Annotated in this window: 51 protein-coding genes and 1 pseudogene (2 of these 52 cut by a window edge); 23 read left to right on the top strand and 29 right to left on the bottom strand. The window is 72.2% G+C overall.

All coding sequences use genetic code 11. The features are described 5' to 3' along the window. A protein-coding gene (locus ACZ6TB_RS32055; RefSeq protein ID WP_465560574.1) for a HelD family protein crosses the window boundary here: on the top strand, positions 1-665 show its final stretch. Its footprint begins 1093 nt before the window's first position; only the last 665 of its 1758 coding nucleotides appear in the window; its start codon lies beyond the left edge, outside the window; it ends in the stop codon at positions 663-665. Here ACZ6TB_RS32055 and ptsP read toward each other — a convergent pair. Genes ptsP through dhaK form a run of 3 tightly spaced genes read right to left on the bottom strand, consistent with a single transcriptional unit; the run spans position 655 to position 4970 of the window. Further along, positions 655-3324, bottom strand: a complete 2670-nt coding sequence (gene ptsP, locus ACZ6TB_RS32050; protein WP_465560572.1) for a phosphoenolpyruvate--protein phosphotransferase — start codon at positions 3322-3324, stop codon at positions 655-657. The two genes, ACZ6TB_RS32055 and ptsP, sit on opposite strands and share 11 nt — an antisense overlap. Before the next feature lie 5 nt (positions 3325-3329). Then, a complete protein-coding gene (dhaL, locus tag ACZ6TB_RS32045; RefSeq protein ID WP_465560569.1) occupies positions 3330-3965 on the bottom strand; it encodes a dihydroxyacetone kinase subunit DhaL in 636 nt (211 codons plus the stop codon). A gap of 3 nt (positions 3966-3968) precedes the next feature. Continuing rightward, on the bottom strand, positions 3969-4970 hold the full coding sequence (dhaK, locus tag ACZ6TB_RS32040) for a dihydroxyacetone kinase subunit DhaK (RefSeq protein ID WP_465560566.1): 1002 nt from the start codon (positions 4968-4970) through the stop codon (positions 3969-3971). A gap of 105 nt (positions 4971-5075) precedes the next feature. On the opposite strand from dhaK, the gene ACZ6TB_RS32035 reads away from it, so the two are divergent. Further along, on the top strand, positions 5076-6017 hold the full coding sequence (locus ACZ6TB_RS32035; RefSeq protein ID WP_465560563.1) for an inositol-3-phosphate synthase: 942 nt from the start codon (positions 5076-5078) through the stop codon (positions 6015-6017). On the opposite strand, the gene ACZ6TB_RS32030 is transcribed toward ACZ6TB_RS32035, so the two are convergent. The 5 genes from ACZ6TB_RS32030 to ACZ6TB_RS32010 form a co-directional block, all read right to left on the bottom strand. Beyond that, complete coding sequence (locus ACZ6TB_RS32030) at positions 5963-6514, bottom strand: pyridoxamine 5'-phosphate oxidase family protein (protein ID WP_465560561.1); 552 nt, start codon at positions 6512-6514, stop codon at positions 5963-5965. The two genes, ACZ6TB_RS32035 and ACZ6TB_RS32030, sit on opposite strands and share 55 nt — an antisense overlap. 314 nt (positions 6515-6828) lie before the next feature. Next, on the bottom strand, positions 6829-10515 hold the full coding sequence (locus tag ACZ6TB_RS32025) for a hypothetical protein (RefSeq protein WP_465560559.1): 3687 nt from the start codon (positions 10513-10515) through the stop codon (positions 6829-6831). A 60-nt stretch (positions 10516-10575) separates the two neighbouring features. Beyond that, on the bottom strand, positions 10576-11250 hold the full coding sequence (locus ACZ6TB_RS32020) for a DUF2238 domain-containing protein (RefSeq protein ID WP_465560557.1): 675 nt from the start codon (positions 11248-11250) through the stop codon (positions 10576-10578). 65 nt (positions 11251-11315) lie between these two features. After that, positions 11316-12485: a restriction endonuclease subunit S gene (locus tag ACZ6TB_RS32015; protein WP_465560554.1), complete on the bottom strand. Its 1170-nt coding sequence runs from the start codon at positions 12483-12485 to the stop codon at positions 11316-11318. Further along, positions 12478-13866, bottom strand: coding sequence for a type I restriction-modification system subunit M (locus ACZ6TB_RS32010; RefSeq protein WP_465560551.1), 1389 nt, complete (start codon positions 13864-13866; stop codon positions 12478-12480). Before ACZ6TB_RS32010 ends, ACZ6TB_RS32015 begins: the two co-directional genes overlap by 8 nt. 61 nt (positions 13867-13927) lie before the next feature. On the opposite strand from ACZ6TB_RS32010, the gene ACZ6TB_RS32005 reads away from it, so the two are divergent. Then, positions 13928-15157, top strand: coding sequence for a lactate racemase domain-containing protein (locus ACZ6TB_RS32005; protein WP_465560549.1), 1230 nt, complete (start codon positions 13928-13930; stop codon positions 15155-15157). Between the two features lie 158 nt (positions 15158-15315). Continuing rightward, positions 15316-15798, top strand: coding sequence for a flavodoxin family protein (locus ACZ6TB_RS32000; protein ID WP_465560547.1), 483 nt, complete (start codon positions 15316-15318; stop codon positions 15796-15798). On the opposite strand, the gene ACZ6TB_RS31995 is transcribed toward ACZ6TB_RS32000, so the two are convergent. Further along, positions 15778-16194 (bottom strand): hypothetical protein, encoded by a 417-nt coding sequence (locus ACZ6TB_RS31995; RefSeq protein ID WP_465560544.1) that lies wholly within the window; start codon positions 16192-16194, stop codon positions 15778-15780. The genes ACZ6TB_RS32000 and ACZ6TB_RS31995 overlap by 21 nt on opposite strands. A 94-nt stretch (positions 16195-16288) precedes the next feature. On the opposite strand from ACZ6TB_RS31995, the gene ACZ6TB_RS31990 reads away from it, so the two are divergent. After that, the gene (locus tag ACZ6TB_RS31990; RefSeq protein ID WP_465560541.1) at positions 16289-17173 is read left to right on the top strand and encodes a helix-turn-helix domain-containing protein; all 885 of its coding nucleotides are present in this window, start codon (positions 16289-16291) and stop codon (positions 17171-17173) included. Positions 17174-17193: 20 nt separating this feature from the next. On the opposite strand, the gene ACZ6TB_RS31985 is transcribed toward ACZ6TB_RS31990, so the two are convergent. From ACZ6TB_RS31985 to ACZ6TB_RS31975, 3 genes are all read right to left on the bottom strand, one after another. Continuing rightward, complete coding sequence (locus ACZ6TB_RS31985) at positions 17194-18603, bottom strand: glycoside hydrolase family 6 protein (protein ID WP_465560538.1); 1410 nt, start codon at positions 18601-18603, stop codon at positions 17194-17196. Positions 18604-18749: 146 nt separating this feature from the next. Continuing rightward, positions 18750-19709: an Acg family FMN-binding oxidoreductase gene (locus ACZ6TB_RS31980; protein ID WP_465560535.1), complete on the bottom strand. Its 960-nt coding sequence runs from the start codon at positions 19707-19709 to the stop codon at positions 18750-18752. A 51-nt stretch (positions 19710-19760) separates the two neighbouring features. After that, entirely contained in the window at positions 19761-20000 is a 240-nt protein-coding gene (locus tag ACZ6TB_RS31975) for a hypothetical protein (protein WP_465560532.1), read from the bottom strand. Between the two features lie 158 nt (positions 20001-20158). Between ACZ6TB_RS31975 and ACZ6TB_RS31970 the strand changes: the two genes are divergently transcribed. The 8 genes from ACZ6TB_RS31970 to ACZ6TB_RS31935 all read left to right on the top strand — a co-directional run bounded on the left by ACZ6TB_RS31970 (position 20159) and on the right by ACZ6TB_RS31935 (position 27820). Then, on the top strand, positions 20159-21445 hold the full coding sequence (locus tag ACZ6TB_RS31970; protein WP_465560529.1) for an enolase C-terminal domain-like protein: 1287 nt from the start codon (positions 20159-20161) through the stop codon (positions 21443-21445). An 85-nt stretch (positions 21446-21530) separates the two neighbouring features. Then, positions 21531-22568: a sugar ABC transporter substrate-binding protein gene (locus tag ACZ6TB_RS31965; protein WP_465560526.1), complete on the top strand. Its 1038-nt coding sequence runs from the start codon at positions 21531-21533 to the stop codon at positions 22566-22568. Beyond that, on the top strand, positions 22565-24040 hold the full coding sequence (locus tag ACZ6TB_RS31960; protein WP_465560523.1) for a sugar ABC transporter ATP-binding protein: 1476 nt from the start codon (positions 22565-22567) through the stop codon (positions 24038-24040). Before ACZ6TB_RS31965 ends, ACZ6TB_RS31960 begins: the two co-directional genes overlap by 4 nt. Next, entirely contained in the window at positions 24037-25041 is a 1005-nt protein-coding gene (locus tag ACZ6TB_RS31955; RefSeq protein ID WP_465560520.1) for an ABC transporter permease, read from the top strand. Before ACZ6TB_RS31960 ends, ACZ6TB_RS31955 begins: the two co-directional genes overlap by 4 nt. Beyond that, complete coding sequence (locus ACZ6TB_RS31950) at positions 25042-25353, top strand: L-rhamnose mutarotase (RefSeq protein WP_465560517.1); 312 nt, start codon at positions 25042-25044, stop codon at positions 25351-25353. It abuts the gene before it with no gap. After that, positions 25350-26297 (top strand): aldo/keto reductase, encoded by a 948-nt coding sequence (locus ACZ6TB_RS31945; protein ID WP_465560514.1) that lies wholly within the window; start codon positions 25350-25352, stop codon positions 26295-26297. Before ACZ6TB_RS31950 ends, ACZ6TB_RS31945 begins: the two co-directional genes overlap by 4 nt. Continuing rightward, the gene (locus tag ACZ6TB_RS31940) at positions 26294-27130 is read left to right on the top strand and encodes an amidohydrolase family protein (RefSeq protein WP_465560511.1); all 837 of its coding nucleotides are present in this window, start codon (positions 26294-26296) and stop codon (positions 27128-27130) included. Before ACZ6TB_RS31945 ends, ACZ6TB_RS31940 begins: the two co-directional genes overlap by 4 nt. Positions 27131-27139: 9 nt before the next feature. Continuing rightward, positions 27140-27820, top strand: coding sequence for a FadR/GntR family transcriptional regulator (locus ACZ6TB_RS31935; protein WP_465560508.1), 681 nt, complete (start codon positions 27140-27142; stop codon positions 27818-27820). Here the strand turns inward: ACZ6TB_RS31935 and ACZ6TB_RS31930 are convergent. Together ACZ6TB_RS31930 and ACZ6TB_RS31925 are read right to left on the bottom strand one after the other, a co-directional pair. Beyond that, positions 27817-28308, bottom strand: coding sequence for a MarR family winged helix-turn-helix transcriptional regulator (locus ACZ6TB_RS31930; RefSeq protein WP_465560505.1), 492 nt, complete (start codon positions 28306-28308; stop codon positions 27817-27819). The genes ACZ6TB_RS31935 and ACZ6TB_RS31930 overlap by 4 nt on opposite strands. 101 nt (positions 28309-28409) lie before the next feature. Continuing rightward, positions 28410-29111, bottom strand: a complete 702-nt coding sequence (locus ACZ6TB_RS31925) for a DUF4142 domain-containing protein (RefSeq protein WP_465560502.1) — start codon at positions 29109-29111, stop codon at positions 28410-28412. A gap of 108 nt (positions 29112-29219) precedes the next feature. On the opposite strand from ACZ6TB_RS31925, the gene ACZ6TB_RS31920 reads away from it, so the two are divergent. Next, a complete protein-coding gene (locus ACZ6TB_RS31920; protein WP_465560499.1) occupies positions 29220-29468 on the top strand; it encodes a DUF6582 domain-containing protein in 249 nt (82 codons plus the stop codon). On the opposite strand, the gene ACZ6TB_RS31915 is transcribed toward ACZ6TB_RS31920, so the two are convergent. From ACZ6TB_RS31915 to ACZ6TB_RS31905, 3 genes are all read right to left on the bottom strand, one after another. Beyond that, positions 29465-30250: a cysteine hydrolase family protein gene (locus tag ACZ6TB_RS31915; RefSeq protein WP_465560496.1), complete on the bottom strand. Its 786-nt coding sequence runs from the start codon at positions 30248-30250 to the stop codon at positions 29465-29467. The two genes, ACZ6TB_RS31920 and ACZ6TB_RS31915, sit on opposite strands and share 4 nt — an antisense overlap. A 63-nt stretch (positions 30251-30313) precedes the next feature. Next, positions 30314-31912: a methyl-accepting chemotaxis protein gene (locus tag ACZ6TB_RS31910; protein ID WP_465560493.1), complete on the bottom strand. Its 1599-nt coding sequence runs from the start codon at positions 31910-31912 to the stop codon at positions 30314-30316. A 115-nt stretch (positions 31913-32027) separates the two neighbouring features. After that, the gene (locus ACZ6TB_RS31905; protein WP_465560490.1) at positions 32028-32618 is read right to left on the bottom strand and encodes a hypothetical protein; all 591 of its coding nucleotides are present in this window, start codon (positions 32616-32618) and stop codon (positions 32028-32030) included. A 71-nt stretch (positions 32619-32689) separates the two neighbouring features. On the opposite strand from ACZ6TB_RS31905, the gene ACZ6TB_RS31900 reads away from it, so the two are divergent. The 3 genes and pseudogenes from ACZ6TB_RS31900 to ACZ6TB_RS31890 form a co-directional block, all read left to right on the top strand. Continuing rightward, the gene (locus tag ACZ6TB_RS31900) at positions 32690-33616 is read left to right on the top strand and encodes a TAXI family TRAP transporter solute-binding subunit (protein ID WP_465560487.1); all 927 of its coding nucleotides are present in this window, start codon (positions 32690-32692) and stop codon (positions 33614-33616) included. Positions 33617-33626: 10 nt separating this feature from the next. Further along, on the top strand, positions 33627-34280 hold the full coding sequence (locus tag ACZ6TB_RS31895) for a Bax inhibitor-1/YccA family protein (RefSeq protein ID WP_465560484.1): 654 nt from the start codon (positions 33627-33629) through the stop codon (positions 34278-34280). 133 nt (positions 34281-34413) lie between these two features. Beyond that, a pseudogene (locus ACZ6TB_RS31890) lies at positions 34414-34818 on the top strand (sodium:calcium antiporter); the annotation flags it as partial. Here ACZ6TB_RS31890 and ACZ6TB_RS31885 read toward each other — a convergent pair. Together ACZ6TB_RS31885 and ACZ6TB_RS31880 are read right to left on the bottom strand one after the other, a co-directional pair. Then, positions 34782-38891, bottom strand: a complete 4110-nt coding sequence (locus ACZ6TB_RS31885; protein WP_465560481.1) for a trypsin-like peptidase domain-containing protein — start codon at positions 38889-38891, stop codon at positions 34782-34784. The pseudogene ACZ6TB_RS31890 and the gene ACZ6TB_RS31885 overlap by 37 nt on opposite strands. Positions 38892-38903: 12 nt before the next feature. Then, complete coding sequence (locus tag ACZ6TB_RS31880; RefSeq protein WP_465560479.1) at positions 38904-39215, bottom strand: trypco2 family protein; 312 nt, start codon at positions 39213-39215, stop codon at positions 38904-38906. A 126-nt stretch (positions 39216-39341) separates the two neighbouring features. On the opposite strand from ACZ6TB_RS31880, the gene ACZ6TB_RS31875 reads away from it, so the two are divergent. Then, entirely contained in the window at positions 39342-40007 is a 666-nt protein-coding gene (locus ACZ6TB_RS31875; RefSeq protein WP_465560476.1) for an esterase/lipase family protein, read from the top strand. A 39-nt stretch (positions 40008-40046) separates the two neighbouring features. Here ACZ6TB_RS31875 and ACZ6TB_RS31870 read toward each other — a convergent pair whose 3' ends face one another. The 4 genes from ACZ6TB_RS31870 to ACZ6TB_RS31855 form a co-directional block, all read right to left on the bottom strand. Further along, positions 40047-40511, bottom strand: a complete 465-nt coding sequence (locus tag ACZ6TB_RS31870) for an anthrone oxygenase family protein (protein ID WP_465560474.1) — start codon at positions 40509-40511, stop codon at positions 40047-40049. A gap of 67 nt (positions 40512-40578) precedes the next feature. Next, on the bottom strand, positions 40579-41946 hold the full coding sequence (locus ACZ6TB_RS31865; protein WP_465560471.1) for a sensor histidine kinase: 1368 nt from the start codon (positions 41944-41946) through the stop codon (positions 40579-40581). Between the two features lie 9 nt (positions 41947-41955). Beyond that, on the bottom strand, positions 41956-42609 hold the full coding sequence (locus ACZ6TB_RS31860) for a response regulator transcription factor (RefSeq protein ID WP_465560468.1): 654 nt from the start codon (positions 42607-42609) through the stop codon (positions 41956-41958). Positions 42610-42614: 5 nt separating this feature from the next. After that, positions 42615-45425, bottom strand: a complete 2811-nt coding sequence (locus tag ACZ6TB_RS31855; protein ID WP_465560465.1) for an FAD-binding and (Fe-S)-binding domain-containing protein — start codon at positions 45423-45425, stop codon at positions 42615-42617. A 148-nt stretch (positions 45426-45573) separates the two neighbouring features. Between ACZ6TB_RS31855 and ACZ6TB_RS31850 the strand changes: the two genes are divergently transcribed. The 3 genes from ACZ6TB_RS31850 (at position 45574) to ACZ6TB_RS31840 (ending at position 48895) form a co-directional block, all read left to right on the top strand. Continuing rightward, entirely contained in the window at positions 45574-46377 is an 804-nt protein-coding gene (locus ACZ6TB_RS31850; protein ID WP_465560462.1) for an endonuclease/exonuclease/phosphatase family protein, read from the top strand. Between the two features lie 130 nt (positions 46378-46507). Then, positions 46508-48184, top strand: coding sequence for a serine/threonine-protein kinase (locus ACZ6TB_RS31845; protein WP_465560459.1), 1677 nt, complete (start codon positions 46508-46510; stop codon positions 48182-48184). Between the two features lie 9 nt (positions 48185-48193). Next, positions 48194-48895, top strand: coding sequence for a hypothetical protein (locus ACZ6TB_RS31840; RefSeq protein WP_465560456.1), 702 nt, complete (start codon positions 48194-48196; stop codon positions 48893-48895). A 50-nt stretch (positions 48896-48945) separates the two neighbouring features. Here ACZ6TB_RS31840 and ACZ6TB_RS31835 read toward each other — a convergent pair whose 3' ends face one another. From ACZ6TB_RS31835 to ACZ6TB_RS31815, 5 genes are all read right to left on the bottom strand, one after another. Then, positions 48946-49947, bottom strand: coding sequence for an NAD(P)H-dependent glycerol-3-phosphate dehydrogenase (locus tag ACZ6TB_RS31835; RefSeq protein WP_465560454.1), 1002 nt, complete (start codon positions 49945-49947; stop codon positions 48946-48948). Between the two features lie 56 nt (positions 49948-50003). Continuing rightward, positions 50004-50738, bottom strand: a complete 735-nt coding sequence (locus tag ACZ6TB_RS31830; RefSeq protein ID WP_465560452.1) for an SIMPL domain-containing protein — start codon at positions 50736-50738, stop codon at positions 50004-50006. A 75-nt stretch (positions 50739-50813) separates the two neighbouring features. Continuing rightward, positions 50814-52505 carry a putative bifunctional diguanylate cyclase/phosphodiesterase gene (locus ACZ6TB_RS31825; RefSeq protein ID WP_465560449.1) on the bottom strand — a complete coding sequence of 564 codons (1692 nt, stop codon included), beginning with the start codon at positions 52503-52505 and terminating at the stop codon, positions 50814-50816. A 10-nt stretch (positions 52506-52515) separates the two neighbouring features. Beyond that, positions 52516-53697 (bottom strand): FIST signal transduction protein, encoded by a 1182-nt coding sequence (locus ACZ6TB_RS31820; protein ID WP_465560446.1) that lies wholly within the window; start codon positions 53695-53697, stop codon positions 52516-52518. Between the two features lie 42 nt (positions 53698-53739). Next, complete coding sequence (locus ACZ6TB_RS31815; protein ID WP_465560443.1) at positions 53740-54522, bottom strand: SDR family NAD(P)-dependent oxidoreductase; 783 nt, start codon at positions 54520-54522, stop codon at positions 53740-53742. A 381-nt stretch (positions 54523-54903) separates the two neighbouring features. Here ACZ6TB_RS31815 and ACZ6TB_RS31810 point away from each other — a divergent pair, with 381 nt between their 5' ends. Then, complete coding sequence (locus tag ACZ6TB_RS31810) at positions 54904-55281, top strand: DUF1304 domain-containing protein (RefSeq protein ID WP_465560441.1); 378 nt, start codon at positions 54904-54906, stop codon at positions 55279-55281. Positions 55282-55299: 18 nt separating this feature from the next. Beyond that, a complete protein-coding gene (locus ACZ6TB_RS31805) occupies positions 55300-55938 on the top strand; it encodes a hypothetical protein (protein ID WP_465560438.1) in 639 nt (212 codons plus the stop codon). Here the strand turns inward: ACZ6TB_RS31805 and ACZ6TB_RS31800 are convergent, their stop codons facing one another. Then, positions 55939-56034, bottom strand: partial view of an alkaline phosphatase PhoX gene (locus ACZ6TB_RS31800; protein ID WP_465560435.1) — the 3' end only. Its footprint extends 1392 nt past the window's final position; 96 of the gene's 1488 nt are visible here — the last part of the coding sequence; its start codon lies beyond the right edge, outside the window; the stop codon is at positions 55939-55941.

Genomic DNA, 56034 nt, shown 5'->3' with positions numbered 1-56034 from the left:
CGCTCACCGCGGCCGACGTGGTGTCCGGGCTGCTCGCCGACCCGCCGGCCGGGCTGGAGTCGCTGCGCCGCGCGCCCGGCGCCGGGTGGACGGCGGCCGACCTGGCGCTTCTCGACGAGGCGAGCGAGCTGGTCGACGGGCCGCCGGAGGAGGTGTACGGGCACGTCGTGGTGGACGAGGCGCAGGAGCTGACCGAGATGGACTGGCGCGCGGTGCTGCGGCGCTGCCCGTCGCGGTCGATGACCGTGGTCGGGGACTTCGCTCAGGCCGGTCGCGGCTCGACCATCACGACCTGGCCGGAGGCGGTCGGCGAGCGGTTCGAGCTGCACACGCTGAGCGTCAACTACCGGACCACGGCCGAGATCCTCGAGTACAGCCGCGACCTGCTGGCGCGGATCGCACCCGGCCAGCGGCTGAGCCGGTCACTGCGGCACGGCCCGTCGCCGCGGCACATCACCGACATCGGCGCGGAGATCCGCCCGGGCGAGCTCACCGCCATCATCTGCCCCGACGGCCGGGCGGTCGACGGTGCCATCCCGGTCTCCGAGTGCCGGGGCCGCGAGTTCGACACGGTCATCATCGTGGGCGCGGACGAGATCGGGGCGAACCCCCGCGATCTCTACGTCGCGCTCACCCGCCCGACGAATCGCCTCCTCATCGCCTGAGCTCGCCGGCCACCAACGCCCGGACCATCGCCCGGACCGCGTCGGCGTCGGCCAGCCCCAGCGCCCGCGCGGCCATCGTGCGGTCGATCGTCATCGCGCGCACGGCCTCCTTCACCAGCGGCACCGCCGGCGGGGCCACGCTCAGCTCGCGCACGCCCAGCGACACCAGCAGCGGAACCGCCGCCTCGTCCCCCGCGAGCTCGCCGCACACGGCCACGGTCCGGTCCAGCTCCCGGCACGCCACCTCGATCAGCCGCAGCACCGCCGGATCGAGCCCGTCGGCGGGCACCTGCGGATTCCCGCGCTCGGCGGCCAGCGCGTACTGCGTCAAATCGTTGGTCCCGACGCTGACAAAGTCGACATAGGGTCCGAACGAGGCGGCCTTGAGCGCCGCCGCCGGCACCTCGACCATGATCCCGACCCGCAGGCTTTCCGGCGGCCGTTCCGCGTCGAGCATCCGCCGCGCCTCGACCAGCTCGCTCACGCTGCTCACCATCGGAAACATGACGCTGACCGGAGTCTCCCGGGCGACCCGGACAATCGCCGCGAGTTGCGCCCGGAACATCTCCGGCCGCCGCAGCGAATACCGCAGCCCCCGCACGCCGAGAAACGGATTGAGCTCGATCCCGACCGGCGCCGCATACCGAAGCGGTTTGTCGCCACCCACGTCGAGCGTGCGCAGGGTGACGCGCCGCCCGCCGAGCGCTTCGGCGATTTCCCGGTACGCGGTGACCTGCTCCTCCACATCGGGAGCGGCATCCCGGTCGAGAAAGAGGAACTCGGTCCGCACCAGCCCCGCGAGATCGGCCCCGTGCTCGGCCGCTTTCCGCGCGTCCGCCACCGAGCCGACGTTGGCCGCCACCGCGATCTCCACGCCGTCCTTCGTGGCGGCCCGCTCCCCCGCCCGCTTGACCGCCGCATCATGCCGTTTCGCCCGCACGTCCGCCCGACGCCGATACTCCGCCAGCCCCGCCGCATCCGGCCCCAGCGCAAACTCCCCGGTCCCCCCGTCGAGCGCGACGATCGTCCCGTCCGCGACGTCCAGAACCCCCGCCCCGGCCCCCACCACCATCGGAATCCCCCGCGTACGGGCCAGAATCGCCCCGTGCGACGTAGGGCTCCCGTCCGCCAGTAGCACCCCCGTCACGCGATCGGGCGCCAGTCCCACGGCTTCGCCGGGCGTGAGGTCGCGGGCCACGAGAACCCCGTCCCCGTCGAGAGTGCCCGCCCCGCCCCCGGCCAAGGCCCGAACAACCTGCCCCGCCACCGCGCGCACATCGGCCCCGCGCCCCGCAAGATAGGCGTCCCCGAGCCCTTCGAACTCCCGAGCAATCCGTTCCGCCGCTCCCGCAAACGCTTTGGGCGCCGAGTCTCCACTGTCGAGCCGCCCCCGAACGTCCTCCAGCAGGTCGGCGTCCTCGAGCAGAAGCAGATGTGCCTCAAAGATCCCGCCCTCGGCCCCCGCGAGGTCCCGGGCCCGCCCGATCTCCGCTCGCACGGCCTCGATGGCCGCCCCCACCCGCCGCAACTCCTCTTCGGCGTCGCCCTTACCCGACATTTCCGAAATGTCGGGTAAGGCGGGCTGACTTCGCGGCGACCAAGCAGGACCGATGCCGATGCCAGCAGATGCCGCCTGCCCGCGCGAGCCTCGCGCGCCGCCGCCGGCCACGCCATCCGCCAGCCCGCCCACACCCGCCGAAGCGCCTTCGCCCACCGCCGACCGCGCCGCCTCACCCGCCACCGTTCGCGCCGCCTCACCCGCCACCGACCGCGACGCCTCACCTGCCGCCGACCGCGACGCCTCACCCGCCACCGTTCGCGCCGCCTCACCCGCCACCGACCGCGACGCCTCACCTGCCGCCGACCGCGACGCCTCACCCGCCGCCGACCGCGACGCCTCACCCGCCGCCGATTGGGCCGCGCTTCCGGCCTCGGCGACCGCAACTTCGTCAAACTCGCGCCCGGCGAGGGCCACGATGTCGTCGACCGCCTCGCGTGCCCGGGCGCCGGACGCTCGCACCTCGATCTCGTGTCCCCGCACCACGCCGAGCGTCGCCACCCGGGAGAGGCTCCCCGCCGAAACCCACCCCGACCCGGTCGTCACATTGCGGATCTCCACCGCCGCATCAAGCCGCCGCGCCTCGGTGACAAGCCGCGCCGCCGGCCGAGCATGCAGCCCATGAGCGTTGGTGACGGTGACCCGCGCCGCCGCATCGCCACCCGACGCGGCCGGCGGGACATCGTCGGATGCCGGAACGCCCAACTGAGACTGCTTGCCCTGCAACGCCGCCACGGCCTCGGCGGCCACCTCATCCCGGGCGGCGCCCGACGCCGCCGCGACCACCGCGGCCACCAAGCCCTCGACCAGCGGGGCTGGGCACAGGACCGCCCGATCGCGCACCGCGTCGTCGAGCATCTCCAAGGCCAGCTCGGCCGAGAGGACGGCGCTGCCCAGGTCCATCAGGACCACGACGCCGTCGCCGCGGTCGGCCGTCTCGATCGCGGCCATGATGGCCATCGCGTCGGTGCCCAGGGTGGTGTCGTCGAGGCCGGCGGCGATCTCGACCGCGAGGTCGCCGGCGTGCGGCATCTCCATCGCCAGGGCCACCGCGGCCCGGGCCAGGGCACGGCTGTGGCTCACGACGACCAGGCCGACCATCGGACTCAGGCCAGGGACGTCGCGGCGGCGGCGAGCAGGAACGTCACCGACGTGGCGCCCGGGTCCTGGTGACCCGCGCTGCGCTCACCCAGGTAGCTCGCCCGGCCCTTGCGGGCGACCATCGGGATGGTGGCGGCGCGACCCTCCTCCGCGGCCCGGACCGCCGCGTCGAGGGCCTCGCTCAACGGCTGACCGGCGCCGACCGCCTTCTCGAAAGCGGCGACGGCCGGGGACAGCGCGTCGATCATCGTCTTGTCGCCCTCGACCGCCTTTCCGCGCGCGGTGATGCCCTCCAGCGCCGCGCGCAGAACCTTGGCGAGGTCGTTGCCGTCCAACGTCTCGGCGTCGCCCGCGGTGGCCGACATGCGCAGGAAGGCCGTGCCGTAAAGCGGGCCGCTCGCGCCGCCGACCGTGCTCACCAGGGTCATCCCGGTGCGCTTGAACAGCTCGGCCGGCCGGTCGGGGGCCTCGCTCTCCAGGGCGGCGACCACCGCGGCCATGCCTCTGTCCATGTTGGCGCCGTGGTCCGCGTCGCCGATCGCCGAGTCGAGCTCGGTGAGCATCTGCTTGTGCTCGGCGATCAGGCGGGCGAACTCACGGATCCACGCGTGCAACGCGTCGAGGTCGACGGTGTCGGCCATGGGTCAGACTCCCCACCGCAACGCGGGGGTGCGCACCGGGGCGTCCCACAATCGCAGGGTCTCGTCGTCGGCCTTGAGGAGCGTCACCGAGCAGCCGGCCATGTCGAGACTCGTGATGTACGGCCCGACGAGCGACCGGGCGATGCCGATCCCGTTCTTCTCGAGGATGGAGGCGACCTCCTGGTACATCACGTAGAGCTCGAGGAGCGGCGTCGCACCCATCCCGTTCACGAACGCGATGACACCGTCGCCGCCGGTGAAGTCGAGGTCGGCGAGGATCGGCGACACGAGCATCTCGGCGATCTCGGCCGCACTGGCGATCGGCACGCGGCGGCGGCCCGGCTCGCCGTGGATGCCGATGCCGACCTCCATCTGGCCGTCGGGCAGGTCGAACGTCGGCTTGCCGGCGGCCGGCACGGTGCATGAGGTGAGCGCCACGCCCATGCTGCGGCCATTCGCATTGACCTTGCGGGCGACCTCGGCCACCTCGGCGAGCGGCCGGCCCTGCTCGGCGGCGGCGCCCGCGATCTTCTCGACCAGCACGGTGACGCCGACGCCGCGGCGGCCCGCCGTGTAGAGGCTGTCCTGGACGGCCACGTCGTCGTCGGTGACCACGGCGACGACCTCGGTGCCGCTCTCGGCGGCGACGAGCTCGGCGGCCATCTCGAAATTCATGACGTCGCCCGTGTAGTTCTTCACGATGTGGAGCACGCCGGCGCCGCCGTCGACCCCCTTGGTGGCGGAGACCATCTGATCGGGAACCGGAGACGTGAAGACCTCGCCGGCACAGGCCGCGTCGAGCATCCCCATGCCCACGAAACCGGCGTGCAGCGGTTCATGGCCGGAACCACCGCCGGAAACGAGCCCGACCTTTCCCCGCACCGGGGCGTCGCCGCGGAAGACCACCCGCTGCTCATGGTCGACCCGCAAGTCTGGATGTGCCGCCGCGAGACCCCGGAGAGCGTCGCGGACCACTCCCGACGGGTCGTTGATGAGCTTGTTCATGGGATTCAACCTACGCCCGGAAGCGCGGAAGGGGAGCCGTACAAACCGGGCATCGACCAAAGTTTGGCCGATGGTCGATGGTCTCGCGCCAGTAGCCTCATCACCATGATCGAGAACGCGCGGGTCGCCGTCGTCGGCGTGGGCAACAACACCTCGGCGCTGGTGCAGGGCATCGCCTTCTACCGGCGGACCGGAAGCCTGGTCGGCATCCACCGCCCGCAGATCGCCGGCCTCGGCGTCGGGGACATCGACGTCGTCGCGGCCTTCGCCCGGTCGCCGGGCAAGGTCGGCAAGGACCTGAACGAGGCGATTTTCGAGCCACCCAACAACTTTCCGCGCCTGGAGGCCGACCTGGCGCCGTCCGGCGTATCGGTGCGGCCCGGCATCGAGAAGGAGGCCGACGCCGGGAGCATCGCGCAGAGTCTGAACGGCGCCGAGGTGGTCCTCTATTCGGCGCCGAGCGGCCGCCCGGAAACGGCCCGCGCGTACGCCGAGGCCGCTCTGACGGCGAAGGCCGCGTTCGTCAACACGACCGCCGATCCGGTCGCCCGGGACGCGTCCATCCTGGAGCGGTTCGAGGCGGCCGGCCTGCCGCTGATCGGCGACGACCTGGCCAGCCAGTTCGGGGTCGCGGTGCTGCACCGGACGCTGCTGCGGCTGCTCGAGGAACGCGGCCTCACGCTGACCAGTTCGTATCAGGTCAATCTCGGCGGCACCGAGGACTTCCGCAATCTCGTCGAGAACCCGGGCGCCAAGCATCGATCGAAGTTGAACGCGATCGGCTCCGGCCGGGTGGAGATCGCGCCACTCGGATATCTGCCGCACCTGAAGTCGCAGAAAATCGCGCACATCAATGTCGAAGCGCGGGGCTGGGCCGGCGCCGAGGTGAGCCTCGACGTCCGGCTGAAGGTGCACGACCCGAGCGGCGCGGCCGGCGTCAACATCGACCTGATCCGGCTGGCCGCCGAGGCCGTCCGGGCCGGCCGCGGCGGTTATGTCACGGAGGCGGGATCATTTCTCAAATCGCCGCCTGGTACGGCCGTCTGAGTCCAGAACTGACGAGCGGCAAAGCCTTCGCGGCGCAGCCAATGCTCCGTGTAGACGATCCGGACCGGCTCGATGACGACCAATGGGTCCGACGGCGGCTCGGCGAGGGAACGCCCCAGCTCGGCGTGCTCGTTCTCCCAGCGGAACGCGGCCCAGTAACGGTCCCGGCCGGGGTCGCCGGGCAGCAGCACCCGCGCCTCGCCGAACAGCTGGGCGCCGCGGCTGCTGGCCAGGCCGGCCAGTGGTGCGAAGATGCCGACCGACGCCCGCGGGTCGGCGGCGAGGTTGCGCATTTTCGGCGAGCGCGGCGCGGCCGTGAACATCACCGCGAAATCGAGCGCGTAATAGCGCAGCGGCGTCGCCAGCGGGCCGCTCGGGCCGGTTGTGGCGAGCACGCACATGTTCTGCGATGCGAGCAACTGGAGAATGCGCTCCTCGAGCCGCTCGCGCGGGAGTTGCCGTTTCGGCGACGGCTCGGTCAGCCAGGGACTGGTCACCGGCGCCGCCGGGCCGCCGAAAGGCCGACCAGAACGCCCGTGACGGCGCCCGGAGAAGCCTCGGCCGCGCCGGGCGCCAGGGTCATTGCCACGCCCCATTCGAAAGTGCGCTCATCGCCCGAATTCAACGCAGGCCCGGTCTCGGCGGCGTGCCGGGGCCGCCACGAATCGATATCGGGTCCATCGCACGTCGATCTCGCCCGCGATCAGCCGTGGCAGCAGGTCGTCGCGCAGGATCGACCAAAGTCTGGCCGATGGTCGAAGGTACCCGAACGGCGCGGCCGGCGACCTGCACCGGCCGGCCGGTGCGCCGTCTACGCCGGACCGGACAGGAATTCGGCCAGCCGCCGGGCGGCGACCCGGTCGCCGCTGTCGGCCCGCGCCCGCAGGAGAGCGACCGCCTCATCGCTGCGGCCGTGCTCGGCCAGCAAGTCGGGCAACCGTCCCCGGGCGACGTGGTCGCCGCGGTCGGCGGCCGCCCGCAACAGGGCGATCCCCTCGTCGACCCGGCCCTGCTTCGCGAGCAACTCGGCCAACCGCCGGGCGGCCACCACGTCACCGGCGTCGGCGCGGCCCCGCAACAGGGCAACGGCCTCATCGCCGCGGCCCACCTCGATCAACAGATCGGCCAGCCGGCCCGCGGCGTTCCGGTCACCGCCACGGAGACGGCCTCGCAGCAGACCGACCGCCTCGTCGACGCGACCGAGCCGCGCCAGCAACTCCGCCAGCCGATAGGCGGCGGCCCGGTCACCGCCGTCGGCCCGCTCCCGCAACTCCTCGACACGCCCGTGCTCGCCCAGCAGTCCGGCCAGCTGTCCGGCGGCGACACGGTCGGCTCGGTCGGCACGCGCCCGCAGGAGAGCGATCGCCTCATCGACCCGGCCCTGCCTCGCGAGCAACTCGGCCAACCGCCGGGCGGCCACCACGTCACCGGCGTCGGCACGGCCCCGCAGCAACGCAACCGCCTCGTCCACGCGACCAACCTCGATCAGCAGATCGGCCAGCCGGCCCGCGGCCTTCCGGTCACCGCCACGCACACGGTCCCGCAACAGGCCGACCGCCTCGTCGACGCGACCCCGCCGCGCCAACAACTCCGCCAGCCGATAGGCGGCAGCCCGGTCACCGCCGTCGGCCCGCTCCCGCAACTCCTCGACCCGGCCGTGCTCGGCCAGCAACCTCGCCAGCCGGTCGGCCGCGTCGCCACCGCCCCGGCGCGCCAGCGTGCGCAGCAGGCCGACGGCGTCATCGACCCGACCCTGCCGGGCCAGCAGCTCGGTCACCGCGGAGGCGGCGCTCCAGTCGCCGGCCACCGCCCGCTCGATCAACTCATCCACGCGCCCCTGCTCGGCCAGCAGCTTGACCAGCGGGCCGGCGCCGAACGACTCGGATCGCCGGAGAAGTCCGATCGCCTCGGCAACGGGACCGTGCCCGGCCAGCAGGTCGGACAATCCGAGGCCGGAGACGAGGGTCTGGATCAGCTCGGCCGACTCGTCGGCGTACCCCTGCGCGGCCAGCAGATCGGCCAGCCGGCGGACGGCGGCGCGGTTCCCCCGGTCGGCCAACGCCTGCAGCTCGTCGACCCGGTCCTGCTCGGCCAGCAGGTCGGCCAGCCGCTCACCGGCCGCACGGTCACCCGTCCCGGCCAGGGCCCGCAACTGGTCGACCCGCCCTTGTTCGGCAAGAAGATCAACCAGCTGTCGTACGTCGATGTCGTCCCCGGTCTGGTCCAGCACCCGCAACTCGTCGACGCGCCCCTGCTCCGCGAGCAACTCGGCCAATCGCCAGAGGGCGACCCGGTCGCCGGTGCCGGCCCGAGTCCGCAGGAGGTCGATCGCCTCGGCCGCGTCGCCCTGCTCGGCCAGCAGATCGGCCAACCGCCACACCGCGCGGCCGTCGCCGGCCGCGGCCCGGTTCCGGAGATGGCGCATGCGCTCGACCTGCGCGAGGTGATCCTGCAGGATGACGTGCCGGAACTGATACACCGAGCCGGCCTGGCGGAGTACGCCGTGCCGATGGGCGTGGGCGAGAAACGACTGAAGGCCCCAGGGAAGCCGGCCGCGGAGGGCGAGGCCGGCGTGGGTGAGCCGGTACCGGATCCATTCCCCGCCACCGACGACGAGGCCGGCGGCGCCGCCGTAGACCAGACCGGCCGTGACGCCGACGGTGACCGCCGGGTCGTGTGTCACCAGGGCCACGAGGGCGAACACGGCGCCGCCGATCACGGCCTGCTGACCGAAGGCCGCGGCCACGATGCGGCGGTGATGGGCCTGCTCCCCACCCGGATGGCGACGGACGGGTGGACGTGGCCGCCACGGTGGCACGACCGCGGTCACCAATGCATGGATCGAACAGGCCGGCACCACGACTGCCCACGCCGAGGTGATGAGCCCGACCAGGCCGGCTCCGGCGGCCGCATAGCCCAGCAACAACGCGGCGCGCTCGAGGCGCTGCCGTCGCGGGTCACCGAAGGCTCCGCGGGTGAAAGGCGGATATCCGTGCGGCCACAACGACCGCAGCCGGTCGGTCGCGGCGATCGTCACGCCCAGCATCCCGGCGACGGCCGACCAGCCGGCGCTCACTCCGGCCAGTGCGCCGGCCGATCCCGCGACGAGACCCGCCGCCAGGGTCGCGGTGCACAGGGTCAGCGCCCGGCTGCCGAAGCTGTGGGTGGCGAGCAGGTCGGATCTGACCTGCCACCAATGCAGGTCGCGGGTGCCGGTCTGATACAGGTGATAGGCGAGCGCGCCCAGCCAACGCCGGGCTCGGTCCGGGCGGTAATGCCGCCGTTCCCGGGTCTGCTCGTCGGAACGCGGGGTGTACGTGGCGGTGACGAACTCGTCCATCAGACGCCCGGCGACGGCCGCCCGGGATGTCAGCTCGAGCAGGTCGGCGGGCCTGGACGCGGGCTCGAGGTAGGCGGTGCGGGCCAGAGCCACCATCAAGGGGGTGTCCAAGGCCTGCGCCAACGGGTCGGACGAGGCCCCTTGCCGTTCGCCGAGACGGGCGAAGACCGGCTCCCATCTCGACCGCGCCAATGCCGGATAGGACAAGAAATCGATCGCCGCTTCGATGCTGACCGGCTCGAGCTCGACGACCGCCGCACTGGACAGGATCGTCTCGCTGCCCGCGACGCTCTGCTCGTACTCACGCGTCCGGCATGTGACCACCAGCGGCATGCCCGCCGCGGCGTAGGCGTCCAACGCGCGCAGCGAGCGGCCGAGCGCGTTGCCGGGCAGCTCGTCCAGGCCGTCGAGCACCGGCACGATCCGCCGGTGCTCGATCAGACGATCGGCGACCTGCCGGGGATCGCCGAAGGACGACAACACGTCGGCGTAGTCATCGGCCAGGCGCCCGGCGACGAACATCGCCACCGGCTCGGCCGGATCCCATCGGCTGATCGCCATCGGCACCGGGATCGGTTCGCCGGCGTCCTCCCGCGTGCGAAGAAGGCCCAGCGTCAGGAGCAGTCCGAACACGCTCTTACCGGCGCCGGGCTCGCCGAGGACAATCAACTGCCGCCGCGGCAGAGCCCGGTAGGCCGTCACGATCTGTTGATTGATCTTGTCGGGATCGCCCCGCTGCGGCAGATCGGTCTGACCTCGCAGCGGAAGTTGCCGCCAGTCGCCGCCGGCGGCGTTTCCCAAGACGGATTGCCGGCTCGCCGCGGGCCGGCCCGTCGACGACCAGGCCACCCGCAACGGCACCGGCCGGGTCACCTCGCGCCGGACCGCTTCCACCGCCCAGTCCGATTCCAGCCGGGCCGCCAGCTCGGCCACCGGGTCGTCCGAGCGCCCCGCGCGTGACGACCGGGCCTGGGCGTATTGGACCCCGGCCGCCGCCGCCACCAGCACCACGGTGATCGCCCACACCGCCGGCGTCCACCACCATGCATCGGGCGCCTTGATGGTGCCGGTGGCCACGTTGACGACAAGCCCGATCGCGACGCTCAGCAGCAGAGCGGTGATGGACGAGGACGCCCAGCGGCTCGAACGGCGCCTCATCCACCCTCCCCAGCCGTCCCGGCGCTTGGCTCAGCGGCGGATGGTCATCCCGGAATGCGATTATCGCTTCGGCAGCGTCCCGTGCGGGGCTTCGACTCGAAGATTCGCGGAGAAGAGGCCGACCAGCACCCCGGCCACGGCGCCCAGAGTGGCGATGCTCATGTCTTTCTGCGCGTCCCACATGTCGCCCTGTTGGCCGTTGTAGGCCTCGGCCGCGCCGGGCGCCAGGGTCATTGCCACGCCCCATTCGAAAAGCTCGTACAGCGCGCTCGTGGACAGCACGACATCGACCGCCGCGAAGGCCGCCCACAGCGGACGCCAACCGCGCCACTCGCGCAGCGCGCGGTAGATCACCGGGGCGAGGCAGAGGCCGTAGGAGAAATGCACCAGCCGGTCGAAGTTGTTGCGCTGCCAGCCGAAGGCGTCGGACAGCCGCACCCCGAACAGCGCCTGCGTCCAGTCGTCGTAGGGCACGAACGAGTAGATCCAGCGGGCCGCGATCGAATGCAGGGTCAGGAAAATCAGAATCAGGAGAAAGGAGGCGTACGGCAGGGGCCGCGCCCTTTGCACGAGGATCAGCGCGACCAGGCCGATCAGCGTGAGTGAATGGTGCATGGCCTGCTCGGCGGGGTGAATCGGCCGCCACCAGGTCGCCGCCACGATGACCAGAAAAATCGTCAGCGTCGCCCGATATGGATTGATCCCCGTCCGCACAACCTCGATCTGTGCGCTCATGGCCGGAAGTCAACGCAGGCCCGGTCTCGGCGGCGTGCCGGGGCCGCCACGAATCGATATCGGGTCTATCGCACTTCGATCTCGCCCGCGATCAGCCGGGGCAGCAGGTAGTCGCGCAGATCGGACAGCGCGTCGTTCTCGCTCGCCAGCTGGTCACGCAGCGCGAACAGCGGCCGGACACGCTCGGTGAACTCCGCGATCGCCGACGCCGCCGGCAGCCGCACCGGGACGGCCAGGGCCCGGGACCGGTTGAGGCCCGGCACGGCCGAGTCGGAGTTCATCTCGGACAGGCCGAGGCCGCGGAGCAGGAAATAGGCGTACGGGAGGGAAAGGCTCCGATCTTTGAGGCGCACGTAGTAGGTGGTGTCGATCGGGTGGAAGTCGCCCGGGGACCAGTGGATCGAGCCGACCGTCCCCTTGCGCCCGACGATCACGCCCGGGCCGCCGACGAGGGCCCGGTCATGCGTGCCGGAGACGCCGCCGCTGCCGTAGACGGAGACCGGCCCGGGCCGCCGCCGCGCCGCGGGAAGGGCCTTGCCGTAGACGAGATCGAGCACGTCACCGAGCGCGCAATCCGGCCCGGCCGGGAGGGGCGACGACAGCGAAGCACGCTCGGCAAGGGCGGCCGCCGACGGCGAGGACGAGCGGGCGAACTCGGCCGCCGCCAGGTGGAAGGCGGTCTCGGCCAGGCGGGCGTTCGCGGCGATCTTCTCGTCCAGGCCGCCGAGCACGGAGGCGACCGCCGCCTGGACCGAGAGCGGCGGGATCACGATCGGTAGCGCGGCGAGGATGCCGAGGTTGATGTGCGGCACGCCGGTGGTGATGGCGCTGTTGCGGATCGCGTCGATCAGGGCCGGCGTCCGGAACTGGTAGTACACGAAGCGCGGCACCGCCCGGGCCGGATCCACCCGCAACCGCATCTGGCTCTGCGAGACCACATAGGTGTCGAACGGGCCGTCGGGAACGATGCCGACCTGCCCGAGCGTGCCCCGCTGGGTGAACACGACGTCGCCGGGCCGGGCCAGATTGCGGCCGAGCGCGGCGGCCTTCCCGGCGGTGACGAACGCGAACTCCGACGAGTCGAAGAACCCGGCCGAGGACAGGTTGGAACCGCGAATGACCGGCACCCCGGCGGCCACGTAGTCCTTGCCGCCCAGCGCCGATCCGAACGGGCCGCCGACCAGCCCCTTCGGCGCCGCGACGTCCCGCACGGTCCCCCGGGGCCAGCTAGACATCGAGCCGCCCCAGCTGCTCCCGCACCACCGCCTCGAGGCGGGAGGTCTCCTCGAACCGGACGAACAGATCCTTGGTCAGCCGGGCGATCCGGTCGGGGATCGGCTCGGCGTCCGGGTCACCCTCCGGCGTCCCGACATAGCTGCCGGGGGTGAGCACGTATCCGCGATCGGCCACCTCCGGTAGCGAGGCCGAGTAGCAGAAGCCGGGCTCGTCCCGGTACGAGGATCCCCGCCAGGCGTGATAGGTCGCGGCGATGCGCCCGATGTCCGAGGCGGACAGCACCCGCTCGGTCCGGTCGACCATCGTGCCGAGCCGGCGCGCGTCCACGAACAGCACCTCGCCGCCGCGGCCGAACGCCGCCTTGTTCCGGGCCAGGAACCACAGGCAGGCCGGGATCGCGGTGGTGCGGAACAGGTTCGCGGGCAGCGCCACCATGCAGGCCACGAGATCGTCGCGGACCAGCGCGGCCCGGATCTCCCCCTCGCCGGACTGCCGGGACGACATCGACCCGTTCGACAGCACGACGCCCGCGCTCCCGGACGGCCCGAGCTTGGCCACGATGTGCTGCAACCACGCGTAGTTGGCGTTGGCCAGCGGTGGCACACCGTAACGCCACCGCGGATCAGCCGGGCGGCGGGCCCAGTCGCTCATGTTGAACGGCGGGTTGGCCAGCACGAAATCGGCGGCCAGCCCGGGATGCCGGTCGTCGGCGAACGTGTCCGCCCACCGGTCCCCCAGCCCGGCCGGGTCCATGCCGTGGATGGCCAGGTTCATCTTCGCCAGCCGCCAGGTGCGCTCGTTCGCCTCCTGCCCGAAGACCGAGATCTCCTCCGACCGCGCGACGAGGCGGGCGGCCTGCACGAACATTCCGCCGGAACCGCAGCACGGGTCGTAGACCCGTCCCCGGAACGGTTCGAGCACCTCGACCAGCAGCCGCACCACACCGGCCGGCGTGTAGAACTCGCCCGACCGCTTCCCCTCGGCCCGCGCGAACCGTTCGAGAAAGTATTCGTAGACCTCGCCGAGCAGATCGCCGCCGGCCGGGAATCGCAGCCCGCCGATCAGCTCGACGAGCGACGCCAGCCGCTCCTGGTCGACGTTCGAGAAGATCCGCGGGAGCACGCCGGCCAGCGCCGGATTGGCGCCCATGAGCGCCTCCATCGCGGCGTCGAGCCGGGCCCCCAGAGGCACCGAAGACGAAGACGACGAAATGCGCGCCCACCGGGCGGAGGAGGGAACCACGAACGGCTCGGCGTCCGACACGTACTTGAGGAAGACCAGCGCGAGCACGAACTCCTTGAACTGCGAGGCGTCCATCGTGCCGCGCAGCTTGTCGGCGGCCTTCCAGAGCACGTCCTGGATCTGCCGGGTGCTGGACATCAGTGCACCTTAGCGGGGCGGCGGCTTGCGGGCCGCGCGCACACGACGGAGGGTTGCGCACATGGGTGACACGATCGGATCCGCCGACCAGGTGCTCGACGACGAGACCGTACGCGCTTTCGTCGCCGGCCGGCTCGCGGCCGCCGACCTGGACGGCAAGTCGGTGTGCGTGGTCGTCCCCGACGCGACCCGCAGCTGCCCGCTCCCGCTCCTGCTCGGCGCCGTCCACGAGGCGCTGACGGGCCGGGCCGCGCGGGTGACCGTCCTGGTCGCGCTGGGCACGCACGCGCCGATGTCGGAGGAACAGCTCCACAAGCACCTCGGCGGCCCCTACCCCGGCTTCGACGTGCGCAACCACGAGTGGTGGGAGCCGTCGGCGCTGGTCTCGCTCGGCGTCATCGGCGCCGACCGGGTCGCCGAGCTGGCCGAGGGCCGGATGCGCCGCGCGGTCGACGTCACGCTCAACCGCGCGGTCGTCGAGCACGACGTGTGCCTGGTCGTCGGCCCGGTCTTCCCGCACGAGGTGGTCGGCTTCTCGGGCGGCGACAAGTACTTCTTCCCGGGCGTCGCGGGCCAGGAGATCATCGATTTCTCGCACTGGCTCGGCGCGCTGATCACGAGCGCCTCGATCATCGGCACGCGCGGCATCACGCCCGTCCGCGCGCTGATCCACGAGGCCGCGGCCCTGATCCCGAGCCGCCGGCTGGCGCTGTGCCTGGTCGTGCAGTCGGGCACCGGCGCCCTGCACGCGGCCTCGTTCGGCGCGCCGGAGGAGGCATGGGCCGCCTGCGCCGACATCTCCGCCGAAACGCACATTCAATACCTTGATGCGCCCGTACGCCGAATCTTGTCGATAATTCCAGAAAAGTACGATGACATGTGGACCGGCGCCAAGGGTTTCTACAAGGTGGAACCCATCGTCGCCGACGGCGGCCAGGTCATCCTCTACGCCCCGCACATCACGCGGATCTCCGAGATGCACCCCGAGATCGACGAGATCGGCTACCACTGCCGCGACTATTTCGTGAAGCAGTGGGACAAGTTCGCCCACCACCACTGGGGCGTCCTGGCCCACTCGACCCACCTGCGCGGCGCCGGCACCTGGGACGAGGCCACCGGTGAGCACGACCGCGTGACGGTCACGCTGGCGACGGGCATTCCCGAGGAGGTCGTACGCCGGGCGAACCTCGACTATCGGGACCCGGCCACGGTCGACGTCGAGGCCTTCACGCGCGACCCGGAGACGATGGTGATCCCGCAGGCCGGCGAGGTCCTGTTCCGGCTGCGCTGAGCCCGCCGCCGTTGGTCCCGGCACGGACGGTCCTCCGGCCCTGACCACCAGGCGGCCGGGCGGCGACGGTGGAGGTACGCCCTCGCTGCCGTCCGGCCCACCCGCCGGGCCGGCCGGATCTTCGCGGGGCGCCCGGCCGTGGAAAGGACCGTGACGTCATGAAGGCGCTCGTCGTGTACGAGTCGATGTTCGGCAACACCGAGGCGATCGCCCGCGCGGTCGCGGACGGGCTCGAAACGTCCTACGAGGTCACCATGGCCGACGCCGCGACGCTGCCCGCGACCGGCGGCTACGACCTGCTGGTGGTGGGCGGCCCGACCCACGCGCTCGGGCTGACCCGGGCGTCGAGCCGGGCCGACGCCGTGAAGCAGGGCGCCACCCACGAGGGCGGCGGTCTGCGCGAATTTCTGGACGCCTCGCCGAGGCTGGCCGGCGTGGCCGCGGCCGCCTTCGACACCCGGATCGACACCCGCTATCCGACCGGCTCGGCCGCGCGCAAGGCCCATCGGAAACTGCGCCGGCTGGGCTGCCACCTCGTCGCTCCGGCCGAGAGCTTCCGGGTCTCCGGCACGCCGGGTCCCCTGCTCGACGGCGAGACCGAGCGGGCCCGGAAGTGGGCCTCAGCGCTTCCGCTTGCCTGACTCGAAGACGTAGTGCTCGTCGGACGACTCGGTGAACAGGCGCCAGCATTCGATCGGGCCGGCCACGTCCGGCACGACGTCGACCTGGAGGCGCTCGGTGCACTCCAGGTGGACGGCGCCGGCCGGGCGCAGCTCGGCGACCGTCACCTCGTGCCGCTCCTCGGTCAGCAGCCTCGTGATCGTGGTGGCCGAACGGTCGTACTGCGTCTCGTAGCGGTCGAACGCCCCGGCCCGGTCGGCCGCGCGGTCCAACGGGTAGCGCATGTCGGCCGAGCCGAGGATGACGCGGCCGGCGTACACGACGCGCAACGGGCACGGGGCGTGGAGCCGGACGCTCTCGTCGCCTCGGCGGAGGCCGAGTATCGCGATGTCGAGCGTGCGGCGAACCTCGACCACGCGGGCACCCACCAGGGCATTTACCGCAAATTGGAGGTCGCCACGCCCGTAGTGGGACGTCATCGGGAGGGAATCTACCGCTACAGTCCGATCAGTGCCCGAGGATTTCTCGCCGACCGTCGCCCGCCGCCACGTCCGGCTGGCGCTTCGTGATGCCCGCGAGCGCGCCGGTCTCACCCAGCCGCAGGTGGCCGAGGCGATGGAGTGGTCGGTCAGCAAGGTGATCCGGATCGAGACCGGCGACGTGTCGATCGCGCCGAACGATCTGCGGCCGCTGCTGAGCTTCCTCGAGGTGCGCGACCGCGACACGGTGGCCGAGCTGATCGCGATCGCGAAGATCGCGCGGACCCGGCGGCGGACCGAGTGGTACCACGCGCCGGAGTTCCGGGAACACCTCTCCGACGCGACCCTGCGGCTCATCGAGTACGAGGCGGAAGCCGCCGAGATTCGCTATTACCAGGTCTATTTCATGCCCGGCCCGTTCCAGGTTCCGGCCTACGCCCAGGCCAATCTGGACAGTTTCGGCGACGACGTGCCGCCGGCCGCGCGACGGGTTCGCGCCGAGGCGCGGGAACGGCGGCGGCAGACGATGCTGTCCCGTCTGGGCCGCGGGCTCACCGCGTACGCCCTCTTGGATGAATCCGTCTTTCTGCGCCCGATCGGCGGGACCAAGGTGTTCCGCGAGGAGCTGCAGTTTCTCTCCGAGCTCGCGGCGGACGAGCGGCTGCGGATGCGGATGATCCCGTTCAAGTTCGAGACGGCGGTCACCAACAACGCGACGTTCGACCTGCTCACGCTCGGGTCGGAGGGGCGCGGCGAGGTGCTCTACCGGGAGAGCGGGCTGTTCGACGAGATTGTCGAGGATCAATCGGTGGCGCGGCACCGGCGGCGGTTCGACAAGATTTGGGACGCGGCCGTGCCGGAGGACGACACGCTCGACTACATGCGATCGCGGCTGACGGACCTCACCGGTTGGTGAGGCCCGCCGGCCGGAATCGCCTATCGGGCGGTGCAGGAAATGGTCGGCGTGTTCGCGGTTCCGTTCGCCAGGAAGCCGAATGACGCGGTGCCGTTCGGGGCCAGCGAGCCGTTCCAGGACAGATTGCGGACGGTCGCGACGCCGCCGCTCGTGGACAGTTCGCCGTTCCAGAGCTGGGTGATCGACTGGCCGCTCGCGAGGGGCCAGGTGACCGTCCAGCCGGCGATCGCGGCGCTGCCCGCCTTGATCGTGACCATGCCCTGGAAGCCGCCCTGCCAGGAGCTCGCGGTCTGGTAGGTCGCCGTGCAGCCACCGACCGGCGGGATCGTGGTGGGCACGGTCGTCGGCGGGGTCGTGGGACCCGTCGTCGGCGGCGTGGTCGGCGTGGTGGTGGGCGGCGTGGTCGGCGACGTCGTGGGAGCGGTCGTCGGCGGCGTCGTCGGCGGGTTGGGCGCGCTGCTGGCCAGGCTGTAGGCGAGGTCGGGCTGGAACGATCCCGCCGCGAACTTGCAGCCGTCCGCCTCGCCCGGAGGCTTCACCCACAGGTACGCGTCGATGTTGCCGTCGCCGGTGTTCGTCGTCGGGTACTGGCCGATCCGGCGGTCGGTGTTGTCGTCGCCGCACCAGTCGCCGGACGCGCCCCCGTTGCGGCTCGTGTCGATGACCTGGCGCTTGCCGCTCACGCCCTGGCCGTTGAGCGCCGAGATGACGCCGCGGCCGAACGAGGCCTCGGCGCTGGTGGAGTTGAAGTTGGAGACGTTGGAGTAGAACCCGTCGGCGCCGGCGACACCGGCCGCGACCAGCCGGCCCGCCTGCACGCTCGCGCTGTTCCAGGCGGAGTGGCCGGCGTCGAGGTAGACCTTCGCGTTCGGGTTGGCCGCCTTGAGCGTCTGGGTGGCGGTGCGCAGGGCCTGGTCGCGGGCCGTGATCTCGCCGGAGCTGAGGCAGGTCTGGAGCGCGATCGAGTCGGGCTCCAGCATGATCAGCACGGTCCGGTTGCCGAGGCCGCGGGAGATGTTCGAGATCCAGGTCTGGTACGTGCCGAGGTCGGGCGCGCCGCCGGCGGACGCGCCGCCGCAGTCGCGGTTGGTGATGCCGTAGACGGTGAGCGCCGGGATCTGCCCGGCGGCGTTGGCCGCGCCGACGTAGCCCGACACCTCGTTCTGCACGGTGGAGACGTTGAAGTTCGACAGCCAGCGGGTGGCCGGCTGGCTGGCGATCTTGTCCCGGATGACCGCGGTGCGCGAGTCGCCCGGGTTGGCCGCCACCCAGCGCGCGACGGCGGTGTCGGTGTCGCGGTAGAGGTTGCCGCTGACGACGCCGGCGTTCGCGGTGCCGGCGGTGGTGATCCAGACGCCCGCGGCGGCCACCGCGACGGCGAGGGCGGGGGTCAGCCGCCGGATGAGGGGGGATGCGGGGAGAGGGGACACGGGCTTCCTTCCGAGGGGGAATTACGTCCGTCGATGGGAGCGCTCCCACACGTTAACGTGCCCGCAACAAGTTGGGCAACAGCTCAGGAGGGGCGTCCGCGCACCTCGCGCCCCGCGGGCCGCGGCCGGCGGGCAGGCGCACCCGCTCAGGAGGGGCGTGCCAGCACCTCGGACACCGGGCGGCGGGGTGTGCGGCCGGCCATCCGGCCGTAACCGACGCGCAGGACCATCTGGACCGACAAGCCCGCGGCCGGGTCGAGCAGGCGGCGGCGCACGGTCGGAACCTCGACCGGCTGGCCGATCGGGGCGGCGGCCAGGTCACGCCAGGTGGCGGTGAGCAGGACGCGCTGCAGGGCCTGGCCGGCACGGATCCAGTCGGTGCGGGTGTCGCCGGTGGTGGCCAGGATCAGGAGCGTGGGGCGGGGCTCGAACGGCTCGCCCGGGCGCGCCGCAGGCGACAGCTCGGTGAAGTCGCGGATCGGGACCGACTCGAGCGTGTCCCCCGGACCGGCGGCCCAGGCGGGTACGCCGTCGTGCCGGCGGTCGCCGGTCCAGCGGGCCAGCTCGTTGCCGTAGCCGGGGCGGGCGTGCAGGCAGTCGTCGGCGGTGCGGGCCAGGCGCAGGATCGCGTCGGCGGCCGGCGGCGAGGCCACGGCCAGGACGGCGCCCTCGGCGCGGGCGGCGGCGCGCAGCTCGTCGAGCACGGCGGGCGGGACCGGGAGATGGGCGAACGGCAGCCGGTTGGTGTGGCGGTGCGGGATGGCGGCGGCCAGGGCGGCGATGTGCTCGCCGGCCGGTTCGGGGTGAGCGACCGTCACACGGGCCACGATGCCGGCGGCCGGGAACAGCTGCAGGTCGGAGAGGTAGCCGGCCTCGCGGAGGGCCAGCCGCAGGGTGAGGATCGCCGCGCCGACACTGATCATCAGCTCGCGGCCCTCGGGGTCGAGCACCGCGAGGCGGCGCGTGCTGTCCGCGTACACGTCGATGGTGTTGCGCCGGATGCGGAAGCGCCACGGCTGGCTGTTGTGCAGGGAGGGTGCGGCGGTCGCGGAGTGGACGCACTCCACAAGCACGCGCCGCGACGGCGGGACGCTGCTTGTCATCATGTCCTCAGCGTCCCGCCCGGCAATCGGCGGCGGCAGGGCCGTAGGTCCCGGTCAGCCGCCCGATCGCACGCGGTCGGCCTCGGCGTCGGCCTCCCCCACCGGTACGCCGTCCGAGTCCCGGATGGCGTGCGACAGATCGATGTCGGCGCCCGACGCGGCGGCGTCCGCGTCGGCGTCGGACGCCCCGATGATCGGGCCGCCCTGCTGGTCGAAGTACTCCTGCCGGGATCGGCGCGCGGCCAGGCCGACGGCGATCGGGATGCCCACGGGAATGCCCTGTGGAGATGTCATGACCTGTTCCCCCATTAAACGGATCACGGTGACGATCACCGGGGTACCCCGTCTTGTCTCGATCACACCGGGCTGATAGACATCCGATGTATGACGCTGCGAACGCACGGACGAGCGCGCCCCAGTCCCGGGACGACGGCAATCATCGGACCACCGGCATGAGCGTGATCACGGCGCTCGAGACGTACGACATCCGGTTTCCGACCTCTCTCGACCTGGATGGGTCGGATGCGATGAATCCGGATCCGGACTACTCGGCGGCCTACGTCGTGGTGCGGACGGACGACCCGGACGGGCACGAAGGGCACGGGTTCGCGTTCACGATCGGGCGCGGCAACGACGTGCAGACGGCGGCGATCGCGGCGCTGAGGCCCTACCTGATCGGGCGGCCGGTGGACGACGACCTGGGCGCGGTGTGGCGCCTGCTCGTGCACGACTCGCAGCTGCGGTGGCTGGGGCCGGAGAAGGGCGTCATGCACATGGCGATCGGGGCGGTGATCAACGCGCTCTGGGATCTCAGGGCCAAGCGAGCCGGGCTGCCGGTCTGGCGGCTTTTGTCGCAGATGTCACCGGAGCAGATCGTCGACCTGGTCGACTTCCGCTACCTCACCGACGCGCTCACCCGCGACGAGGCGCTGGCGATCTTGACGAAGGGTCAAATCGGGCGAGAGACGCGAGAGCGCGAAATTTCGGAAAGAGGCTACCCGGCGTACACGACTTCACCGGGCTGGCTCGGCTACGACGACGAGAAGCTGCGGCGTCTCTGCAAGGAGGCCGTGGACCAGGGCTTCCGGCAGATCAAGCTCAAGGTCGGCGCCGACCTCGACGACGACCGGCGCCGCCTGCGGATCGCCCGCGAGGCGTGCGGCCCCGACATCCGCATCGCGGTCGACGCCAACCAGCGCTGGGACGTCCCCGACGCGATCGCCTGGATCCGCGAGCTCACCCCGTACGACCCCTGGTGGATCGAGGAACCGACCAGCCCGGACGACATCCTCGGCCACCGGGCCATCGCCGAGGCCATCGCCCCGATCAAGGTCGCTACCGGCGAGCACGTCCAGAACCGCATCGTCTTCAAGCAGATGCTCCAGGCCGGCTCCCTGCACTACCTCCAGCTCGACGCGGCCCGGGTCGCCGGCGTCAACGAGAACATCGCGATCCTGCTGCTGGCGGCCAAGTTCGGGGTACCGGTCTGCCCGCACGCCGGCGGGGTCGGCCTGTGCGAGCTGGTGCAGCACCTGGCCATGTTCGACTACGTCGCCGTCTCGGGATCGATGCAGGACCGGATCATCGAGTACGTCGATCACCTGCACGAGCACTTCGAGGATCCCGTGGTCATTCGCGACGGCCGTTACCAGGCGCCGGTCCGGCCCGGGTTCAGCTCCACCATGCGAGCGGAGTCCCTCGCAACACATCGGATGGATGATGCGATAAATCGGGCCTAGCCCTTGCATTGGTCCATCGAGGACTGGTAAACATCCGATCAATTACAGGCATGTTACCGATCAACCTCTCGCAGAGGGGACCACGATGAGGTACGCATCCCGTTCGGCGCTCGCCGCCGTCCTGACCTTGACCACGATCGCCACCGCCGCCTGCGCCGACGACAAGACGCAGAGCGCCGCGGCCGGCGGCAACCCGCCCATCGGCGTCGACTTCCCCCGCGCCGACACCGACTTCTGGACCTCCTACGCCAAGTACGTGCCGAAGTTCGCCGGTGAGCTCGGCATCAACATGATGACCCCGACCAACTCGCAGAACGACGTCTCGAAGCTGGTCGCCAACACCCAGGCCCTGGTCAGCCAGGGCGCCAAGGCGATCGTGATGGCGCCGCAGGACACCGGCGCGATCGCCTCCACGCTCACCACGCTCGACTCCAAGAAGATCCCGGTGGTCTCCGTGGACACCCGCCCCGACAAGGGCAAGGTGTTCATGGTGGTCCGCGCCGACAACCGGGCCTACGGCCAGAAGGCGTGCGAGTTCCTCGGCGACAAGCTCGCCGGCAAGGGCAAGGTCATCGAGTTCCAGGGCTCGCTGTCCTCGGTCAACGGGCGGGACCGGTCGGAAGCGTTCGCGGACTGCATGAAGTCCAAGTTCCCGGGCATCACCGTCTTCGCCGAGCCGACCGAGTGGGAGGGTGCCAAGGCGGCCGCCGCGCTGCAGACCCGGCTCGCCCAGCACCCCGACATCAAGGGCATCTACATGCAGGCCGGCGGCGCCTTCCTGGCCCCGACGCTGCAGGTGCTCAAGTCGAAGGGCCTGATCGTGCCCCCGACCGACCCGAAGCACATCTTCGCGGTCTCCAACGACGGCATCCCGCAGGAGTACGCGTCGATCCGCAACGGTGAGATCGACGCGACCGTCTCCCAGCCCGCCGACCTGTACGCGAAGTACGCGCTCTTCTACGCGAAGGCGGCGCTGGACGGCAAGACGTTCCAGCCCGGCCCGACCGACCACGACTCGACGATCGTGGACGTCGGCAACGGCACCCTCGAGGACCAGCTCGCCGCCCCGCTGGTGACCAAGGACAACGTCGACGACAAGTCCCTGTGGGGCAACCAGATATGACGGCGGTCGAAGCGCGCGGCATCACCAAGCGGTACGGCGCCACGACCGCTCTGGACGACGCCGGCATCACCCTGACCAGCGGGGAGACGCACGCGCTCGTGGGACGCAACGGCGCCGGCAAGTCGACGCTCGTGTCCATCCTGACCGGCCTGCAACGGGCCGACGCCGGGACGGTCACGTTCGGCGGCGAGCCGGCGCCGCCCCTGGCCGACCGGGACGCGTGGCGCCGGCAGGTGGCCTGCGTCTACCAGAAGTCGACCATCATCCCGACCCTCACCGTGGGCGAGAACCTCTTCCTCAACCGCCAGCGGACCCGGCGCGGCCTGATCGACTGGCGCGGCCTGCGCCGCACGGCGAAGGACCTTCTCGACCGGTACGGGGTGGAGATCGATCCCGGCACGATGGCCGGTGACCTGACGGTGGAGCAGGGCCAGCTGGTCGAGATCGCCCGCGCGTTGTCGTTCGGCGCGCGGTTCATCATCCTCGACGAGCCGACGGCCCGGCTCGACGCGGCGGCCATCGACCGTCTCTTCGAGCGGATGCGCGACCTGCGCGCGTCCGGGGTGACCTTCCTGTTCATCTCGCACCACCTGCGCGAGGTCTACGAGGTGTGCCAGACCGTCACCGTGTTCCGCGACGCCCGCAAGGTGCTCACCGCCTCCGTCGCCGAGCTGCCCCACGACGACCTGGTCCGGGCGATGACCGGTGACGCGCCGGTCACGGCCCGGCGGGACCGATCGGACGCGCTGGGGAGCGAGGTGCTCGCCCTGCGCGGGCTCACGCTGGCCGACCGCTACGTCGACGTCACGCTGGCCGTCCGCGCGGGCGAGATGGTCGGGCTGATCGGCTCCGGCAGCAGCGGCAAGAACGCGCTCGCCCAGACCATCGCCGGCCTGCACCGGGCCGACGCCGGCACGATCACGGTGGCCGGGACGACGCCGCGGCCGGGCAGCGTCCCGGCCGCGCTCGCGGCCGGCCTCGGCTACCTGCCCCAGGACCGCCACCGCGAGGGCCTGGTCCCGCTGCTGTCGGTGGCCGAGAACGCGACCATGACCGTCGACCGGCTGGGCCCGGGGGGCCTGGCGCTGCCGGCCCGGCGACGTTCCGAAGCGGTCGCGATGATCGAGCGGTACGACATCCGCACCAGCGGGCCCGACCAGCCGGTGAGCGGCCTCTCCGGCGGCAACGCGCAAAAGGTCGTGCTGGCCCGGGCGCTGGCCAGCGACCCGAAGGCGCTGGTCCTGGTCAGCCCGACGGCGGGGGTCGACGTACGGTCCAAGGAATCGCTTCTGAACGCCGTCGCCGAGGCCGCCGCGTCCGGCACCGGCGTGCTGATCGTCTCGGACGAGCTCGACGACCTGCGCGGCTGCGACCGGGTGCTGGTCATGTTCCACGGCCGGATCGTGCGGGAGGACCCGCGGGGCTGGGACGACACCGAGCTGGTCGCCGCCGTCGAAGGAGTGCAGTCGTGACCGGAACCCTCGCCACCGCCCGGGCGACGTCGCGGCCCCGGCTGCGGCTCGCCCGCTTCCGCGACCTCGCCCTGGTGCCGGCGATCGTGCTGCTGATCGTGGTCGGCGCGATCATCGACCCGGTGTTCCTGAGCAAGTCCAACCTGGTCAACGTGCTTCAGCAGCAGACCGAGCTGTCGCTGCTGGTGCTGGCCGAGGCGGTCATCCTGATCGCCGGGAAGTTCGACCTGTCGCTCGAGTCGACGATCGGGCTCGCCCCGGCGCTCGCGCTCGGCCTGGTCATCCCATCCGCCAGCAACGGCCTCGGCACCGAGTGGCCGACCGCGCTGGCGATCCCGTTGTGCCTGCTCACCGGCGCAGTGATCGGCGCGTTCAACGGCCTGCTGATCCTGCGGTTCCGGCTGTCCGCGTTCATCGTCACGCTCGGCATGCTGATCGTGCTGCGCGGCCTGCAGATCGGCCTGACCGGCGGGCAGAACCTGTTCGACATCCCGCCGTCGGTGCTCTACCTGGGCAACGCGACCTGGCTCGGGCTGCCGGCGTCGATCTGGATCTGCGCCCTGCTGTACGCGGCCGGCATCCTCGCGCTGGGCTTCCTGCGGGCCGGGCGTTCGGTGTACGCGATCGGCGGCAACGTGGACGCGGCCCGCGCGGCCGGTATCCGTACCGACCGCGTGGTGTGGGTGGTTCTGGTCGTCGGCGGCCTGCTCGCCGCGCTGGCCGGCCTGCTGATGACCGGCCGCCTCGGCTCGGTGGCCGCGGCGCAGGGCCAGGGCATGATCTTCACGGTCTTCGCGGCCGCCGTGATCGGCGGGGTCAGCCTCGACGGCGGCAAGGGCACGTTGTTCGGCGCCCTCTGCGGCGTGCTGGTGCTCGGTCTGATCAACAACATCCTCACGCTGGGCGGCGTCTCGGCCCAGTGGATCCAGGCCATCTACGGCGCGATCATCCTGGCCGCGCTCGTGCTGGCGCGGCTCACGTCCGGGAAGGCGCAGGATTAGATGGAACGCATCGCACTGCACACCCGGTTGAAGCCGGGCATGGAAGCGGAGTACGAGTCGCTGCACGCCGAGATCCCGTACGACCTGGACGGGGCCCTGCGCGAGGCGGGCGTGCGCTCGTGGGAGATCTGGCGGGACGGCCTCGACCTGTTCCACGTCGTCGAGGTGCTCGACTACGCGCGGATGCGGGCGTTCCTGCGCGAGCATCCGGCCAACGTGCCGTGGCAGAAGAAGATGGCCGCGCTGCTGGAGGTCGAGGACGACTACTCCGGCAACGACCGCGGGCTGCGGCTGGTGTGGGAGCTGCCGTGACGGCGTCGTTCGGGCTCGGGTGCGCGCCGCTGGGCAACCTCTACACGGCGATCTCGGATCGGACGGCGCACGAGACGGTGGCGGCGGCGTGGGAGTGCGGTGTGCGCTACTTCGACACGGCGCCGCACTACGGGCTCGGCCTGAGCGAGAAGAGGCTGGGGGCCGCGCTGCGCGGGCTTCCCCGGGACGCGTACGAGATAAGCACCAAGGCCGGACGCCTGCTGGTGCCCGACCCTTCCCCGGCCGGGGAAGATCCCGATCTGTTCGAGGTGCCGGCGACGCACCGCCGGGTGTGGGACTTCAGCGCCGAGGGCGTGCTGCGGTCCCTGTCGGACAGCCTGAGCCGGCTGGCGCTCAACCGCGTCGACCTGGTGCTGCTGCACGACCCCGAGGACCACGCCCGCCAGGCGCTCGAGGAGGCGTACCCCGCGCTGCACCGCTTGCGGGCCGAGGGCGTGGTCCGCGCGATCGGCGTCGGCTCCAAGGACGCCGGCATCCTCGAGCGCTTCGTCGCCGAGACCGACATCGACACCGTCATGCTGGCCGGCCGCTACACCCTCCTCGAACAGGCCGCCCTCGACGCGCTTCTGCCCGCGTGCCTCCGCCGCGGCGTCGCCGTGATCAACGTGGGCGTCTTCAACAGCGGCATCCTGGCCGGTCAAAAGCCGCTTTACGAGTACGCCGAGGCGCCCGCCCCGATCGTCGACCGGACCCGCCGCATCGCCGAGATCTGCCGCGGTCACCGGGTGTCGCTGCCGGACGCGGCCCTGGCGTTCGCGGCCGCTCACCCGGCGGTGGCGAAGGTCGTGGTCGGATGCCAGACGCCCGGCCAGGCCCGCGCCAACTTCGGCCCGCGCACCGATCCCCCACCCGAGCTGTGGACCGACCTGGTCGACCACGGCCTCTTGCGCCCGGACGCGCCGACCCCGGTGAGCGCCCGATGATCGTCGACGCGCACCACCACCTGTGGCGCGCCGACCAGGGTTACTCATGGCTGGACGAACCCGGCCTGGAACCGATCCGCCGCACCTTCACCCCCGCTGACCTGAGGCGCGAGCTGGCGTCGCACGGGGTGTCGCACACCGTCCTGGTCGAGGGCGGCCGCTGCGACCCCGACGAGGCTCGGCTGCTGCTGGGCTATGCTTCCGACATTTCCGAAATATCGGGTGTGGTGGTGTGGGCGGACCCGGCCGACCCGGCGCTGAAGGACACCCTGGAGACCTACCGAGCGCTGCCGGGCGGGGAACGGCTCGTCGGGGTCCGGGAGCAGATCCAGGGCTTTGCGGATCCGTTCTATTTCGATCGGGACGACGTGCGGCGCGGGCTGGCCACCATCGGGGACGCCGGGCTGGTGTTCGACCTGGTCATTCGGGCCGACCAGATCGCGGGGGCGGCCCGTGCCGCGAACGACCTCGGGGACGTCCGCTTTGTGCTCGACCACCTCGGGAAGCCGGACATCCGGGGCGGCGACCTCGATGCCTGGGCGTCCGACCTCGGCGCGCTCGCTGCCTGTCCTCGGGTGAGCGCGAAGCTCTCCGGACTGGTCACCGAGGCGGGGCCGGGCTGGACTTTGGACGAGCTCCGGCCGTACGTGCGGACTGCCTTGGAATTGTTCGGGCAGGAGCGCCTCATGTTCGGGTCGGATTGGCCCGTTTGCACGCTGGTCGCGGGGTACGGCGAATGGCTCTCGACCGTGAAGTCGCTCCTGCCCGGGGACGCGCTCGCCGAGGTGCTCGGTGGGACGGCCGTGCGGACCTACCATCTCAGTCTGGCGTAGGGAGTTTCCGTGGCAGTGACCGACGAGGCGATCGAGAAGATCAAGGCGATGATCGTCGCCGGCGAGCTGCGGCCGGGTGATCGGCTGCCGCGCGAGGCCGACCTGGCCGAGCGGCTCGGGCTCTCGCGCAACTCGCTGCGCGAGGCGGTCAAGGCGTTGTCGCTGATCCGGGTGCTGGACGTCCGGCAGGGCGACGGCACGTACGTGACCAGCCTCGCCCCCCAGCTGCTGCTGGACGCCCTCAACTTCATCGTCGACTTCCACCGCGACGACACGGTGCTGGAGTTCTTCGAGGTGCGCCGCATCCTCGAGCCCGCCGCCACCGCGCTGGCCGCCACCCGCATGTCGGCCGACGACATCGACGCCCTGCGCAAGGTGCTGGCCAGCCTGAAGGAAGACGCGAGCATCGACGAGCTGGTCGCCAACGACCTGGAGTTCCACCACCGGATCGCGGCCGGCGCGGGCAACGCGCTGCTGTGCTCGCTGATCGACAGCCTCTCGGGGCCGACGACGCGGGCCCGCATCTGGCGCGGGCTGACCCAGGCGGGCGCGGTCGAGCGGACCCGCGAGCAGCACGCCGCCATCCTCGACGCGCTCGCCAACCGGCAGCCCGACCTGGCCCGTTCCTGGGCCACCGTGCACGTGGCGGGCGTCGAGGACTGGCTGCGGATCGCCCTTCAAAACACCTAAGCGTGCATCTCTGCACTGATCCAGCGGCGCTGCCACTCGGCGTCGGTGGGCTCGCCGGCGGCCTCGGCCAGGGCGTTGAGGGTCGCGGCGAAGGCCACCGGGCGGGTCAGGACGAGGTCGGCGACCAGCTCGGCGAGGGCCTCGCGGCGGCGGCGCATCACGTCGCCGACCAGGGTGTGACCGAGCTCGGTGAGGGTGACCCAGGCGGCCCGGCGGTCCTCGGCGCGCTCGGCCCGGGCGACCAGGCCCTTGCGGACCAGGCGGTTGCACATGCGGGTGGCGGTCGACGAGGTGACGGCCAGTTCCTGGGCCAGGTCGACGATGCGCTGCGGGCCGCGGGAGACGAGCAGGACGAGGGTGCGGTACTGCGGGAGGGTGACCTCCTCGCCGAGCTCGGCCAGCGAGCGGGCGGCCACGCCGACGAAGACGCGGCTCACCGCCAGCAGGGCCCCGACCACCTCGTCCTCGGCGGCGTTGAGCGTCGTCACGCTCTTTACTCTGCCATGCGCCGCGGCGCGGCCGGCGGCCGCGGAGCCGGCGCGGCCGGCGGCCGTGGGGCGCGCGGGGCGGGCGGCCGCGGCGGTGCCGTTCAGCGGCGCGCTCGCATGATGCGGATGCTGGCCAGCGCGCCCACCCCGAGCATGCCGATCAGGACCATCCACAGCACCAGGGGGCTGACCGGCGGGTTGAGGCCGGCGTTCGCCTCGGCCATGCCGATCGCGGAGAGGTCCTGGGCGGGCGGCATCGCGGCCGGTGGGAGCCGCTCGTAGCGGACCAGGCCGGTGCTCTCCAGCATCTGCATGTGGTTCATCACGAAGTCGTTGGCCTGGTCGGCCAGCTTGCGCACGACCGGGTTGCGGGTGGCCGCCCGGACCGCCCCGATCACCGGGAAGATCTTGCCGTGGGCGGCGCGCAGCAGGGTCACGAACATCTGGTCGAACTGGATGCCCTTGGCGTTCTGCAACGCGTTCAGCCAGCCCTGCTGCTGGGTCGTCGGCGTGGCCGGGAGGGTGGCGCCGAGCTCGTTGGCCGCGTCGGTGACGAGCTGATCGAGCTGCACGTGCTGATTGGCGATGGCCTCACCGACCTGGCGCACCCGGGCGGTCGACCCCTTCTGCGCGGCCATCTGCCCGGCCGGCATCTCCCACAGGCCCGCCTGCCGCACGCCGTTGAGCAGCGCCATGTCGGCGGCGTTGAGCTGGGTCGGCACGCCGGGCGCGGCCTCGGCCGGCGCGGGGATCAGAGCAAGGGCGGCAACCACGGCGGCGCCGGCGAGCAACGTACGGATCATCGAAGACCTCCCCATCGCTCACCAGTACGGCGCCCCCGTCAGAAAGGTTCACTAGTGCATGTAATTTCGGGAGGCATTTTCTGATGTGGAGCGGGTATGACCGGAGGCATGGCTGGTCATGAGCTGAATGCCGAAGAGCGCAACAAGATGCCGGACAGCGAGTTCGCGTTTCCGCGGCTGCGCAAGGAGCCGCTCGGCGACGCCGGGCACGTGCGCAACGCGATCGCCCGCTTCGATCAGGTGCGCGATGTCAGCGACGCCGAGCGCGAGGAGGCGTTCCGGCGGATCAAGAAGGCCGCCACGAAGCACGGCGTGGAGATGACCGAGTCCCGCTGGCAGGAGCTCGGCAAGCCTTAGGCGGTCCAGGCCGCGAGCACCGTCACCGTCGCCTGGCGGGGAAACACCTTCTCGGTGAGCACGCGGTGCACCTCGGGATCGTTGTCGAGGCAGCAGTCGGCCAGGACGGTCAGCTCGAAGTCCAGGTCGGCGGCCTGCCGCAGGGTGGAGAGCACCACCCCGCTGGTGGCGATGCCGGTCAGCACGAGGTGGTCGATCGCGCGGGACCGCAGCACGAGCTCGAGGTCGCTGCCGGCGAACGCGGACACCCGGCGCTTGGTGACGACGATGTCGCCGGGCGCCGGCGCCACGTCCGGGTGGATCTCGTTGGACTGCGTGCCCAGCCGCGACGCCACCCCGCTGAAGATCTTGTTGCGCGGGCTGATCTCGGGGAAGCCAGGGCGGAAGCCGACCACCACGTAGATCACCGGCAGCTCCCGCGAGCGGGCCGTCTTGATCGCCTGTTGCAGCCGCGGCAGGTACTCCGGGTCGGGATAACGGCCGACGATCCCTTCCTGGACATCCATCACGAGCAGCGCGGTTCCGGTCATGCTTTTCCCTTCGTACGGTGCGGAGCGGTCCAGCTGGCCAGCAGGCGCAACGCCGTCTCGGAGCTCGATCCGGGCTCGACGGTCCCGATGGCCGGCCGCAGATCGGGTGTAGTACTCCACGCTCACCCCGGCGAGCTGCGCCACCTCCTCGCGGCGCGACCCCGCGACCCGCCGCGGCCCGTGCCCGGGAAGCCCGGCCCGCTCCGGCGTGATCCGCGCGCGCCGGGCCCGCAGGAAGTCGCTGATCTCCACGGCCCCCACGGTAGGCCGCCGGCGTCGCCTGCCGGGAGGGACAGTCTCTACCTGGCACCGCGCTCAGTAGCGGAAGGTGGCGATCACGTCCTGCAGGCGGGTCGAGATCTGGGCCAGGTCGGTGGCCGCGTCCTCGGTGGCGTCGGCGGCCGAGCGGGTGGCCGAGGTGACCTCGACGACGTCGGCGAGCTGGGTGCTGATGTCGGCGGTGCCGCCGGCCGCCCGGCCGAGGTCGTCGGTCATGTTGCGGGTGGTGGCGCTCTGCTGCTCGACGGCCGAGGCGATGGTGTTCTGGAAGTCGTTGATGTTGCCGATGATCTGGCCGATCCCGGAGATCGACTCGCTGGCCTCCTTGGCGTCCCGCTGGATCGCCTCGATCCGGCGGCTGATCTCCTCGGTCGCCTTCGCCGTCTCCTGGGCCAGGTCCTTGACCTCGCCGGCCACCACCGCGAAGCCCTTACCGGTCTCCCCCGCCCGGGCCGCCTCGATGGTGGCGTTCAGCGCCAGCAGGTTGGTCTGCTCGGCGATCGCGGTGATCGTCTTGACCACGCTGTCCACCTCGGCCGACGACGCGTCCAGCTTGGTCATCAGGGTCTCGGCCGCGGACGCGACGTCGACCGCGTCGGCGGCCACCTTCGCCGCCTCGGTGGCGCTGACCGAGATCTCGCGGATCGCCGCGCCCATCTGCTCGGCGCCGCCGGCCACCGCCTGGACGCCGGCCGTGACCGCCTCGGCCGCCTGGTCGATCGAGCTGACCCGGCTGGACGCCTGCTCGACGCTGCCGGCCAGCGCCCGACTGGCCTGCGTCATGTCGTCGGAGCGCTGGGCCAGGCCCGAGCTGGCGTCGGCCAGCGTCTGCATGGCCGTCCGCATGTGGTCGACCGCCTCGGTCGCCGACCGGGACATCCGCCCGATCTCGTCGCGGCCGGCGTCGGGCTCGCGGGCGCGCAGGTCGCCGGCCGCCATCGCCGACATCGTCTCGGCGAGGCGCGACAGGCGCCGGGTCAGCGCGCTGCCCGCGACCACGGCGATCAGGCCGGCCAGCAGGACGCCGGCCACCAGCGTCAGGATGATCGTGAGGCGGGCGCCGGACGCCGCCGAGTGCGCCGCGGCGGCCGCGGTCGCGGCGTTGGACTGCGACAGCGACTTGAGGTCCTCGATGTTCTTGACGGCCTCGACGACCGCCGGGTTGAGCTTGGTGCTGCGGAAGTTCTGCCACGCGGTCATGTCGCCGGCCTTCTGCAGCGCCGTCGACTGTTCCCGATAGGTCAGGTACTGCTTCCAGGCCGTCTCGACCCGATCCATGCCGGCCTGCTCGGCCGCCGTCACGTCGAGGGAGCGGTAGTCGCCGATGCGGGCCGACACCTGCTTGATGAGCTCGGCCGACTCGGCCGTGTAGGCCTGCGACTTCGTCTTGTCGGCCGTGGTCGCGCCGGACAGGCCGGCCCAGCGCGAGTGCCAGATCAGCTGCTGGACGTCCTGCACCGTGGTGAGCGGCAGCAGCGACCGCCGGTAGATGACGTCGGCCCGGTCGGCGATGGCGTTCATCCGCAGGATGCCGACCACGCCCAGCACCACGGCCACGAGCAGGCCGATCGCCGCGACTCCGAGCAGATTGCCGCGCATGCTCAACGAGCCGAGCCGCCGCCGTACGGACCCCATGCCCTCACCCTTCGCCGAACGGGAACGAGCTTCACGATAGGAGCCCGGCAGCCCGGCGGAAGGCGGTTCCGCGGGTCTGAGATGTCCGACTTCTACGAGGGAGGTTTGAACGGGGTCAGGCGGCCGACAGTGCGCCCCGGAGCGGGACGGCGACCATGAAGCAGCCCGGGCGGCGGGACACCTCCGTGTTCTCCCCGATCAGGCGCGCCGCGCGTACGAGCATCGCCGCCAGCTCCTGATCGCCGGTGCGCACCCACAGCAGGTCCCCGCGGCGGCGCCGGCCGCCGGCGAGCAGCGCCGCCCGCCACGCCGCGTGGGCGAGGGTCACGCGCTGGGCGTGCCGCCGCGAGGACGCGCCCAGGGCCTCGGCGCTCAGCAGCGCCTGCCGCCCCTGACGCCAGGCCGCCGCCGTCATCCGGGCGACGGCCATCCGCTGTGCCTCGGGCACCAGTACCCGATGCAGGTCGTAGCGCCGCCGACCACCCCCGGTGCGACTCTCCCGGTCGGCGGCGCACCCCAACCCGGTAAGCAACAACGTCAGCCGTGTCGCGGCGTCCCCGTGGTCGAACTCGGCCACCGCGTCGCCGATCAGAGGCGCGGTCCTTCCGGCCGGCCGGACATCGGCGCAGCGTAGAAGACAAGCCGACTCGAACGCGGCGGGCAGCGCGCCGGCGAGCACGATGTCGCGTACCGGATCGTGGTCCATCCCGATACCGTGGGCGATGGGCCCGTTCGGCCGGTACCTCCCGGTCGCGGAATTGAGGGAAACTTGCGCAGGTGACGCTTCAGATCGGTTCGCGTCGCGCATTTCTCGCGGGGATGATCACGCTGGCGGTCGCGGGATGCGCCGTCCGCAGGCCGCAACATCGGCGGGTCCGCATCGCGACCGGCAGCCCGACCGCGGTCTACTACGCGATCGGCTCGGCGCTGGCCCGGGTGATCAACCAGGACCTGCCGAACACCGACGCGAGCGTGCTGGTCACCGCGGCCTCGGCCGAGAACGTCCAGCTGGTCTCCGCGGGCCGGGCCGAGGTCGGCTTCAGCCAGGCCGACGTCCTGGTCTCCGGCGGCGTGCCGGCGCCGTCGATGGCCGCGCTGGCCCGGGTGTACGACGATCTGCTGCACCTGGTGGTCCGCGCGAACGGCCCGATCCGCGCCCTGGAGGACCTGCGCCACCGCCGGGTCTCGGTCGGCGCCCAGGGCTCCGGCACCGTGGTCACCGTCCAGCGCCTCTTCACGGTCGCCCGCCTGACCGGCGTCGACCAGCAGAAGCTCAACCTGGACGACTCGGTCGCGGCCCTGCTGGCCGACGACATCGACGGCTTCTTCTTCTCCGGCGGGCTGCCGGTGACCGGCATCAAGGAGCTGACGACCCGGGCGTCGGTGCGCATCGTCGACCTGTCCAGGTGGGCGAGCGACCTGCGCAAGGCCTACAGCGACGTGTACGTGGTGCGCGACGTGCCGGTCTCCGCGTACGGCATGCCCGCCGTGGCCACCATCGCGGTGCCCAACCTGCTGGTCGTGGCGTCGTCGATGGACGACGGCCTGGCCCACGACCTGACCCGCCTGCTGATGGAACGCCGCGACGTGCTGGCCGCCGCCCACCCGGCGGCCGAGCGCCTGGATTCCCGTTCGGCGATCTCCACCCTGCCGGTGCCGCTCCACCCGGGAGCGGCCCGCTACTACCGCTCGATCAAGCCGTAGGAGGACCGCGATGGACTACGCGTACCGCCCGGCCGGGATCGCCGCCCGCGACCACGGCCACACCCTGTTCGCGCGGACGATGGGCTACGTCGCCGGAACCACCGGACTGTTCGCGCTCGGCGCGTACCTCGGCCGCAACCTCGCCGGCGGCCTCGCCTTCGTCGCCTACCTCGCCGCGTTCGCCGCCCTGATCGCCATGCAGTTCACCGTCCGCCGCTCGCGGCAGACGACGGTCGTGCTGCTCGCCGCGTTCGGACTGCTGATGGGGGTGGCGATCGCCCCGACGCTGGTCTACTACGCCAGCACCGACCCGCAGGCGCTGTGGCAGGCCGGCGCCGCGACGGCGTTGTTCGTGGCCGCGTTCGGCGCGGCCGGCTACGCGACGCGCCGCGACCTGGCGGCGCTGGCCCGGATCTGCTTCTGGGCGCTGGTGGCCCTGCTGGTCTTCGGCATCGTGCTGATCTTCGTACGAATCCCGTACGGGTCCCTCATCTACTCGGTGCTCGGCCTGGTGATCTTCGCCGGCTTCATCATGTTCGACTTCCAGCGCTTGCGGCGCTCCTCCGACGTCGACTCCGCGCCGCTCCTGGCGGCGTCGATCTTCCTCGACATCCTCAACGTGTTCCTGTTTTTCCTGCGCATCTTCCGGGGCGGCAGCCGCTGACGCACCGAAGCGGGACCGGCGTACGTCAGCCCGGTGGTGATCGGCGTCGTCGTGATCGGGCTCGGCACCTCCATGCCGGAGTTCCTGGTGTCCGGGATCGCCGCCGCCCGGGGTGAGACCGGGCCGGCGGTGGGCCGGCGTGCTGGCCGGCGCGCAGATGCTGGTCGTCGGCGCCTCCGCGACGGCCACCGCGCTCGGGGTGTCGCCGGCGGTCATCGGCTTCACGCTGGTGGCGATCGGCACGTCGCTGCCGGAACTGGTCACCACCATCCAGGCCCAGCGCCGCGGCGAGTCCGACCTGGTGATCGGCAACCTGTTCGGGAGCAACCTGTTCAACAGCCTGGTCGGCGGTGCGGTGATCGGCTTCGCCCAGGGGAACGCCCCGGCCCGCGCCGGGACGGCCCTCGTCGCCGTCATGGTGTCGGGTGCGGTTCTCGCCGGGTTGATGCTGTTTCGCGGCCTGCGCCTCACCCGCCGCCACGGCGTCATCCTCGGCCTGGCCTACGTGGCCACGATCCCGTTGCTGTTGTCGGCCTGATCGCGGAAGCCGGCCGGCGGGAGTTGGTGGCGGCGGCCGGCGCGGTCGATTATCGACAAGCTCTCCGGGCGCTGCTCGCGGCCTCGCTGGCGGCCCTCGTCCCAGCCGGCCACCCAGGCGCGGAGACGGGCGAGCAGGTGGGGGACCTCCGGGACGGGGATGCGGCCGGCCTCGACCAGGCTCACCACCCGCGAGACGAAGTTGCTGTCCTCTCGCACGCCGCGGGCGCTGGACATCGAACGGTCCAGGAAATACCACCGCTGGATCAGGTCGTCGGCCCGCGATCCCCAATAGCCGAGCCGGAAGGTGCCGGCCACGTTCATCACCATCAGGTCCAACTGCGACGAGAGTACGGGGTCGGCGCCGCCCCGGGCGTTGTCCAGCACCAGCTCGACGCTGTCGAAGAGGTCGGGCCAGTGCGCGGCGTACTCCGGCCGGTCGCCGACCAGGCGCAACAGGACCGCGAGCCGCCACGGCGAGTCCGGGTCGGACGGGCGGCGCCCGATCCACCGCAGGATGGCGGCGCAGACGCTGGTGCTAATCAGGTTTCGCTTGAGGAGCATCTTCGAGACGTAGACGATGTCGTCGTCGGCGTCGATGTCGGCCCAGCCGTCGATCGCCCGCAGCAGTTCCTCCGGCACCTCGACGAAGTCCGGCCGCTCGAACAGCCGGCGCAGCACGAAGCTCACGCCGGGATTGCGGATGTGCTCGCACACCCACTGCACGGCGTGCGCGACCACGGTCGGGGCGAGGTCGCCGAGATCCGTACGCTCCAGCAGCGCCCGGATCACGAAGTTGGCGTCCGGCACATGCCCGTGCCGCTGCACCCACCGCACCGCGTCGGCGACCACGGCGGCCGCCCGATCGCCGAGGTCGGGGCATTCGAGCAGGGCCCTGATCATGAAGCTGGTGTCGGAGACCTGCTCGTGCTGCCGCACCCAGCCGGTCGCCACGTCGACGACGGTGGCCGCTTGGCCGCCCAGATCCGCCCGGCCCAGCAGGGGACCGAGGACGAAGTCCGCGTCGAACTCGTGGGCGGGCTGCCGCACCCAGCGCACGGCCTCGTCGATCACCGCGGCCGCCCGGTCACCCAGGTCCGTGCGCTTCAGCAGCGGCCCCAGGACGAAACCGGCGCTGGAGGCGTTGCCCGGCTGCCGCACCCACAGCGCGGCGTGGTCGAAGACGATGACCGCCCGATCGCCGAGGTCCGGGCGTTCGAGCAGGGCCCGGATCGCGCGGGCGCCGCCGGACGCGGGGTCGTGCTGTCCCACCCACCGCAGGCCCTCGGCGACGACGTCGGCCGCCTGCTCGCCCAGGTCCGTCCGTTCCAGCAGCGGGCCGAGGACGAAGCCGGCGTCGGCCATGTTGCCGGGCTGCCGCACCCACCGCACGGCGTGGGCGAAGACGGTGGCCGCCCGGTCGCCCAGATCCGGCCGCCCGAGCAGCGCCTTGATCACGAAGGTGCTGCCGGAGCTGAGCTGATGCCGTTCCACCCACCGCACGCCCTCGTCCATGACGTCGGCCGCCCGATCGCCCAGATCCGGCCGCTCCAGCAGCGGTTCCAGGACGAAGCCGGCGTCGGCGTCGTTGCCCGGCCGCGCGGCCCAGCGCACGGCCTGGTCGAGGACGCCGGCCGCCCGGTCGCCCAGGTCCGGCCGCTTGAGCAGCGGACCCAGGACCAGGCCGGCGCCGGCGACGTTGCCGGGCTGCGCCAGCCACTGGGTGGCGTGCTCGAGGACGGTGGCCGCCCGGTCACCGAGATCGGAGCGATCGAGCAACGCCTTGATCACGAAGGCGGCGCCGGACGTGAGCCGGTGCCGGTCCAGCCACCGCACCGCCTCGTCGAGGACGGCGGGCGCCCGTTCACCGAGATCCGGCCGGCGCAGCAGCGCGCCCAGCACGAAGCTGGCCTCCGCACGCCCGCGGTGCATCTGCACCCACCCCGCGGCGCCGTCCATCAGCGAATCCGCCTCGTTCGCGGGAACGATGCGAAGGCCCTTGTAGAACACGTGCCGGGCATGGGCGGTCCGGCCGTGCTCGGACAGCCACGGACCGGTCAGGGTCGCCCAGCGGTCGATCGCCGTCGCCGACCACGGCGGCCCGTCGAGCACCGAGCCCAGGGCGTAGCCGCCCGGGTCCGGGTCGTCCTGCAGCACCCGGCCGATGTCGCGGTCGTGCCGGCGCATCCAGTCGTCGCAGAACGCGGTGAGGTCGTCGGCCCGGCCGTCGAGCTCGAGGTCGCGCAGCAGCCGGCCGACGCTGACCGCGAAGCGGCCGACCGTGCGGGCGTCGTGCAGGCAGGGCGTGAGGACGTCCTCGGCGACCGCGGGGTTGATCCGGGCGCTCGGGGCCTGCAACAGCGTCTGCTCGAGAAGCTGGTCGGTCACCAGGTCGTGCACCACCACCAGGGTCTCGCCCTCGACCTCGAGCCAGCCCATCGCCAGCATGACGTCGACGAGCTGCCCGGCCCGCCACCGGTCGAGCCCGTGCCGCTCGAGGACGTGGGCCGCCGCCGCCTCGACCGCCGGCCGCTTCTGCGGGCTCGCCGCGGTGAGCGCGGCGCAGGCCTTGACCAGCGGCCCGGCCTCGGCGACGTCCAGCGCCGACCGCGGCCGCGGGATGGCCAGGTCGTCCTCCTCCAGCCGCCGCTCCAGCCAGCCGAGCAGGTCGCCGGTGCGGAGCCGGAGCAGGTCGCCGGAGAAGGTGCCGGCGAGCACCCGGCGCTCGATCTCCCGCGCGATCAGCATGGCGACGATCGGGCGTGACCCGCAGGCGGCCACCAGGCGGTCCGGACCGAGCTCGGCGAGCGCCGCCGGCGCCTCCACGGCCAGGATGTTCTGCCGTACGGCCGTCGTGTGCTCGCCGTCCACCCGCAGCTCGACGTTGTCGAAGAGCCCGCGCACGTGCTCGCCGGCGGCCTTCAGGAGCCAGCCGGGACGGGCCGAGGCCAGCACCCCGACCGGGATGCCCCGGCTCGCCGCCTCCGGGAGCAGCCGCTGGCGGAGATCGGGCAGGTCGATGCCGCGGCACTCGTTCAGGTAGTCGATCACCACGACGACGGGCGTGGCGCCGTCGAAGATCGCCTCGGCGAGATGCTCGTTGGTCGCCAGCGGCTCACCCGGCATCACATGCAACGCGCGCCACCCGGCCAGCTCGGCCAGCTTGGCCACCTCGAAGCAGGTACGGCTCTTGCCGCTGCCGGCCGGCCCGACCAGCACCACGCCCCGGTCGTTGGCCCGGCCCTGGAGCCGGCGCAGCAGCTTGGCCGGGTTCGAGTCGTGCTCCCGCCCGGGGTCGACGAACGGCAGCCGCTCGTCGTCGAGGTTCCGCCGCATCCCGACCAGGCTCGCGAGCGCCTCCCGATGGCCGAGCACGGGCGCCATCGGCGGGCCGGACGGCGGCCGGGAAAGCGGGACCGGGCCGGCGATCGGGCCGTCCTCGGCGAGCGCCTCGCGGAACCCGGGCCGGTCGAACGCGGCCGCGATGCTGGCGGCGTCGGCGCTGCTCGTGCCCGCGCGGTGCAACCGCCGCGAGATCACGCCGACGAGCAGGCCGTCCCCGGTGAAGACCGCCGCCCCGGAGAAGCCCCGCCACGGGTCGTCCCCGGTCCCGGCGTCGGGCGGGGCCGCGCTCGCGATGCTCAGGTCGAGCAGGCCCGACTTGCCGTTCGACAGCAGCTGGATCGTGCCGCTGACCTGCCGGGCGTCGCGCACGTTGCCGGTGCGGGTGGCGAACGACGGATAGCCGACGGCGTCGAAGGGCGGCCGCTCGGCGCGCTCCGGCAGTTCCCCGAAGGCAACCGGCGCGATCGCGGCCGGCGACGGGTCCAGCCGCAGCAGCGCGACGTCGAGCTCGTCGTCGCCGCGCCAGGCCAGCCGGGCCCGCACGAACTCACCGCCGGGCAGGCGTACGCGATGGCCGGTGTCGTCCGAAGGGAAAAGGTGGGCGTCCGAAGGGAAGAGGTGGGCGGCCGTCAGGATCAGGTGCGTGCTGATCCGGTAGCCGCTCCCGTAGACGCGCCCGCCGGCGAGGACCTCGGCGACGCGGGCCCGCTGGAGGCCTCGTGCAGACATCGGCGCGCCCGGTCAGTTCGGGATCTCGGTCACCCGATCCCCGGTCCAGACCTCGCCGCCGTCGGCCGTCGCCGGGTGCAGCTGCACCTTGACCGTGTGCGTGGTGGTCGACGAGTCGGTCGCCTTCATCCCGGCGTTGAGCACCCAGAACTTGACGCCGGCCTGGCCCTCGAGGCCCTCCGCGATCGCGACCTGGAAGTCGATGTCCACGGTGCCGAGCCGGAACTTCACCGGCTGCCCCTCGGCATCCACCATCGACTCCGCCAGCTCGGCGCGCAACGCGCGGATCGCCTCCGCAAGCCCGATCTCGGCCACTCGTCTCACTCCCCACCGTCGCACCATCGCTACAGCTCGCCAATATATAAGAAGACGACCGCCGGTGATTTCGCCGATGCGCGAGCCACATTTGTGCACTGACGATGCAGAGACCCCGAACGCCTTGGAGGTTTCATGCGTCGTCTCGTCGTCCTCCTCACCATCGTGCTGGCCGCGCTCGCGCTCAGCCCGGCCCCGCCCGCGGCCGCCGCGCCCGGCACTCCGGTGATCTTCGTGCACGGTTACACCGGCAGCGCCTCGAACTGGACCACCGCGATGGCGGTGTTCCGCGCCGGCGGCTATGCGAGCAGCGAGCTGTTCGCGTACGAGTACAACTCGTACGGCAACAACATCAGCAATGCCCAGGGGCTGGCCACCTACGTCAACCAGGTGCGGGCCCGCACCGGCGCGACCCAGGTCGACATCGTCAACCACTCGATGGGCGGCCTGGTCAGCCTCTGGTATCTCAAGCAGCTCGGCGGCGCCCAGTACGTGCGGCACCTGGCGTCGATCGCCGGCGCCAACCACGGCACCACGTACGCGGGCGCCTGCCTGATCTACGTCACCTGCCAGCAGATGTATCCCGGCTCGTCGTTCATCGCCACGCTGAGCGCCGGCGACGAGACCCCGGGCAGCACCCGCTACGGAACGTGGTACTCCCCCTGCGACGGCATCATCATCCCCTACACGAGCACGGTGCTCAGCGGCGCGACCAACAACTACGTGGCGTGCCAGACCCACATCGGCTACCTCACCGACACGGTCACGCTCACCGCGGTCAGATCGTTCCTGCGGAGCTGATCGGCGGGGCGGCCGCGTGCCGGAGGGGGCACGCGGCCGTCAGCCGCGGCGGAGCAGGCCGATCAGCAGGACGGCGCAGCCGGCCAGGCAGAGGATCGTGCGGGCGTGGTTGGCCGGGTCCCAGGCGGCCAGGAAACGCGACCACGTGACCGTGCCCGCTTCCAGGCGGTCGTTCAGCGGGACGTTGACCGCGATGGTGACGCCGAGCGCCCCGACGATGGTCAGGATCGCGCCGGTCAGCAGCCAGCCGGCGCCGGGGAGCGCCCAGGTGGCCAGCGCCCGGACGATCACCGCTACGCACAGCGCCGAGACGCCGAAGAGGGCGATCATCAGGGGCGGGCGCTGGGCGGTGACGTTGAGCGAGCGCATCGCGGCGGCGCCGGCCGGTGCGGGCAACCGGTGCAGGCCGCTCATGACGAAGGCGGAGAACGCGAAGAACACGCCGGCGAGCAGGCCGCTCCCGACGGTGGCGGAGGCGGCGAGGACATCCCAGGTACGAGTCATGACTCCATGTCACCGCAGGGCGATGAGATGATCCATGCGGCAGACGCCCTGTTCCATACGCGAGCGTCTAGGACGACGGCGCGGCCGGCAGCCAGATCCGGGCGTCGAGGCCGCCGTCGGGGGCGGCCTCCAGCGTGAAGCGGCCGCCCGACGCGTCGATCAGGACGTTCACGATGGACAGGCCGAGACCGGCGCCGTCGACGTTCTGGGCGTCGGGGGCGCGCCAGAACCGCTCGGTCGCGCGGCGGCACTGCTCCTCGGTCATGCCGGGGCCGGAATCGCGTACCGAAACGAGAACGCCGCCCTCCGCCGGCGCGGCCGCCACCTCGACCCGCCCGCCCGCCGGCGTGAACTTCAGGGCGTTGTCGATCAGGGCGTCCAGCGACTGGTCGAGCGCGGTCGGCACGGCGCAGGCCGGCAACTCGGCGGACGACGAGGCGCTCAGAACAATGCCGTTGCGCGTGGCGAGCGGCTGCCACGCTGAAGCTCTGTCCACGGCGACCGCGGCCGCGTCGATCGGCACGACGTGATGCTGACCGCGCTCGGCCCGGGCCAGGGCGAGCAAGCCGTCCAGCACGTCGGCCAGCCGGTCGGTCTCGGCCAGCGCGATCTCGTGGTCGGCGCGCGACTGCGGGTCGGCCAGGTCGCCGCCGAGGTCCTCCATGCGCAGGCGCAGCACGGTGAGCGGGTTGCGCAGCTGGTGGCTGGCGTGGGCGACGAACGAGCGCTGCCGTTCCAGGGACTCGGCGACCGCGTCGGCCATCTCGTTGAAGCTCGCCGACAGCCGGCGCAGCTCGGGCGGGCCGAGGCCGGGCTGCACCCGGGCGGCGCTGTCGCCGGCCGCGATCTCGTGCGCGGCCGCGTCGAGGCGGGTCACCGGGCGCAGCACCCAGCCGGCCAGCCGGTGGGCGGTGACCAGGCAGGCGGCCACCGCGAGCAGGCCGCCGAGGCCGAGCACCGACCAGCTCAGCGTGACCACCCGGCGGCTGTGCCCGGTCGGCGAGGCGGTCAGCACGATGCCGAGCACGGCGCCGCCGTCGCTGACCGGGACGGCGACGATCAGCGGGCGCGCCTGCCACGGCCAGAGCATCTCGGGGGTGCCGACCTGGCGACCGGCGAGCGCGGCGCGGATGGCGAGCCCGGCGTCGCGCACCGGCGGGCCGAAGTCGCTGAGCACCCGCTGGTCCTGGTCGACGACCATGGTCGCGATGCCGTAGAGCTCGGTGTAGCGGCGCAACTCGTCCCGCAGCGACGCGAGCTCGCCGCTGCGCAGGGCGGGCGCGGCCAGCGAGGCGAAGCGGGTGGCGTCGGCGAGCCGGTCGGCCTCGACCCGCTCGGTCTCGCGGGTGGTGAGCGAGAAGGCGAGCGGCAGCTCGAGCGCCAGCAGGACCATGCAGAGCAGCAACACGTACGTGCCGACGAGCCGGTTGCGCACCAGGACCTCCTATGCGCGCAGACGGTATCCGACGCCCCGGACGGTCTCCACCAGCTCGGGCCGGCCCAGCTTGGCGCGCAGGGACGCCACGTGCACCTCGAGCGTGTGCTTGCCCGACCAGGTGGTCTGCCAGACGTCGAGCAGGATGCGCTCGCGGGAGAGGGCGACGCCGGGCTGCCGGGCGAGCGAGGCCAGCACGTCGAACTCCTTGCGGGTCAGCACGATCGGCGCGCCGTCCACCTGCACCGTGCGGGCGGCCAGGTCGAGGCGCAGCGGGCCGGCCTCGACCACCTCGCGCGGCGGCGCCTGCCGGACCGTGCGGCGCAGCAGGGCCTCGATGCGGGCCTGGAGCTCGGCCATCGAGAACGGCTTGACCACGTAGTCGTCGGCGCCGCCGCGCAGGCCGGTGACCCGGTCGCGCTCCTCGCCGCGGGCGGTGACGGCGATGATTCCCAGGTGCTCGCTGCGCGCCCGCAACTGCCGGCACACGTCGACGCCGTCGCCGTCGGGCAGGTTGAGGTCGAGCAGCACGAGGTCGCAGGGCGCCGCGGCGAGCGCCGCCGTGGCGGTGGCGGCATGCTCCACCTCGTACCCCCGGCGCTGCAGCATCGAGGTCATGACCGCGCTGACCCGGCGGTCGTCCTCGACGAGCAGTATGCGCATGGCGCTCAGCTTCTCAGTTTCATGGCCAGCAACTCCACCAGATGTTTGCCGGGAACGCCGGCGAGGTCGTCGGCCTGGGTGCGGCAGGAGAAGCCGTCGGCCAGGAAGACGTCGCCCTCGCCGGCCGTCCGCAGGGCCGGCAGCAACTGCTGCTCGGCGACCTGTACCGACACCTCGTAGTGGCCGCGCTCGACGCCGAAGTTGCCGGCCAGCCCGCAGCAGCCGCCGAGCCGCACCACTTCCGCGCCGGCGCGCTTGAGCAGCTTGGCGTCGGCCTCCCAGCCCATCACGGCGTGGTGGTGGCAGTGCGGCTGGGCGATCACCTTCAGGCCGTCCAACGAGGGCGGGTTCCAATCGGGCGTACGGGCGAGCAGCTCCGCGATCGTGACGGTGGCCGCGCTGACCTTCCGGGCCGCCTCGGTGTCGAGCAGCTCGGGCAGGTCGCCGCGCAGCACGCCGGTGCAGGACGGCTCGAGCCCGACGATCGGGACGCCGCTCTCGGCCGCCTCGGCGAGCTGGTCGACGGTCCGGCCGAGGATGCGCTTGGCCGCGTCGAGCTGCCCGGTCGAGATCCAGGTCAGGCCGCAGCAGCCTTCGCGCGCCGTGATCCGCGGGGCGTAGCCGGCGTCGGTGAGCACCTCGACGGCCGCCTCGGCGATCTCGGGCGAGAAGTGGTCGGTGAAGCTGTCGACGAAGAGGACGACGGGCTTGCCCGCATTCTTCTCCTGCCGCGCAAACTGAGCCCGAAATGTCTTGTTTGCGAACTTGGGAATGCCGCGCCGGGCGTCGACGCCGGCGAGGGCCAGGGCGACGCCCCGCAGACCGGGCAAAGTGGTCATCCGATTGGCCAGGCGCGGCATCCTCGCGGCCAGGCGGGACCAGCGCGGGAGCCAGCCGAGCGAGTAGTGCGACCTCGGCCGTACCCGCCGCTTGTAGCTCTGGTGCAGCACCTCGGCCTTGTAGGCCGCCATGTCGATCCCGGTCGGGCAGTCGCTCGCGCATCCCTTGCAGGACAAACAAAGATCGAGCGCATCGTGTACGGCGTCCGCGCGCCAGCCCGGGGCCAGGTCGCCGTCGAGCATCTCCTGCAATACCCGCGCGCGCCCCCGGGTCGAGTCCTTCTCGTCCTTGGTCGCAAGGTAGGACGGGCACATCACGCCGCCGAGCACGCTGGTGTCGGCACGGCACTTGCCGACCCCGGTGCAGCGGTGCACGGCCTGGTTGAAGTCGCCGTGATCGGCGTGGTAGGCCAGCGCGAGCCCGGTGGTGACCGGACGGGCCTGGGCGACCCGGATGTTCGCGTCGACCGGGTCGGGGTCGACGAGGTTGCCGGGGTTGAGCAGGCCGGCCGGGTCGAAGGTGTGCTTGATCTTGCGGAACAGGTCGATCGCGGCCGGCGAGTACATCCGGGTGAGCAGCTCGCTGCGGGCGCGGCCGTCGCCGTGCTCCCCCGACAGCGAGCCGCCGTAGCCGACCACGAGATCGGCCGCATCCTCGAGGAAGGCGCGGAACTTGGCCGGGCCGCCGGGCTTGTCGAGGGGGAAGTCCAGGCGTACGTGCACGCAGCCGTCGCCCAGATGGCCGTACGGCATGACGGAGAGCTGATGCCGCGCGCAGAGTGCGTCGAAGTCCCGCAGATAGGCCCCGATCTTCGCGGGCGGGACCGCCGCGTCCTCCCAGCCGCCGTGGGCGGGAAGGCCGGAGGGCGCCCGGCCGGCCAGACCCGCGCCGTCCTCCCGGATCCGCCAGAGCGGCGCGGCTTTTGTCATGTCTTCAACGATCAACGTGTCCAACGCGCCGGACGACGCCGCGAGCTTTTCGGACTGGGCGCGCGCCTCGCCGAGGTCGTCACCGGCGATCTCCACCATCAGCCAGGCGTGCCCGCCGGGCAGGGGCGGCACCGCGCCGGGACCGCGCCGGCTGCGCACGATGTCGCAGATGCGCTCGTCCAGGCCCTCGCAGGCGGTGGGCTTGAACTCGAGAATGCCGGGCACCGCGTCGCCCGCCGTGCCGAAGTCGGGGTAGCCGAGCACGACAAGAATCCGATATTTCGGATCTGCGACCAGCTTCACCGTCGCCTGGGTGATCACGGCCAGGGTGCCCTCGCTGCCGACCAGGAACTCGGTGAGGTTGAAGCCGCGCTCGGGGAGCAGGTGCTCGACCGCGTAGCCGGAGACCTGGCGGCCGAAGCGGGCGAACTCGGTGCGGCCGGTTTTGAGGTCCGCGTTGACCACGTCTCGGAGGTCGGCGACGATCTTGTCGGCGCCCTGGATGCTCGACCCGTCGGTGATCAGCCGCTCGCCGTCGATGGTCAGCGCGCTCAGGCCGGCCACGTTGTCGGAGGTGCGGCCGTAGCCGAGCGTGCGCGACCCGCAGGAGTTGTTGCCGATCATGCCGCCGATCGTGCAGCGGGTGTGCGTCGACGGGTCGGGGCCGAAGCGCAGGCCGTGCGGCTTGGCGGCGGCCTGGAGGACGGCCTGCACGGTGCCGGCCTGCACGCGCGCGGTTCTTGACGAGGGGTCGACCTCGAGGACCTTGTTCATGTATCGGCTGAAGTCGAGGATGACGCCGGGGCCGATCGCGTTGCCGGCCACCGAGGTGCCGGCGCCGCGGGCGGTGACCGGGACGCCGAGCTCGCGCGCGACGGCCAGCGTGGCGAGCACGTCGTCGTCGTGGCGGGGACGGACGATCGCCTGCGGGACCACCCGGTAGAGGGAGGCGTCGGAGGCGTACATCGAGCGGTTGGTCGCGTCGTCCAGCACGTCGGCGATCGCCGCCCGGCGTAGTCGGCGCACCAGCTCACTCGGCTCAGTCATGGGCCGACCTTACCGAGGTGGCCGGACGGCCAGGACCATCAGGCCCCGGCCGTCCGTCCCAGGTCACAGGCCGGCCCGAACCAGGTAACTACCGGGCTGCGACCGGCTTTGCCTGCGCTCGCCCGGGACCGCGGCCGACTGGTTCGGCATGCGAATCCGGCTGGTCCTCACGCTGCTGCTCGCCGCCGTCCTGGCCGCGCTCTCCGGCGCCGCTCCCGGGCAGGCGTCCCGGCCGGTGCTGCGGGCGCTGACCTTCAACGTGTGCGGGAACGTCTGCCGGTACGGCGAGGTGGCGATGACCTCGGCGAACATCGCGTACCAGACCCGCAACCTGAACGCCCAGATCGTGCTGCTCCAGGAGCTGTGCTATTCCCAGTTCCTCGGCATCCGGGCCCGGCTCGCGCCGTACGGCTACACGGCCGCGTTCGGGACGGCGTCCGTCGGGGGCAAGTGCGACAATGACGATAAAAAGCACGGCGAGGCGTTCGGCGTCGCGGTCCTCGCGCGGGGGACGATCCTTTCCCGGTACGCCCATCGCATGCCGAGCCCCGACCGGTCCCAGACCGAGGGGCGGGTGCTGCTCGCCGCCAACGTGCGGCTGGCCGGCCGGTCGCTGTTCGTGGTCACGACCCACACCGCGCACAACGGCGAGAACCGGATAGCCCAGATCGCGGCCCTGCGGCGCTGGATCACCCCGTACGCGCAGACCCGCCCCGTGCTCTTCGGCGGTGACCTGAACCTGCCGCCGGACAGCACCGACCTGGACGGCTTCTACCAGTCGTTCGGTGAGGCCAACGACACCCGGGACCACCCCCTGGCCACGTTCCTGCCCTTTCCCCAGCGCAAGATCGACTACCTGTTCGGCAGCAACGGCTACCTGACCCCGGCCGGCGCCGCCCGCGCCTGCGGCGGCTACTCCGACCACTGCATGTACCTGGGTTCCTTCCGCTGACCTTTCGCCCGGGGTCGCCCGTCCGGGCGGCGAAAGCAGCCGTTGCGTGGATACCCGGTCGTCTCTTCGCGACCACAATGGTCTGCGCGGCGGAGGCAGACATCCGCCCTCGACCGGTGGAGTCCCTGGCATGAGCGGCTGGCAGCTGTCCGGCTACACGCCTGTTCGCCCGCTCGGCGCCGGCGCCTCGGGCAGCGTCGTGCTCGCCACCCACGACGAGACCGGCACCCCGGTCGCGATCAAGTATCTGGCGCCCGGCCTCGGCGACGACGACTCGTTCCGGACGGCCTTCCGGCGAGAGGCGCGGCTGCTCGGGGAGATCGACGACCCGCACATCTCCCGGCTGTACGAATACGTCGAGTCCCCGGGCGGCGCGGCGATCGTGATGGAGTTGGTCAACGGGGTGTCGCTGCGGCAGATGCTGCGCGAGCACGGCCCGACCACCCCCGAGTCGGCGCTGTCGGTGCTGAAGGGCTCCCTCGCCGGGCTCGGCGCGGCGCACACCCACGGCGTCGTGCACCGGGACTACAAGCCGGAGAACGTCCTCGTCACCGGCGAGGGGCAGAGCAAGCTCGCCGACTTCGGCATCGCCACGCCGGTCGGCGAGGGCACCGGCACCGTCGTCACCGGCACGCCTCGCTACATGGCCCCCGAGCAGTGGACGGGCCGGCCGGCGACGCCCGCGTGCGACATCTACGCCGCCACCGCGACCTTCTTCGAATGCCTCACCGGCAAGCCACCGTACGACGGACCGAACCTCTTCGCCCTGCACGATCAGCACGCCAACGCGCCCATCCCGACCGATCCGGCCCCGGCCGCGGTGCACGACCTGCTCCGGCACGGCCTGGCCAAGCAGCCCGGCGACCGGCCCCAGCACGCCCTGGCCTTCCTCGACGTGCTGGAGCGGGTGGCCGGCACGGCGTACGGCGCGGACTGGGAGGAGCGCGGTCTCCGCGATCTGGCGCGCCGGGCCGCCCTGCTCGCCGCGCTGTGGCCGTTCCCCGACCGGGCCGGGGGCGCCACCAGCCTCGCCACGACCACGTTCGGCGCCACCACGCCCGGCTTCCTCGGCAGCCTCCGCCGCGGTCGCAAGTGGACCGTGCTGGCCTGCGGCGGCATCGTCGCGGCCCTGCTGATCGGCGGGGTGGGATACCACTACGCCGCCGACGAGCACGCGGCCTTCGCGGGCGGCCAGGAGACCCCCTCGGCCACCGACCCGCCGGCGACCGCGCCGTCCGTGCCGCCGACGTCGGCGACCCCGCCGGCCCCTTCCACCGCACCAGCCCCGTCGTCGACGACGACCGCGACGACCGGCGCCGCCGGCCCCGTCGCCACGACCGGACCGTCCGCATCCACCTCGCCCACCGGCGCGCCGACCACCACGACCACCACGCGCACGCCGACCTCGCCGGCCACCACCTCCCCGGCCACCACCTCCCCGGCCACTCCGCCGGACACCACCGCCCCCTCGGTCGGCGCGGTCAGCGCGAGCCCGTCGGCGCTGGAGGGGGAGAAATGCCAGTACGGCGCGCGGACGAGCACCATCGCGGCCACCGTCACCGACGACCGGAGCGGCCCGGCCGCGCTGAAGGTCACCTTCAGCTACACCCTGGGCGGCGCCACCTCGACCGGCGCGATGAGCTCGGCCGGCCAGGGCGTCTTCGAGGGAACGCTCGGCCCGCTGCCGATACCGAGGTCGGCCACCCGCATTCCGGTCTCGGTCGTCGCCGTCGACGCCGCCGGCAACTCGGCCAAGTCGGCGTCGACGAAATATGTGACCCTCGCCAGCACCTGTACCCCAGGTTAGGAGCACGCCGTGCGACCAGCACCGAGGCCGGCCGAGGAGCCTTTCGACGACCGGGCGATGCGGCCGCCCGCCGATCCGTGGGCCACCATCGACCGTCCCGAACCCACCGCGTACCTCGGCTCCGGCCCGCCCGGCCGAACCGTGCCCATCCCGCCGGCCGCCGCGAACGCCCCGACCATGCGCCTCGGCGCGCCGGCGCCGGCCCCGCGCGCCGACCGGGAGGTGCGCTTCGGGCCCGGCGTGCCGCCGAACCGCGTGGCCGCCCCGCAGTGGCCGGCCACCCCCAAGGCCGCCCGCCCGCGCCGGCCGTGGCGCCGCCTGGTGTCGGTGCTCTCCAGCCTGCTGACCCTCGTGCTGGTCGTGCTGGTCGGTCTGTACCTGTGGCAGCGGCTGCGCCCGCTGGAGGTGGAGAGCGTCAAGGTCGCCGTGCCCCGCCCGGCCGGAGACCGCTGCGACGTCACCGTCGACGTGGTCGCCACCGTGCGCACCAACGGTCGGAGCGGCGCGATCCGCTACCAGTGGTTCCGCTCGGACTCGCCGCCCGGCGCCGTGCTGACCGAGCAGGTCGGCAGCGGGCAGCGCACCGCCACGCTGACCCTCAAATGGACGTTCAGCGGCGTCGGGACGACCACCGAGACCGCCACCGTCAACATCGTCGATCCGACGCCCGCCCAGGCCGGCACGAAGGTCGCCTACCGCTGCCGCGGCTGAGCTGACCCGCGGCGGGAAAACAGAATGTCACCCCGCCGCATGACCGGCCCTCACCCGGGTTCGGACTCGTGTCCGGCCGGGTGGGTGCGCAGCAGGCCGGCATAGGCCCGCTGGGCGGTGATGTCGCCGGTGACGACCCGGTGGATCGTGCGGGTGATGGGCATGGCCAGACCGTGCCGGTCGGCCAGCCGCACCGCGGCGTGCACGGTCTTGACTCCCTCGGCGACCTGCCCCATCTCGGCGAGGATGTCGTCCAGGCTCCGCCCCCGGCCGAGTTGCTCGCCGACGTGCCGGTTGCGGCTGTACGGGCTGACGCAGGTCGCCACCAGGTCACCCATTCCGGCCAGCCCGGCGAGCGTGTTCGGCTCGCCGCCCATCGCGACCGCCAGCGTGGTCAGCTCGGCAAGTCCGCGGGAGATCACCCCGGCCCGGGTGTTGTCACCGACACCCAGGCCTTGAGCGATACCGGTGGCGATCGCGACGACGTTCTTCAACGCTCCGCCGACCTCGCAGCCGATCACGTCGTGATTGGTGTACACGCGCAGCAGTCCCCGGCGGAACACCCGCTGTATCTCGGCCGCGACGGCGAGGTCCTCGGTCGCGATGACCGTGGCCGCCGCCATGCCCGCCATGATCTCCTTGGCCAGATTGGGCCCGGTGAGCGCGGCGGCCGGATGTCCCGGCAGCACTTCCTTGATCACTTCGGTCATCCGCAGCAGCGAGTCGCGTTCGAGCCCCTTGCTGAGGCTGACCACCGGGATCCACGGGTGCAGGTTCGGCGCGACCTGCTCGAGCGTGTCGCGGAATGCTCCGGTCGGCACGCCGACGACGAGCAGCTCGGCATGAGCGGCCGCCTCGGCGAGGTCGGCGGTGGCCCGAAGCCGGCCCGGCAGCGGAAAGCCTTCGAGATAGCGCTCGTTGGTGTGCTTGGCGTTGATCTCCTCCGCCGCGGCCGGGCTGCGTGCCCAGATCAGCGATTCGTGATCGCGGCGGGTGAGAACGGACGCGACCGTGGTACCCCAAGAACCCGCGCCCAGCACGGTGATCCGCATGGTGCCCCTTTCCCCGGCGCGCACGGCGCGAGTCGAGAATACGGTGGCGGGACGTGCTACGGCATCGGGTCGAGAGCCCATTCCACGATGACGGTCACCGCCACCCGCTGCCGGCCCGGCTCGACGGGAAATCGCGAGTCCATCGCGACCGGGCTGTACTGTCCCACCGGTCCGGCGCCGGCGCCCGTCTCGCTCACCTTGAGGACGCGGCCGAGCGGCCGCCCGGCGTCGTGGGCATACTGTTCGGCCTTCTGCCGCGCATCGGCGAACGCGTCGTGACGTGCCTCGGTGAGCAGCGCGGCGTCGTTCTCGATCGCGAACGACACGCCGTTGACCCGCGCGGCGTCCCCGCCCGCGGCGGTGGCGGCGGACATGAGCTCCCCGGCGCGCCGCAGGTCCCGGATCTTCGCGGTGAGTCCCTGACTCACGGTGTAGCCGGTGATGACTTGTTCGCTGTTCACCTTCGAGCCGACGGTGACGGTCGACGTCTGGAGGTCGGCGCGGGCAACCCCGGCGCGCACGAGGGCGTCGCGCATCCGGGTGGCCGCGCCGTTGGCGCGGTCCAGGGCCAGACCGACCGTGGACCCATCGGTCTCCACCGCGAGATCCACGGTGAGCGTGTCCGGCTCACCGGAAACTTCGCCGGTCCCGGTGACCAGCACGCTTTCCCGGAAGGGATCGACCGGCGGTGAATCCGCCGAGGCAAACGCCGGCCCGCCGCCAACCGGCCCCCACGCGGCGAGCGAGGCCAGAACGACGAGTACGGGCGTTGCGACACGTGACCGGATCATCAGCCCATTCAAGGCGGCCCGCCGTCCGGCCGATGCCGTTTCCGGCACAGATCGACCGAAGGGCGGACAGCCGGCTCAGGCGGCCGCCGCCAGCAGCAGCCTCTCCGGGTCGGCGGGCCGGCACAGGTGGTAGCCCTGACCGAGGTCGCACCCCAGCCGGCGCATCGCGGTCAGCTGGGCCTGCGTCTCGACGCCCTCGATCACCGTGCGCAGCCGCAGCGTGCGGGCCAGCTCGACGACCGCGCGGATCACGGCCAGGTCCTCGATCGTGGGTGAGGCGTGGCCCATGAAGGACTGGTCGATCTTCAGCTCGTCGACCGGGAGCCTCTGCAGCAGCGACAGCGACGAGTAGCCGGTGCCGAAGTCGTCGATGGACAGGCCGACGCCGAGGGACTTCAGGTCGGCCAGGTGGGAGATGGCCGTCGCCGGGTCGTTCATCAGCACCGACTCGGTCAGCTCCAGCGTCACGGCGGCCGGCGGCAGGGCGCAGTCGGCGAGCATCGCCTGCACGTCGGCGGCGAAACCGGGGTCGGCGAGCTGCCGGCCGGAGACGTTGACGTTCACGGTCAGGGCCGGCATCGTGCGGCGCCACCTCGCGGCCTGTTCGCCGGCGGCGTGCAGTACCCAGCGGCCGAGGTCGATGATCAGGCCGTTCTCCTCGGCCAGCGGCAGGAACTCGGCCGGCAGCGCGCGTACGCCGTCGGGCTTGTCCCACCGCACCAGGGCCTCGACGCCGGCCATCGCGCCGCCGGCCAGCTGGATCAGCGGCTGGTACTGGAGGCGGAACTCGTGGTTGGCCAGGGCGCGCCGGAGGTCGGTGTGCAGGGTGAGGCGGGCCAGCGCCTCGGCGTGCATGTGCGGGGCGAAGACGACGACCTTGCCGGGGCCCTCGGTCTTGGCCTTGTACATCGCGACGTCGGCGTTGCCGAGCAGGTCGCCGGGGTCGGCGGGGGCGGCGTCGCTGTGGGTGGCGACGCCGATGCTGGCGCCGATGAAGACGTCGCGGCCGAAGATGCGGAACGGGCGGCGGATCGCGTCGATGAAGCGTTCGGCGACCGGTACGGCCTCGTCCGTCGCCGTGTCGTGCAGCAGCACCGCGAACTCGTCGCCGCCGATCCGGGCGCCGACGTCCTCGGGGCGCAGGCAGTGCCGGATGCGGGCGGCCACCAGGCCGAGCAGCTCGTCGCCGGCCCGGTGCCCGAGGCTGTCGTTGACCGCCTTGAACCGGTCCAGGTCGATGAACAGCACGCTGGCCGGCGCCGGCTCGCGCAGCTTCTCCTCGAGCTTCTCCAGGAACAGCACCCGGGTCGGCAGGGCGGTCAGCGAGTCGTGCCGCGCCTCGCGCAGCGACTCGAGCGCCCGCCGCTCGGCCTGCAGCAGCCGGATGTTGGTCAGGGCCAGGCCCAGCGTCTGCGCCATGGCCTGGAGCAGCTGCCGCTCCTCGGGGCTGAGCGCCTCGCCGGCCCGGGCCACCATGAGCCGGCCGCGGTCGCCGCTGCCGAAGCCGGCCTCGGCCACGAACAGCTCGTCCAGGCCGGGCACCTCGACGGTGGCCGCCGGCCCGGCGCCGATCGCCTCCTGGAGCACGTCGTCGCGTACGCCCCAGGCCACCGAAACCCGACGGTCGCCGGTGAGCACCGCGCCGACCTCGGTCTCCAGCACCTCGCTGGCGCGTTCGATGGCGACCATGGTGGCGAGGTGCTCGTCGCGGGCCTCGCAGACCGCCGCGAAGAACTCCGTGAGCTGATGGGTCGACCAGTGGTTCACGGATGCCCCCTCAGGCCAGGGCCAGCGTGACCAACGTGAAGTGGTGCATGCCGAGCGCGCCGCGCAGCCGGGCGATCTCGCCGTTGGTGTAGAAGCCGCCGTACGGGACGTCGCCCAGCTCCTTGCTGATGCCGGCGATCTCCTGATCGACGCCGTGGTCGCCGAGCGCCACCCGCCGGGCCGCGCAGTCGAAGGCGAGCACGCCGAGCGGCTTCTTCCCGTCCAGCCCGTCGACCGCCTGCACCGCCGACTCCCGGGCGCCCTCGACCAGCGAGCCGTGGTCGCTCTCCATGAGCCAGGTGAGCGCGCCCTGCGGCACGTCGGCAAGGCAGATCACCGAGCGGTCCGTACGGTCACCGCCGTGCAGCAGCCGCATGTCCTCGCCGCTGCGCCGCGACAGGCCGAGCGGGTGCTCGAAGAGCAGCTCACGGAACGTCTTCTCGTCGTCGAGGACCGACTCGTCGAGGCCCAGCCGGCGCAGGATGACGTCCAGGGCCGGCTCGCCGTCGAGCTCGAAGACCCGCCCGTCGCGGCTGCTGGTCACCACCATCGCGTCCCCGGTCTTGCGCCAGCCGTGCGCGATGCCGACGCTGAGCGGCCGGTCCGAGCCGAGCGCGATGCCGATCGCGGCGTCGGTGAGGATCTCCACGCCGTCCCGGCCGCCGTGGAACTGATAGGTGCGCACGTACGTGAGATGGTCGCCGGCGCAGCCACCGACCAGCGGCGCCGAGGCGCCGACCACCGAGAACGCGCCCCGGATGATCTCGTGCTGGTTGCCGGTCAGCCCGTCGCAGACCATCAGCAGCGCGCGGTGCGGCCGATCCACCTCGTCGAGGCAGGCGCCGATCGCGGCCCCGCCGTCCCGCGGGTGCTCGGTGACGTCGCGCGCCACCCGCGTACGAACCTGGAAACCGGAACCGCCCAGCGCGACCACCGCCACGCCGTCCCCGCTCACCTCGCCGGACGCCATCTGCCCCGACGTGGTCGCCCCGACGATCACCGTGTCGGCGGCGACCCGGGCGCGCACGGCGTCCAGCATCGCCGGCACGTGATAGCCGACCGAGCAGAACACGAACACGACCACCGGCGCCCGCCCGGCGATCGCGGCGTCGGCGGCGGCCGCTCCCGCCGCGGCCGGATCCGGCAGGGTGCTGTGACCGGTGGCGAACCAGCGATCCTCCGCGAGAGTCATACCGGGTGCATCGGCGTTGCCGCGGCCGACTTTCGGATTTGCCTACGGAAGAATGGCGTCCACGTACCCGCCGTCGACCCGCAGCGCCCCGCCGGTGGTGGCCGACGCGAGCGGCGACGCCAGGTAGACCACCATGTTGGCGATCTCCTCGGGCTCGATCAGGCGCTGCAGCAGCGACTGCGGCCGGTGCTTGCGCATGAACTCCCGCTGCGCCGCATCCCAATCAAGGTCAACTCCGACCAGCTGCCGTACGAAGTCCTCGACGCCCCCGGTGTGCGTAGGCCCGGCGATCACGCTGTTGACGGTCACCCCCGACCCCGCGGCCTCCTTGGCGAACCCGCGCGACACCCCCAGCAGCGCCGTCTTCGTCATCCCGTAGTGGATCATCTCGGCCGGCGTGACCACCGCCGAGTCGCTGGCGATGTACTGGATGCGGCCCCACCCCCGGTCGCGCATGCCCGGCAGACAGGCCCGCGTGAGCCGCACCGCCGCCAGCACGTTGACCTCGAAATACCGCCGCCACTCGTCGTCGCTGATCTCCAGCGCCGGCTGCGCCCCGAAGATCCCGAGGTTGTTGACGAGAATGTCGACCGCGGGCAGCCTTTCCAGCGCGGCCGCCGCCCCCGCCTCGGTCGCGACATCGGCCGGCACCGCCACGAAGTCCCCCGGCCCGAGCTCACCGATCGCCCGCTCGACCGACTCGGCCGACCGCCCGTTGACTCCGACCCGGGCCCCGGCCGCGGCGAGCCCGGCCGCGATGGCTTTCCCGATCCCTTGCGTGGACCCGGTGACGAGGGCGGTCTTCCCCGAAAGATCAAGGCGCATGCTCTCGATCCTCCCCCGTCCGGCGTGCGGCCGCCGCGTGCCCGGTCACACCGGCCAGTTCCGCGGCCGGATCGCCGGCCGCCAGCAGGCGCGCGCCGTCGCGCGCCGCCCGCCGCGGCGCTTGAAGACGTCGAGCAGCGTTTCGAACGGGTCGAGCAGATGACGGAGGACGAGGCGCGCGTTCTCCCCCGTCTCCCCGCGACCGAAGATCGCGAACGGCAGGACGGCCGTCGGTCAAAAGACGGCGGCGTCCCTCAAACGGACAAGGCGGGGTGCGGCACACGGTCGGGCCCACGGGTGGTCCGCCGTTCGCCGTGGCGCATGGTTTCCCTGAACCCCGGGGAGTGAAATCTGCGGGCGGCCGGGGCAGAATGCCCGATCATGAACGGTGTCGGGCAGGTCTTCGCGGGGCTGGCGGCCCTCATCCACGTGTACATCTTCGTGCTGGAGAGCTTGCTCTTCTCGCGGCCGGTCGGGCGGCAGGCGTTCGGGGTCAGCGAGAGCGAGCTGCCCGCGGTCCGGCCGTGGGCCTTCAACCAGGGGTTCTACAACCTGTTTCTGGCGATCGTGGCGGCGGTCGGGCTCATCCTGCTGAACGCCGATCAGGAGGCGGCCGGGCGGGCTCTCGTCGCGGCGGCGTGCGGCAGCATGATCGCGGCGGCGCTGGTGTTGCTGGCGACCAACCGGCGCATGTTGCGGGCCGCGGCGGTGCAAGGGGTCGCGCCGCTCGTGGCGATCGTTCTGCTCGTGGTTGCCTGACGGGAGGACGATGGCGGCATGTGGGTGAGCAAGGGACCGGACGACGAGCCGCTCGCGCCCGAGCAGATCGAGGCATGGCGGACGCTCATGCAACCGCCGGAGAACGAGCTTCCGGCGGGGGTCGGGCTGAGCGCGGTGCTCGGCCGGACGGGGGACGCGGCGGTCGGGATCACGCAGGTCGAGGCGTTCAGCAACGGATTCCGCTTCAACCTCGCGGTACGGCTGAGGGAGGCCGTCGACGGGCTGTTCCACATGATCAGCACCCATCCGCACCCGCGCTCGACGGAGTCGCTCGAGCAGCGGCTGCTGCTCGGCATCGAGTACGCCGACGGCCGCCGCGCCTCGACGCTGGATACGCCCGATCCGCGTCGGACCCGGTCGCTCGCGCTCCTGCAGCGGGGCGGCGGGGGCGGCGACACCGGCGTCGATCAGGACTACTGGGTGGCGCCGCTGCCGCCGGACGGGCCGGTGACCTTCGTGCTCGCCTGGCCGCGGTTCGGGATCGCGGAGACGCGGACGGCCGTCGACGGCGCGCTGATCCGCGCCGCCGCCGGCCGCAGCGAGGTGCTCTGGCCCCCGCAGCCGCCCGTCGAGCACCGGGAGCCACCGCTCCCGCCGCGCCCGTCGAGCGGCTGGTTCTCGTACGGGCCGGGATGATCAGCCGAGGTACTTCTCCCACGGGCCGGTGATGGCCAGCGTGATGCCGGGCACCTGGATGTTCACGAACAGGATCTTGCCGTCCGGCGAGAAGGT

The organism is Actinoplanes sp. NPDC051537 (assembly GCF_055586105.1).
The sequence above is the reverse complement of the archived record's forward strand: the minus strand, read 5'-3'. Positions and strand labels throughout refer to the sequence as shown.

Excerpts from the sequence above, each read along its gene's own strand:
- ptsP (WP_465560572.1), bottom strand. The coding sequence starts at position 3,324 with ATGGTCGGCCTGGTCGTCGTGAGCCACAGCCGTGCCCTGGCCCGGGCC.
- dhaL (WP_465560569.1), bottom strand. The coding sequence starts at position 3,965 with ATGGCCGACACCGTCGACCTCGACGCGTTGCACGCGTGGATCCGTGAG.
- dhaK (WP_465560566.1), bottom strand. The coding sequence starts at position 4,970 with ATGAACAAGCTCATCAACGACCCGTCGGGAGTGGTCCGCGACGCTCTC.
- ACZ6TB_RS32035 (WP_465560563.1), top strand. The coding sequence starts at position 5,076 with ATGATCGAGAACGCGCGGGTCGCCGTCGTCGGCGTGGGCAACAACACC.
- ACZ6TB_RS32025 (WP_465560559.1), bottom strand. The coding sequence starts at position 10,515 with ATGAGGCGCCGTTCGAGCCGCTGGGCGTCCTCGTCCATCACCGCTCTG.
- ACZ6TB_RS32020 (WP_465560557.1), bottom strand. The coding sequence starts at position 11,250 with ATGAGCGCACAGATCGAGGTTGTGCGGACGGGGATCAATCCATATCGG.
- ACZ6TB_RS32015 (WP_465560554.1), bottom strand. The coding sequence starts at position 12,485 with ATGTCTAGCTGGCCCCGGGGGACCGTGCGGGACGTCGCGGCGCCGAAG.
- ACZ6TB_RS32010 (WP_465560551.1), bottom strand. The coding sequence starts at position 13,866 with ATGTCCAGCACCCGGCAGATCCAGGACGTGCTCTGGAAGGCCGCCGAC.
- ACZ6TB_RS32005 (WP_465560549.1), top strand. The coding sequence starts at position 13,928 with ATGGGTGACACGATCGGATCCGCCGACCAGGTGCTCGACGACGAGACC.
- ACZ6TB_RS32000 (WP_465560547.1), top strand. The coding sequence starts at position 15,316 with ATGAAGGCGCTCGTCGTGTACGAGTCGATGTTCGGCAACACCGAGGCG.
- ACZ6TB_RS31980 (WP_465560535.1), bottom strand. The coding sequence starts at position 19,709 with ATGATGACAAGCAGCGTCCCGCCGTCGCGGCGCGTGCTTGTGGAGTGC.
- ACZ6TB_RS31975 (WP_465560532.1), bottom strand. The coding sequence starts at position 20,000 with ATGACATCTCCACAGGGCATTCCCGTGGGCATCCCGATCGCCGTCGGC.
- ACZ6TB_RS31970 (WP_465560529.1), top strand. The coding sequence starts at position 20,159 with ATGAGCGTGATCACGGCGCTCGAGACGTACGACATCCGGTTTCCGACC.
- ACZ6TB_RS31965 (WP_465560526.1), top strand. The coding sequence starts at position 21,531 with ATGAGGTACGCATCCCGTTCGGCGCTCGCCGCCGTCCTGACCTTGACC.
- ACZ6TB_RS31960 (WP_465560523.1), top strand. The coding sequence starts at position 22,565 with ATGACGGCGGTCGAAGCGCGCGGCATCACCAAGCGGTACGGCGCCACG.
- ACZ6TB_RS31950 (WP_465560517.1), top strand. The coding sequence starts at position 25,042 with ATGGAACGCATCGCACTGCACACCCGGTTGAAGCCGGGCATGGAAGCG.
- ACZ6TB_RS31940 (WP_465560511.1), top strand. The coding sequence starts at position 26,294 with ATGATCGTCGACGCGCACCACCACCTGTGGCGCGCCGACCAGGGTTAC.
- ACZ6TB_RS31925 (WP_465560502.1), bottom strand. The coding sequence starts at position 29,111 with ATGATCCGTACGTTGCTCGCCGGCGCCGCCGTGGTTGCCGCCCTTGCT.
- ACZ6TB_RS31920 (WP_465560499.1), top strand. The coding sequence starts at position 29,220 with ATGGCTGGTCATGAGCTGAATGCCGAAGAGCGCAACAAGATGCCGGAC.
- ACZ6TB_RS31910 (WP_465560493.1), bottom strand. The coding sequence starts at position 31,912 with ATGGGGTCCGTACGGCGGCGGCTCGGCTCGTTGAGCATGCGCGGCAAT.
- ACZ6TB_RS31905 (WP_465560490.1), bottom strand. The coding sequence starts at position 32,618 with ATGGACCACGATCCGGTACGCGACATCGTGCTCGCCGGCGCGCTGCCC.
- ACZ6TB_RS31895 (WP_465560484.1), top strand. The coding sequence starts at position 33,627 with ATGGACTACGCGTACCGCCCGGCCGGGATCGCCGCCCGCGACCACGGC.
- ACZ6TB_RS31885 (WP_465560481.1), bottom strand. The coding sequence starts at position 38,891 with ATGTCTGCACGAGGCCTCCAGCGGGCCCGCGTCGCCGAGGTCCTCGCC.
- ACZ6TB_RS31875 (WP_465560476.1), top strand. The coding sequence starts at position 39,342 with ATGCGTCGTCTCGTCGTCCTCCTCACCATCGTGCTGGCCGCGCTCGCG.
- ACZ6TB_RS31870 (WP_465560474.1), bottom strand. The coding sequence starts at position 40,511 with ATGACTCGTACCTGGGATGTCCTCGCCGCCTCCGCCACCGTCGGGAGC.
- ACZ6TB_RS31860 (WP_465560468.1), bottom strand. The coding sequence starts at position 42,609 with ATGCGCATACTGCTCGTCGAGGACGACCGCCGGGTCAGCGCGGTCATG.
- ACZ6TB_RS31855 (WP_465560465.1), bottom strand. The coding sequence starts at position 45,425 with ATGACTGAGCCGAGTGAGCTGGTGCGCCGACTACGCCGGGCGGCGATC.
- ACZ6TB_RS31850 (WP_465560462.1), top strand. The coding sequence starts at position 45,574 with ATGCGAATCCGGCTGGTCCTCACGCTGCTGCTCGCCGCCGTCCTGGCC.
- ACZ6TB_RS31845 (WP_465560459.1), top strand. The coding sequence starts at position 46,508 with ATGAGCGGCTGGCAGCTGTCCGGCTACACGCCTGTTCGCCCGCTCGGC.
- ACZ6TB_RS31835 (WP_465560454.1), bottom strand. The coding sequence starts at position 49,947 with ATGCGGATCACCGTGCTGGGCGCGGGTTCTTGGGGTACCACGGTCGCG.
- ACZ6TB_RS31830 (WP_465560452.1), bottom strand. The coding sequence starts at position 50,738 with ATGATCCGGTCACGTGTCGCAACGCCCGTACTCGTCGTTCTGGCCTCG.
- ACZ6TB_RS31820 (WP_465560446.1), bottom strand. The coding sequence starts at position 53,697 with ATGACTCTCGCGGAGGATCGCTGGTTCGCCACCGGTCACAGCACCCTG.
- ACZ6TB_RS31815 (WP_465560443.1), bottom strand. The coding sequence starts at position 54,522 with ATGCGCCTTGATCTTTCGGGGAAGACCGCCCTCGTCACCGGGTCCACG.
- ACZ6TB_RS31810 (WP_465560441.1), top strand. The coding sequence starts at position 54,904 with ATGAACGGTGTCGGGCAGGTCTTCGCGGGGCTGGCGGCCCTCATCCAC.
- ACZ6TB_RS31805 (WP_465560438.1), top strand. The coding sequence starts at position 55,300 with ATGTGGGTGAGCAAGGGACCGGACGACGAGCCGCTCGCGCCCGAGCAG.